The sequence below is a fragment of the Nonomuraea sp. NPDC049269 genome (genome assembly GCF_043197155.1).
Taxonomy (GTDB): Bacteria; Actinomycetota; Actinomycetes; order Streptosporangiales; family Streptosporangiaceae; genus Nonomuraea.
This window is the reverse complement of record NZ_JBICSO010000010.1, coordinates 1-57080: the sequence shown is the minus strand read 5'-3', so window position 1 is coordinate 57080 and position 57080 is coordinate 1. Positions and strand designations below refer to the sequence as shown.

The 57080-nt window shown below is 67.8% G+C and carries 48 protein-coding genes and 4 pseudogenes; 35 read left to right on the top strand and 17 right to left on the bottom strand.

Features of this window, described 5'->3' with window-relative positions; all coding sequences use genetic code 11:
* Window positions 1-357: 357 nt before the first annotated feature.
* Window positions 358-546, bottom strand: a pseudogene (locus ACGFNP_RS46525) (DUF4158 domain-containing protein); the annotation flags it as partial.
* Window positions 547-1200: 654 nt separating this feature from the next.
* Here ACGFNP_RS46525 and ACGFNP_RS46520 point away from each other — a divergent pair.
* From ACGFNP_RS46520 to ACGFNP_RS46490, 7 genes are all read left to right on the top strand, one after another.
* Entirely contained in the window at window positions 1201-2241 is a 1041-nt protein-coding gene (locus tag ACGFNP_RS46520; protein ID WP_358341670.1) for an ABC transporter substrate-binding protein, read from the top strand.
* 118 nt (window positions 2242-2359) lie between these two features.
* On the top strand, window positions 2360-3247 hold the full coding sequence (locus ACGFNP_RS46515) for an ABC transporter permease (protein WP_393329423.1): 888 nt from the start codon (window positions 2360-2362) through the stop codon (window positions 3245-3247).
* The gene (locus ACGFNP_RS46510) at window positions 3247-4035 is read left to right on the top strand and encodes an ABC transporter permease (RefSeq protein WP_393329421.1); all 789 of its coding nucleotides are present in this window, start codon (window positions 3247-3249) and stop codon (window positions 4033-4035) included. Before ACGFNP_RS46515 ends, ACGFNP_RS46510 begins: the two co-directional genes overlap by 1 nt.
* An 86-nt stretch (window positions 4036-4121) precedes the next feature.
* Window positions 4122-5180 carry an ABC transporter ATP-binding protein gene (locus ACGFNP_RS46505; protein WP_393329419.1) on the top strand — a complete coding sequence of 353 codons (1059 nt, stop codon included), beginning with the start codon at window positions 4122-4124 and terminating at the stop codon, window positions 5178-5180.
* A 148-nt stretch (window positions 5181-5328) separates the two neighbouring features.
* Window positions 5329-6246 (top strand): thiamine pyrophosphate-dependent dehydrogenase E1 component subunit alpha, encoded by a 918-nt coding sequence (locus ACGFNP_RS46500; RefSeq protein WP_358341712.1) that lies wholly within the window; start codon window positions 5329-5331, stop codon window positions 6244-6246.
* Window positions 6239-7222 (top strand): transketolase C-terminal domain-containing protein, encoded by a 984-nt coding sequence (locus tag ACGFNP_RS46495; RefSeq protein WP_358341681.1) that lies wholly within the window; start codon window positions 6239-6241, stop codon window positions 7220-7222. The genes ACGFNP_RS46500 and ACGFNP_RS46495 overlap by 8 nt, the downstream gene beginning before the upstream one ends.
* The gene (locus ACGFNP_RS46490) at window positions 7222-7992 is read left to right on the top strand and encodes an SDR family NAD(P)-dependent oxidoreductase (protein WP_358341684.1); all 771 of its coding nucleotides are present in this window, start codon (window positions 7222-7224) and stop codon (window positions 7990-7992) included. The genes ACGFNP_RS46495 and ACGFNP_RS46490 overlap by 1 nt, the downstream gene beginning before the upstream one ends.
* Before the next feature lies 1 nt (window position 7993).
* On the opposite strand, the gene ACGFNP_RS46485 is transcribed toward ACGFNP_RS46490, so the two are convergent.
* On the bottom strand, window positions 7994-8815 hold the full coding sequence (locus tag ACGFNP_RS46485) for an IclR family transcriptional regulator C-terminal domain-containing protein (protein ID WP_358341687.1): 822 nt from the start codon (window positions 8813-8815) through the stop codon (window positions 7994-7996).
* Window positions 8816-9066: 251 nt separating this feature from the next.
* On the opposite strand from ACGFNP_RS46485, the gene ACGFNP_RS46480 reads away from it, so the two are divergent.
* The 3 genes from ACGFNP_RS46480 to ACGFNP_RS46470 all read left to right on the top strand — a co-directional run bounded on the left by ACGFNP_RS46480 (window position 9067) and on the right by ACGFNP_RS46470 (window position 13208).
* Window positions 9067-10170, top strand: coding sequence for an aminotransferase class V-fold PLP-dependent enzyme (locus ACGFNP_RS46480; protein WP_358341690.1), 1104 nt, complete (start codon window positions 9067-9069; stop codon window positions 10168-10170).
* The gene (locus ACGFNP_RS46475; protein ID WP_393329416.1) at window positions 10170-11276 is read left to right on the top strand and encodes a M24 family metallopeptidase; all 1107 of its coding nucleotides are present in this window, start codon (window positions 10170-10172) and stop codon (window positions 11274-11276) included. Before ACGFNP_RS46480 ends, ACGFNP_RS46475 begins: the two co-directional genes overlap by 1 nt.
* Window positions 11277-11663: 387 nt before the next feature.
* The gene (locus ACGFNP_RS46470; protein WP_393329414.1) at window positions 11664-13208 is read left to right on the top strand and encodes an amino acid permease; all 1545 of its coding nucleotides are present in this window, start codon (window positions 11664-11666) and stop codon (window positions 13206-13208) included.
* Here ACGFNP_RS46470 and ACGFNP_RS46465 read toward each other — a convergent pair.
* Complete coding sequence (locus ACGFNP_RS46465; protein WP_358038932.1) at window positions 13131-13790, bottom strand: helix-turn-helix domain-containing protein; 660 nt, start codon at window positions 13788-13790, stop codon at window positions 13131-13133. The genes ACGFNP_RS46470 and ACGFNP_RS46465 overlap by 78 nt on opposite strands.
* A gap of 122 nt (window positions 13791-13912) precedes the next feature.
* On the opposite strand from ACGFNP_RS46465, the gene ACGFNP_RS46460 reads away from it, so the two are divergent.
* The 5 genes from ACGFNP_RS46460 (at window position 13913) to ACGFNP_RS46440 (ending at window position 20901) form a co-directional block, all read left to right on the top strand.
* Window positions 13913-14707 carry an urea amidolyase associated protein UAAP1 gene (locus tag ACGFNP_RS46460; RefSeq protein WP_358341699.1) on the top strand — a complete coding sequence of 265 codons (795 nt, stop codon included), beginning with the start codon at window positions 13913-13915 and terminating at the stop codon, window positions 14705-14707.
* Window positions 14707-15297 carry an urea amidolyase associated protein UAAP2 gene (locus ACGFNP_RS46455; protein WP_358038926.1) on the top strand — a complete coding sequence of 197 codons (591 nt, stop codon included), beginning with the start codon at window positions 14707-14709 and terminating at the stop codon, window positions 15295-15297. Before ACGFNP_RS46460 ends, ACGFNP_RS46455 begins: the two co-directional genes overlap by 1 nt.
* 2 nt (window positions 15298-15299) lie before the next feature.
* Complete coding sequence (locus tag ACGFNP_RS46450) at window positions 15300-18758, top strand: 5-oxoprolinase/urea amidolyase family protein (RefSeq protein ID WP_393330105.1); 3459 nt, start codon at window positions 15300-15302, stop codon at window positions 18756-18758.
* Window positions 18755-20464, top strand: coding sequence for an allophanate hydrolase (locus tag ACGFNP_RS46445; protein WP_393329412.1), 1710 nt, complete (start codon window positions 18755-18757; stop codon window positions 20462-20464). The genes ACGFNP_RS46450 and ACGFNP_RS46445 overlap by 4 nt, the downstream gene beginning before the upstream one ends.
* 62 nt (window positions 20465-20526) lie before the next feature.
* Window positions 20527-20901: a calmodulin gene (locus tag ACGFNP_RS46440; protein ID WP_393329411.1), complete on the top strand. Its 375-nt coding sequence runs from the start codon at window positions 20527-20529 to the stop codon at window positions 20899-20901.
* 2304 nt (window positions 20902-23205) lie between these two features.
* Here ACGFNP_RS46440 and ACGFNP_RS46435 read toward each other — a convergent pair.
* From ACGFNP_RS46435 to ACGFNP_RS46415, 5 genes are all read right to left on the bottom strand, one after another.
* Window positions 23206-23604, bottom strand: a complete 399-nt coding sequence (locus ACGFNP_RS46435) for a hypothetical protein (RefSeq protein ID WP_358341705.1) — start codon at window positions 23602-23604, stop codon at window positions 23206-23208.
* Window positions 23605-23708: 104 nt separating this feature from the next.
* A complete protein-coding gene (locus tag ACGFNP_RS46430; protein WP_393329410.1) occupies window positions 23709-24704 on the bottom strand; it encodes a TniQ family protein in 996 nt (331 codons plus the stop codon).
* A complete protein-coding gene (locus tag ACGFNP_RS46425) occupies window positions 24701-25699 on the bottom strand; it encodes an ATP-binding protein (protein WP_393329409.1) in 999 nt (332 codons plus the stop codon). The genes ACGFNP_RS46430 and ACGFNP_RS46425 overlap by 4 nt, the downstream gene beginning before the upstream one ends.
* Window positions 25690-27756, bottom strand: coding sequence for an integrase (locus ACGFNP_RS46420; protein ID WP_393329407.1), 2067 nt, complete (start codon window positions 27754-27756; stop codon window positions 25690-25692). The genes ACGFNP_RS46425 and ACGFNP_RS46420 overlap by 10 nt, the downstream gene beginning before the upstream one ends.
* Window positions 27753-28409, bottom strand: coding sequence for a TnsA-like heteromeric transposase endonuclease subunit (locus ACGFNP_RS46415; RefSeq protein WP_393329405.1), 657 nt, complete (start codon window positions 28407-28409; stop codon window positions 27753-27755). Before ACGFNP_RS46415 ends, ACGFNP_RS46420 begins: the two co-directional genes overlap by 4 nt.
* A gap of 513 nt (window positions 28410-28922) precedes the next feature.
* Here ACGFNP_RS46415 and ACGFNP_RS46410 point away from each other — a divergent pair.
* Window positions 28923-30179 carry a hypothetical protein gene (locus ACGFNP_RS46410; protein WP_393329404.1) on the top strand — a complete coding sequence of 419 codons (1257 nt, stop codon included), beginning with the start codon at window positions 28923-28925 and terminating at the stop codon, window positions 30177-30179.
* Window positions 30180-30320: 141 nt separating this feature from the next.
* Here the strand turns inward: ACGFNP_RS46410 and ACGFNP_RS46405 are convergent, their stop codons facing one another.
* Window positions 30321-30944 (bottom strand): YdeI family protein, encoded by a 624-nt coding sequence (locus tag ACGFNP_RS46405; RefSeq protein WP_393329402.1) that lies wholly within the window; start codon window positions 30942-30944, stop codon window positions 30321-30323.
* A 153-nt stretch (window positions 30945-31097) separates the two neighbouring features.
* Window positions 31098-31547, bottom strand: coding sequence for a carboxymuconolactone decarboxylase family protein (locus tag ACGFNP_RS46400; protein ID WP_031171213.1), 450 nt, complete (start codon window positions 31545-31547; stop codon window positions 31098-31100).
* Between the two features lie 175 nt (window positions 31548-31722).
* Between ACGFNP_RS46400 and ACGFNP_RS46395 the strand changes: the two genes are divergently transcribed.
* The 3 genes from ACGFNP_RS46395 to ACGFNP_RS46385 all read left to right on the top strand — a co-directional run bounded on the left by ACGFNP_RS46395 (window position 31723) and on the right by ACGFNP_RS46385 (window position 34619).
* Window positions 31723-32736 (top strand): helix-turn-helix transcriptional regulator, encoded by a 1014-nt coding sequence (locus ACGFNP_RS46395; RefSeq protein WP_393329400.1) that lies wholly within the window; start codon window positions 31723-31725, stop codon window positions 32734-32736.
* 127 nt (window positions 32737-32863) lie between these two features.
* Window positions 32864-33886, top strand: a complete 1023-nt coding sequence (locus tag ACGFNP_RS46390; RefSeq protein ID WP_393329399.1) for a sensor histidine kinase — start codon at window positions 32864-32866, stop codon at window positions 33884-33886.
* 10 nt (window positions 33887-33896) lie between these two features.
* Window positions 33897-34619 (top strand): DedA family protein, encoded by a 723-nt coding sequence (locus ACGFNP_RS46385; protein ID WP_393329397.1) that lies wholly within the window; start codon window positions 33897-33899, stop codon window positions 34617-34619.
* 84 nt (window positions 34620-34703) lie between these two features.
* Here the strand turns inward: ACGFNP_RS46385 and ACGFNP_RS46380 are convergent, their stop codons facing one another.
* Window positions 34704-35156: a recombinase family protein gene (locus ACGFNP_RS46380; RefSeq protein WP_393329396.1), complete on the bottom strand. Its 453-nt coding sequence runs from the start codon at window positions 35154-35156 to the stop codon at window positions 34704-34706.
* A gap of 275 nt (window positions 35157-35431) precedes the next feature.
* On the opposite strand from ACGFNP_RS46380, the gene ACGFNP_RS46375 reads away from it, so the two are divergent.
* Window positions 35432-36007, top strand: a complete 576-nt coding sequence (locus ACGFNP_RS46375) for a dihydrofolate reductase family protein (protein ID WP_393329394.1) — start codon at window positions 35432-35434, stop codon at window positions 36005-36007.
* Window positions 36008-36109: 102 nt separating this feature from the next.
* Here ACGFNP_RS46375 and ACGFNP_RS46370 read toward each other — a convergent pair.
* Window positions 36110-36442: pseudogene (locus ACGFNP_RS46370) on the bottom strand (DUF4158 domain-containing protein); the annotation flags it as partial.
* Window positions 36443-36844: 402 nt separating this feature from the next.
* Between ACGFNP_RS46370 and ACGFNP_RS46365 the strand changes: the two are divergent.
* The 6 genes from ACGFNP_RS46365 to ACGFNP_RS46340 all read left to right on the top strand — a co-directional run bounded on the left by ACGFNP_RS46365 (window position 36845) and on the right by ACGFNP_RS46340 (window position 42562).
* Entirely contained in the window at window positions 36845-39082 is a 2238-nt protein-coding gene (locus ACGFNP_RS46365) for a hypothetical protein (RefSeq protein ID WP_393329392.1), read from the top strand.
* A 254-nt stretch (window positions 39083-39336) separates the two neighbouring features.
* A complete protein-coding gene (locus tag ACGFNP_RS46360; RefSeq protein WP_393329391.1) occupies window positions 39337-39606 on the top strand; it encodes a hypothetical protein in 270 nt (89 codons plus the stop codon).
* 245 nt (window positions 39607-39851) lie between these two features.
* Window positions 39852-40676 carry a hypothetical protein gene (locus tag ACGFNP_RS46355; RefSeq protein WP_393329389.1) on the top strand — a complete coding sequence of 275 codons (825 nt, stop codon included), beginning with the start codon at window positions 39852-39854 and terminating at the stop codon, window positions 40674-40676.
* Window positions 40677-40878: 202 nt separating this feature from the next.
* Window positions 40879-41100, top strand: a complete 222-nt coding sequence (locus tag ACGFNP_RS46350) for a hypothetical protein (protein WP_393330153.1) — start codon at window positions 40879-40881, stop codon at window positions 41098-41100.
* A 23-nt stretch (window positions 41101-41123) separates the two neighbouring features.
* Window positions 41124-41213 carry a hypothetical protein gene (locus ACGFNP_RS46345; protein WP_393330102.1) on the top strand — a complete coding sequence of 30 codons (90 nt, stop codon included), beginning with the start codon at window positions 41124-41126 and terminating at the stop codon, window positions 41211-41213.
* Between the two features lie 848 nt (window positions 41214-42061).
* Window positions 42062-42562: a DUF4158 domain-containing protein gene (locus ACGFNP_RS46340; RefSeq protein ID WP_393329387.1), complete on the top strand. Its 501-nt coding sequence runs from the start codon at window positions 42062-42064 to the stop codon at window positions 42560-42562.
* On the opposite strand, the gene ACGFNP_RS46335 is transcribed toward ACGFNP_RS46340, so the two are convergent.
* Window positions 42497-43399 (bottom strand): LysR substrate-binding domain-containing protein, encoded by a 903-nt coding sequence (locus ACGFNP_RS46335; protein ID WP_393329385.1) that lies wholly within the window; start codon window positions 43397-43399, stop codon window positions 42497-42499. The two genes, ACGFNP_RS46340 and ACGFNP_RS46335, sit on opposite strands and share 66 nt — an antisense overlap.
* A 188-nt stretch (window positions 43400-43587) precedes the next feature.
* Between ACGFNP_RS46335 and ACGFNP_RS46330 the strand changes: the two genes are divergently transcribed.
* From ACGFNP_RS46330 to ACGFNP_RS46320, 3 genes are all read left to right on the top strand, one after another.
* Window positions 43588-43881 (top strand): DUF1330 domain-containing protein, encoded by a 294-nt coding sequence (locus ACGFNP_RS46330; protein WP_393329384.1) that lies wholly within the window; start codon window positions 43588-43590, stop codon window positions 43879-43881.
* Between the two features lie 731 nt (window positions 43882-44612).
* On the top strand, window positions 44613-45950 hold the full coding sequence (locus tag ACGFNP_RS46325) for a DUF4158 domain-containing protein (RefSeq protein ID WP_393329382.1): 1338 nt from the start codon (window positions 44613-44615) through the stop codon (window positions 45948-45950).
* A 41-nt stretch (window positions 45951-45991) separates the two neighbouring features.
* Complete coding sequence (locus ACGFNP_RS46320; RefSeq protein WP_393329381.1) at window positions 45992-46561, top strand: hypothetical protein; 570 nt, start codon at window positions 45992-45994, stop codon at window positions 46559-46561.
* A 102-nt stretch (window positions 46562-46663) separates the two neighbouring features.
* On the opposite strand, the gene ACGFNP_RS46315 is transcribed toward ACGFNP_RS46320, so the two are convergent.
* Entirely contained in the window at window positions 46664-48121 is a 1458-nt protein-coding gene (locus ACGFNP_RS46315; protein ID WP_393329379.1) for a DHA2 family efflux MFS transporter permease subunit, read from the bottom strand.
* Between the two features lie 86 nt (window positions 48122-48207).
* Here ACGFNP_RS46315 and ACGFNP_RS46310 point away from each other — a divergent pair, with 86 nt between their 5' ends.
* Window positions 48208-48393, top strand: coding sequence for a hypothetical protein (locus tag ACGFNP_RS46310; protein ID WP_393329377.1), 186 nt, complete (start codon window positions 48208-48210; stop codon window positions 48391-48393).
* A gap of 53 nt (window positions 48394-48446) precedes the next feature.
* Window positions 48447-51612 (top strand): annotated as a pseudogene (locus tag ACGFNP_RS46305) (Tn3 family transposase).
* Between the two features lie 54 nt (window positions 51613-51666).
* Here ACGFNP_RS46305 and ACGFNP_RS46300 read toward each other — a convergent pair.
* Together ACGFNP_RS46300 and ACGFNP_RS46295 are read right to left on the bottom strand one after the other, a co-directional pair.
* Window positions 51667-53259, bottom strand: a complete 1593-nt coding sequence (locus tag ACGFNP_RS46300; RefSeq protein ID WP_393329375.1) for a carboxylesterase/lipase family protein — start codon at window positions 53257-53259, stop codon at window positions 51667-51669.
* Window positions 53260-53291: 32 nt separating this feature from the next.
* Window positions 53292-53525 carry a hypothetical protein gene (locus ACGFNP_RS46295; RefSeq protein ID WP_225302423.1) on the bottom strand — a complete coding sequence of 78 codons (234 nt, stop codon included), beginning with the start codon at window positions 53523-53525 and terminating at the stop codon, window positions 53292-53294.
* A 92-nt stretch (window positions 53526-53617) separates the two neighbouring features.
* Between ACGFNP_RS46295 and ACGFNP_RS46290 the strand changes: the two genes are divergently transcribed.
* The 4 genes from ACGFNP_RS46290 to ACGFNP_RS46275 all read left to right on the top strand — a co-directional run bounded on the left by ACGFNP_RS46290 (window position 53618) and on the right by ACGFNP_RS46275 (window position 56829).
* On the top strand, window positions 53618-54259 hold the full coding sequence (locus ACGFNP_RS46290; RefSeq protein WP_357955414.1) for a TetR/AcrR family transcriptional regulator: 642 nt from the start codon (window positions 53618-53620) through the stop codon (window positions 54257-54259).
* Between the two features lie 308 nt (window positions 54260-54567).
* Window positions 54568-55500 (top strand): tyrosine-type recombinase/integrase, encoded by a 933-nt coding sequence (locus ACGFNP_RS46285; RefSeq protein ID WP_393329373.1) that lies wholly within the window; start codon window positions 54568-54570, stop codon window positions 55498-55500.
* 86 nt (window positions 55501-55586) lie between these two features.
* Window positions 55587-55970, top strand: a complete 384-nt coding sequence (locus ACGFNP_RS46280) for a MarR family winged helix-turn-helix transcriptional regulator (RefSeq protein WP_393329372.1) — start codon at window positions 55587-55589, stop codon at window positions 55968-55970.
* A gap of 250 nt (window positions 55971-56220) precedes the next feature.
* Window positions 56221-56829 carry a recombinase family protein gene (locus tag ACGFNP_RS46275; protein ID WP_393329370.1) on the top strand — a complete coding sequence of 203 codons (609 nt, stop codon included), beginning with the start codon at window positions 56221-56223 and terminating at the stop codon, window positions 56827-56829.
* A gap of 144 nt (window positions 56830-56973) precedes the next feature.
* Here the strand turns inward: ACGFNP_RS46275 and ACGFNP_RS46270 are convergent.
* Window positions 56974-57080, bottom strand: a pseudogene (locus ACGFNP_RS46270) (IS5/IS1182 family transposase); the annotation flags it as partial.

Sequence of the window (57080 nt, the reverse complement as noted above, 5' to 3'; positions counted from 1 at the left end):
ACCAGCCCGCCGCACGGCTACTTCGGCGGCCCCATGCGGCTGGCCGACGACGCCGGCCGGTGCAACACGTCCCCCGCCTGGTTCTCCTGGCTCGGCGCCTGCGCTGCGCTGCGCCCGTTTGACGTGGGAGGCCATCCGCTTGCACAGCATCTCGGCCAGGTCGTCGCGCGCCCGCATCCGGGCGGTGTGCGTCAGGCACGCCAGCAACGCCACCTGCTTGACCGCCTCGTAGCGCGACAAGTAGTCGGTGTTCTGGGCGTCGGCCTCCCCAGCGAAGTCGGCGATCTTCGGCGGTGCGATGCCGTCCAGCCACGCGTCGGTGTAGCCGAGCGCGTCCACGCGGATGCTGGTGGCCAGGTTCTCCAGCGTCGTGTACCCGAGCAGTTCCAGCCGGAGCCGGAGCAACTCCTCGATCGCCACGTTGATCAGGTCCGCCGGGTTGTTCTTGGCCTGGGCCGCCTTCCGGATCGCCACCGCGGCGATCGCCCGGGCCCGGCCCGCGTCGTACTTCACGCCTTGACGCTGGCGCACCAGCTTGCGATGCACCTTCGCGCTGCCGGAGGAGCCATGGTCCGGCCCGACGTCCTCGGGCAGGTCCAGGCCCGAACGTGGTCGATCACCACCTCGGGAATCTCGTCCGGGGACGGAAACCGCGCCATCTTCTGGAAGCACTTCAACGCCAGCACCAGCGCGAAGCACGATTCGGGCTGCCGGTGCGTTTTCGGCCCAGTCCACCTCTTCCGGCGAGGGCGTGAAGAACACGTGCAGCACCCGCGCCGACGTCAGCCGCTTGAACTACGGATAAGCGGTCCGCTCGATCCACGTCATCTCAGGCCGTCCCTCGCCTCGATCCCGGCGTTCAGACGCCGAAACCGTAGCGACGGAACACCCCCCCGACAAGCAGTTCAGCAGCCCACTGTCCCTTTCTCCCGTACTTGGTCTGCCTCCTACCGTCGATGTGGGCGGGCTGAAAGCTGAAGGCGGCCGTGCGAGGCAAGATCGCGGAGCCGGGGCGATGGTGGGATAGATGATTCATTTTGAGATAGTCGAAATTCGGCTGACGCTTTCTGGTGAAAAGAGTCCGCCGGATCCACGGTGAATCCATCTGATGTTCACCTCGTCAGCCTGCCTGTTCACATGAAACGGCAGGTTTAGGCGGACCGGCCGCCTCCCATGCACATGCACCGACGGAGTACAGTCATGATCAAAATCATTCCACGCGCCACTGCGTTCTTGGCGGCCGTCGTGCTGCTCGCCGGGTGCGGCGGCGGAACCGGCCCGGCGGCCACCGACCGATCGGTTGTCTTCGTCGGGACCGGCGGCGCGTATCAGGCCGCCCAGCGGGAGGCGTTCGTCAAGCCGTTCGCCGCGTCCTCCGGCATCAAGGTCGTCGAGGATCAGCCGGTGACCTACGCCAAGCTCAAGGCCATGGTCGACAGCGGCCGCGTCACCTGGGACGTGGCCGAGGCCGATCCGTTCTACGCGATCGCCAACTGCGGGCGGTACGTCGAGAAGATCGACCTGACCGTCGTCGACGTCTCGAGGATCGACAAGAAGCTTGTGTCGGACTGCGGGATCCCCGACATGAAGTCGGCCTTTCTTTTGGTCTACAACACCGAGAAGTTCGGCCAGAACCCACCCGCGTCCTGGCGAGACTTCTTCGATACCAAGAAGTTTCCCGGTAAGCGCGGGATGATGAACGACGCCAAGGAGGGCGGTCTGGAGATCGCGCTCGTCGCCGACGGCGTGCCGACGGACAAGCTCTATCCGATCGACTACACGCGGGCCCTCCGCAAGCTCGACACCATCAGAAACGATCTGAAGTTCTTCACCACCGGTGCGGAGCAACAGCAGGCGATGGAGACCGCGCAGGTCGACATGGTGCTCGCATGGCCGGGCAGAGCGAGTCAGGCTGCGCACAACGGCGCGAAGATCGCGCCGGTGTGGAACCAGCCGATGTTCTACTGGGACGTGCTCGTGGTACCGAAGGGAACGGCGCACAAGGCCGAGGCGATGAAGTTCATCGCGCACGCGATCACTCCCGCGGCTCAGGCCACGCTGACCGAGCACATCGCCTACGCGCCGATTCACCCCGACGCGAAGCTGCCGTCGGACGAGGTGACACGGCAATACCTGCCACTCGGTCAGGACAAGGGAACCGGTTTCCTGCGGGACATGTCGTGGTGGGCGCAGAACCTGGACACCGCCACGCAGAAGTGGACGGCCTGGATCTCCCGCTGAGTCGCCCGTCGGGTCCGCCCGCTCAGGAGGTCGGACCCGGCGGTGCCTGTGAAGCCAAAACGCGAAGAAGTCACGTTTCGGAGGTAGGGGCGTCATGCCCATTTCGTCCACTCCCATCATGTCCGCTTCAGCACCTGAACGGCCTGTACGCCGTCTGCTGTGGCTGAGCGCCAGGCCCTGGTACGGCGTTCTTCTCGTCGTGCCCGCGGTTTGTCTTCTTGCCACTGTCTTCGCCTATCCGGTGGCGGCCCTCATTTGGCTGAGCTTCGCTGATCCGTCTCTCGGGCTCGAGAACTATCATCGGCTGCTCACCGACGGGGTCAGCCTGCTGGTCTTGCTGCGGACCCTGCGCATGGCCACCATCGTCACGCTGGTCACGCTGCTGTTGGCATATCCGTACGCCTACCTCATGACATTGGTCGGTCGACGTGCCCGTTCGGTGATGGTCGCCCTGGTGCTGCTGCCGTTCTGGACGAGTCTCATGGCACGGACGTTCGCCTGGATCGTCCTGCTTCAGGACAACGGACCCATCAACGACCTGCTTGCGATGGTCGGGCTCGGGCCGCTGGAACTCGCCGGGACAGAGGCCGGCGTGACGATCGGGATGACGCAAGTGCTGCTGCCCTTCATGACCCTGCCCTTGTACGGCACGCTGCGAACCATCGATCGACGCCTCCTCGACGCGGCTATCGGCTTGGGCGCGCGGCCGCTTACCGCATTCCGCCGCGTTTACCTGCCGCTTTCCATGCCGGGGGTCGTGGCGGGCGCGATGATGGTGTACATCCTCGCGCTGGGCTTCTACGTCACGCCGGCGATGCTCGGCTCGCCAAGCGAGTCGATGGTCTCCCAGTTGATGACGGTGCGGATCACCCAACTGCTGGACTTCGGCGCGGGCGGAGCCCTCGCCACGGTGCTGTTCCTGCTCACGCTCCTGCTGTTGGCCCTGGTCTCGCGCTTCCTCCCACCGAGTGCCGCCCTCGGCATGTCGACGAGGGGGGAGCGTTGATGGGCGTCAATCGGCACGTGAATCCGGCGCTGCGGCTGTTCAGCGTCCTGGTCGGATCGTTCCTCATCGCGCCGGTCCTCGTCGTGGTGCCTCTGAGCTTCACCGACAAGGACAGTTTCGAGTTTCCGCCGCGCGGCTGGTCGCTGCACTACTACGAGCGGTTCTTCACCGACCCGGCGTGGAGGGAACCACTGCTGGCCTCGCTGAGAGTCGCCGTCATGGTCACGCTGATGGCAACGATCATCGGAACACTGGCGTCATTCGCGATCACGCGAAGCCGCCGTCGTGGAGTAGCCGTCCTTCAGGGGTTCCTTCTGGCGCCCATGATCGTGCCGAACGTCATCGTCGCTCTGGCGATCTATACGGCGTTCCTTCGATGGGGCCTCGTGGGCACGGTGGAAGGCCTCGTACTCGCCCATGTCGTGCTGGCCCTGCCGTTCGTCGTGATCACCGTGAGCGCTGGTCTGCGTACCCTCGATCCTCGGCTGGAGCGTGCGGCGGCGAGCCTTGGAGCTTCGCCGCTGGCCACCTTCCGGCTCGTCACGTTGCCGTTGATCGCGCCGGGCGTGATGTCCGGAGCGGTGTTCGCGTTCGTCACCTCCTTCGACGAAGCGGTCATCTCGCTGTACCTGCAGTCCCCGCACCTGCGCACGCTGCCGGTTCAGATGTTCACCAGCGTTACCTCTGACGTCGACCCCACCATCGCCGCGGGATCGACGGTGATCCTCGTCGTTACCACCGCGCTCATCCTCCTTCCTGACTTCCTGAAACGGAGGGCTCCCCAATGACCGACATGCGAGGGGCCGCTATTCGGCTCTCCAGCGTTACCAAACGGTATACGGAGCACCAGCCACCAGTAGTGAACGATGTCTGCTTGGAGATCGCCGCCGGCGAGTTCATCACGCTGCTTGGCCCCAGTGGTTCGGGCAAGTCGACCACGCTCAACATGATCGCCGGGTTCGAACAGCTCACCGCCGGGGACATCCTCATCGACGGCGTGAGCGTGGCGTCTCTGCCGCCGTACAAGCGCGGTCTCGGCATGGTCTTTCAGCACTATGCGCTGTTCCCGCACATGACGATCGCACAGAACGTCGCTTTCCCCCTCCAGCAGCGCAAGATGCGCAAGCGTGACATCCAGCGGCGCGTGGACGACGTGCTCGATCTTGTCGGTTTGGCGCACCTGCGCGACAGGTTGCCCGGTCAGATCTCGGGTGGCCAGGCACAGCGGGTGGCCCTGGCCCGCGCCGTCGTCTTCGAACCCCACGTGCTGCTCATGGATGAGCCGCTTGGCGCGCTGGACAAGAAGCTGCGGGAGCAACTCCAGGGCGAGATCGCCCGTATGCACCGCGAGCTGGGGATCACTTTCGTTTTCGTCACCCATGACCAGGAGGAGGCGCTTGCCCTGTCCGACCGCATCGCGGTCTTCGAGGGCGGCCGGATCGAGCAGGTCGGCACTGCGCAGGAACTGTACGCACACCCTGCTTCTCTGTTCGCCGCGGAGTTCCTGGGAGAGTCCAACGTGTTCCACGGGATGATCACCGAACGGCGCGGACGCGTGTCCCTCGTCGGTGAAGGATTCGAGGTGCTGACGGATGACGGCAGCGCGGGGCTCGTAGGCACGGCCGGCGTCGTCGTGGTGCGCCCCGAACGGATCCGTCTGACAGTCGGGGACGTCGCCGTCGAGCACGACGTCAACGCGATGACCGCCACCGTCACCCACATCGTTTACCAGGGTTCGTATCGCAAAGTGGCATTCCGGACCGACGCCGGTACGACGGGAAGCGCGCGCGAACCAGCCGGAGCGGAGTCCTCCGCCATGCCTGGTGACCGGGTGACGCTGTGCTGGAGAGTCGGCGACGGGGTGATCGTACCCGCGCAGAGCGTGCCGGTGGCCGGCCTGCCTGGCGATGCGCTCGTCGAGTCCACGTCATGAGCGACGACGGCTCGCTCCTAGGCATCGCCACACGGCATCCCGTTTCGGCGGCCTGGTGTGGCTGCGACCGCACTGTAGGACCAACCCATGAAAGGTGGACGACTTGTCCTCTCTCCCTACCGAAGCAGCACTAGCCGATCTGACGAACATGTGGCGGATCCGATGCTTCGAAGAAGAAGTCACCCGGATGCGGATCGAGGAGAAGATCGTCGGTTCCGTCCATCTGTGCATCGGCCAGGAAGCCATACCGGTCGGCGCCTGTGCGGCGCTCGACCTGACCCGCGACGCCGTGTTCGCCACCTACCGCGGCCACGGCTGGGCGCTGGCCTGCGGTACCGATCCGGTAGCGCTGTTCGCCGAACTCCTGGGCTGCGAGACCGGCACCAACGGCGGCCGGGCCGGCTCAGCGTACCTGTCGGATCCGGATCACGGGTTCTACGGCGAGAACTCGATCGTGGGAGCTGGAGCCCCCATCGCGATGGGCGCCGCGCTGGCTGCCAGATACGACGACTCCGGACGCGTCGCACTCACCGTGTTCGGTGATGGAGCGATGAACCAGGGCGCGGTTCACGAGGCCATGAACATGGCCAGCGCCTTCGACCTGCCCGTCGTCTTCCTGGTCGAGAACAACCGCTATTCCGAGCTCACGCCGATCGCCGCGATGGTGCGCCGCGACGACCTCGTCTCGCGGGCCGCCGCATACGGCATGCGGGCATCGCGAATCGACGGAAACGACGTCAACGCCGTCCGAGAGACCATCTCCGAGGCGGTCGCCACCTGCAGGGCCGGCCAAGGGCCGGTACTCATCGAGGCTCTCACTCAGCGCCTGGTCGGCCACTACATCGGAGACGCGCAGGTGTACCGGCCACACGATGAGGTGGAGCAAGCCCGGGCCAAGGAGCCGATCATCGTCCTGTCCGCGACCCTGCGCGCCGACGGCGTCTCTGAACACGAACTCGCCGGAATCGAGACCCGAGTCCGCGCCGAAGTCGCCGCGGCCGCGACCGCGGCCCTGGCGGCGCCGCCGGCCGACCCCACTGCTGTGAAGGAGCACCTCTATGGGTGAGATCACCTATGCCCAGGCCATCAACGCCGCGCTGCGTCGCGCTCTGGCCGAAGACCCCAAGACCCTGCTGTTCGGCGAGGACGTCGCCCTGCCGGGAGGCGTTCACGGAGTGACCCGTCGCCTGCGCCGGGAGTTCGGCGACCGGGTTTTCGACACACCGATTTCCGAGTCCGCCATCCTTGGCGGAGCCGTGGGCGCCGCCATGATGGGGCTGCGTCCCATCGTCGAGATCATGTGGGCGGACTTCGCCTTCGTCGCGTTCGACCAGTTGATCAACCAGGCGGCCAATGTCCGGTACGTTTCCCGCGGCCGCCTGAAGGCGCCGATGACCATCCGCACCCAACAAGGCGCGACCCCCGGCTCCTGCGCCCAGCACTCCCAGTGCGTGGAGGCGTTGTTCGCGCACATCCCGGGCCTGCGGGTATGCCTGCCCGCCACCCCGCAGGACGCCCACGACCTGCTGCTGGCCGCGATCGAGTGCGACGATCCCGTCGTCGTCATCGAGAGCCGGGCGCTCTATCACTCGCTGAAGGACACGGTGGACCTCGACGCACCCCGGTCGCCGATCGGCGGCGCGCGCATCGTCCGGCCGGGCTCCGACATCTCCGTGGTGACCTGGGGGCCTATGCTGCACACCGTTCTGGAGGCCGCCCATGCCCTGGAGGGCGACGGCATCGACATCGAGGTGATCGACGCCCGCTGGCTCAATCCCTTCGACACCGACACCGTCACGGAGAGCGTCTCCCGTACCGGCCGGCTGGCCGTGATCCACGAGGCGAATCTCACCGGCGGGTTCGGCGCGGAGATCGTCGCCCGCGTCGTCGAGCGTGGCGTCCCGCTGTCGGCGCCGCCGCTGCGTGTCGCGACCGATGACCTGCGGATCCCCGCCGCGCCGGGGCTGCAGAGGGCCGCGATCCCCGGCTCTGACCTGGTGGCCGGCCGGCTGTTGTCGCTGTTGAAGCCCGGGAACGACTGATGGACGGCCGTGCACGGGTGGCCGTCGTCACTGGCGGCGCCAACGGCATCGGTCTGGCCTGCGCACAACGGCTCTCCGGCGACGGCTTCCGCGTCGTCGTGGCCGACGTTGATGCCGATGCCGGGCCCCAGGTGACCGCGAAAGTGCCGGGCGCCGAGTTCGTGCCCTGCGACGTGCGCTCGCCCACGGATGTCCAGCGGGTCGTCGACAGAGCCCTGGAGATCGGCCAGGGGCGGCTCCATGCTCTGGTGAACAACGCGGGTCAGACCGCCCGCGTCCGCTTCGCCGACTGCGACAAGGCGACGTGGCAGCGACTCCACGATGTCAATCTCCGCAGCGTCTTCTCCTTCACCCAGGCCTGTTTGGAGGGGCTGAGCGCCGGACACGGTGCTGTGGTGAGCGTGGCCTCCGTGGCCGGCCTCGTCGGCGCGGAGGATCTGTCCGTCTACAGCGCCACCAAGGCCGCGATCATCGCTCTGACCAGGTCGCTCGCCCTGGAACTCGGCCACGTCATCCGCTTCAACGCCGTCTGCCCGGGGCAGATCGCCACGAGGATGATGGCGAGAGTGCAGGCCGACGACGGCTTGCGCGCAGCCGTGACAGCGCAGATCCCCGCAGCCCGGCTCGGCCGGCCCGAAGAGGTCGCCAACGTGATCGCCTGGCTGCTCGGCGACGAGGCGAGTTACGTGAACGGCGTGGCGATCCCGGTAGACGGCGGGGAGAGCGCCGGTTTCCTCCAGCCGAAGCCGTCCGGCACAACCGGTGATTGAGTCAGTCCCGGCACGGCACCGTGAGGCGATGAGTGCGCAGGAGGTTCGTCGCGATCGCGGCGGCCTCCTGCACCGCAGCGACCAGCTCACGCTGAGAGGTCCTGAACCTCGTCACGGGCACCGAGACCGTGTACGAGCCGGCGGGAGCGCCGTCATGATCGAAGTAAGCGGCCGACGCGCAGCAGATGCCGTCGCTGAACTCCTCCAAGTCGAGGGCGTAGCCCTGTCTGCGGACATTGCCCAGCTCCACCGTCAAGCTGTCGGCGTCGCAGTGGGTGTGGGCAGTCAGCCGTCGGAGGTCGACCCCGCGGAACATGATGTCGATCTGCTCATGCGGCAGATGGGCGAGCACCGCTTTGCAGGAGGCCCGAGCGTGCATGTTGCCGGTGTAGCCCACGTCGAGCCCGCGCACACTGAGCGCCTGCTCGCCGGCGATGAACTGCAAGAGCGTGATGACGCCATGGTGCCACCCACTGACATAGGAGGTTTCCCGCGTCCGGCTGTGCAGCCGGGACAGGACCGCGAACAGCTCGGGCAGCGGCTCGAACCGCGCACGCAACTGCCGTCCCAGCGAGGCGCCCTGCGCGCCGATGTCAACTCTTCCACCAGGCAGCCGCACGATGTAACCCGCCGTCTTAAGCGTCCTCAAGATGTGGTAGCAGCGGCCCAGACTGAGGTCGAGGTGCCGGCTGAGGCTCTTGGCCGTGGCCCCGCCGCCCATGTCCGCGACGGCATACAACACATCGAGCCCACGTACCAAGGTCTGCAGGACGCCATCCTCGTCGTCCTCGGTGGCCGTACTCGATACGACTGGGTCGGTCATGATGCGCTCCCAGAGAAGGCTGGCCCATAGAAGGGGCACCGGCGGGTGCCCTCTTCGCGAAAGGCCGCCACCATGGTCGGCCCCTATGGTCACACGCTAAGCCGCAGGCCAGGCACACCTTAGGACTGTCGATTCGATTTTTCGACTATAGCGAAAAGACTCGCCGCCAACTGGGGCTGGTGCCCACGAAAGGGTCATGCTGCGAAGCACCGAACAGGTGTCGCAGCCATCATCCGGACAGAAAGGATCACATGCTCAGCTCGGAGCAGTTTCGCGCACACTTTCCCGCGTTGCAGCGCCACGTCTGGCTGGACACACCAGCCAGCCCGCCGGCAGCGCTCGGTGTCGTGCGAGCGCTGCAGTCCGCCATGGACGCGTGGCTGTACGGGGAGTTCGACTGGGCGGAGTGGGACCGCGCACCCGCCGCGAGCAAGGGTTCCATCGCCCGGCTGCTGGGCATCGCCGAGGAGCAGATCGCCCTCATGGGCTCAGTCGCCGAAGCAGCCGCGACCGTCGCCAAGTCACTGCCGCCCGGCCGGATCATCGTGCCCGCCCAAGAGTTCCGCAGCAACCTGTTTCCCTGGCAGCAACTGGAGCGGACCGGCCACGAGATAGTCCTGATACCGGCCCGGGATGGCCGCACCCGCACCGAGGACATCGTGGCCGCTCTCGACACGCGCACCGTCCTGCTCGCCATCAGCGATGTGCTGTCGGTCGACGGCCACCGAGCCGACCTCATGGCGCTGCGCCAGGCCACGAACGATGTGGGTGCCCGTCTGTTCGTCGATGCGACCCAGTCACTTGGTGCCCTCCGCCTCGACATGGGCAAGGTAGGCCCCGACTACCTCGCAGTGCACGGCTACAAATGGATGCTGTGCCCCCGCGGCACCGCCTGGCTGGCGACCACGCCGGAGCTGACCGAGGAACTCATCCCCCTGCTGCCGAGCTGGAAGTCGACCGACCCGCCGCATCGATACTTCGGCGGACCGTTCGTCCCCGCCCGCGGCGCCGCCCGCTGTGACACCTCGCCGGCCTGGCTGTCCTGGATCGGCGCCCTGCCCGCGCTCGACCTCCTGCTCGACCTCGACGCCGAGCAGGTCGAACGGCACTGTGTACAGCTCGCCGCCGACTTTCGCGCCCGCGCGATCGACGCCGGCGCCGCCGTCGGCAGCGGCCAGAGCCACATCGCCGTGGTGCGCGTGACCGATCCAGCCGCGGTCAGCGCCCAACTGGCACGAGACGGTGTACGGGCGACCTTGCTCGGCGACCGACTCCGAGTCGGCTTCCACTACTTCAACAACAACTCCGATGTCGAGAGGGCCGCGAGCGCCCTGCGAGGTGAATCCACGCTGTGATGAGGTTCCCTGCTCCCACCGAATCCCTCAAGGACATCATCGCCATGGCGGCCGCCACCCGGCGCGCCCACCTGCGCGACCACCTCGCCCGACTGGGCTTGCGCGGAGCCCTGGTGTACTCCCGCCGACGGTCGGCCGTCACGTGGCTGACCGGATACGCGCCAGGATTCATCTCCAACAGCGCGGCACTGTGGATGCCCACCACAGGTGAGCCCGTGCTGGGCGTGGAATTCCCCTTCGAGGTGGAGCGCGCCCAACACAGCGGGCTGCACACGGTCCCCATGTCCTCACCGCTCGACCTGATCCCGGCCGACGTCGAAAGGATCGGCCTCCTGGCCGGCGACCTCGTCATCGACGAGAGAACCCCCGCCCTGCTAGAGGGGCTGAGGAGCCGGAACCTCGACCCTGTCGATCTGGTCGCGTGGGCCGCAGAAGCACGCCAGCACAAGACCGACCCCGAACGACAGCTCCTCACACACGCCGCACACATCGGCGACCTGGCGCTACGCGCCGCGGGAGACGTGGCGGTTCCCGGCATGAGCGACTACGAGATCGCCGCACGGGTCGAGGCAGCGGCCCGCGCCGCAGGGGCGCTGCGCTGCCTGTGCCTGGTCGGCATCGGAGACGGCGCGGTGATCACCGAGGCGACCGGCGCCGTGGTCGCTCCAGGCCAGCCAGTCGGCCTGGAGGTCAGCCTGTACGCCGCGGGCGCGTTCATGCACGTCAACACCACCCTTCCCCCGATCCCGTCACGCCCTGTGGATCACCGGGCAATCGCCGCGTGCCGGGCGGCACGGACGGCGCTGATCGACGCGCTGCGCCCCGGCAACCCCGTGGACGCGGTCGTCACGGCCGGCGACACCATGTTGGCCGAACATGCGCTACTCGCCTTCAAGGAGTACGACTTCGGCCACGGCCTGGGCTGCGACACCCCCGAGCACCCACGCCTGCTCCACGGCACAGGTCGGACCGTCACCGCAGGTGCCGTCGTCGCCGTCCACGTAGCAGTGCGTCGTCCTGGCGGGGAGACCGCGATGATCGGCGGCCCCGTCTTCATCACCGAGGACGGAGCACGCGAACTCTGTCCGGACGCGGTCTGGACATGAAGCGTTACCCCTGAGCGCAAGTACCGTACGTATCAGATGAGGTGATCATGTTGTCAAATCAGCCACTCCACGAGTCACAGATCATCCAGTTCGTGGCGAACCGTAGCGGAGATGATCAACAAGAACCGTGGAACGCGAGAACCCCCAGGTCAGGCCTCGATACGTTGGATTTTCGCCGTTTGCTACGGGGACTCCTCGAGGCGTCGCGGTCACGCCTGACGAGCGCCTACAAAGCTTGACCCCGCGTGCGACACGCGCCGCTGACCAGCCGCGCACCTGCTGATGTGAGCGCAGCGTTACCGCTGGGGAACTGCAGGGACATGTGGAGGCAACAGACCGAGACTAATTATCTGTCAATCGACAGAAATTGCCCCCTCGGGAGTGCCCATGGCGTCTTCACCTTCCGCCGACGAGAGCGTCCTCGAAAAGTTCGGCTACCGGCAGGAACTGCACCGCAGCATGGGCCGCTACGCCTCGTTCGCGGCCGGTTTCTCCTTCATCTCGGTCCTCACCACGGTCTTCCAGTTCTTCGGCCTCGGCTTCTCCTTCGGCGGCCCGGCGTTCTTCTGGACCTGGCCGCTGGTGCTGGCCGGCCAGTTCATGGTCGCGCTCTGCTTCGCGGAACTGGCCGCGCGCTACCCGATCTCGGGGGCCATCTACCAGTGGTCCAGCCGCATGGGTAGTCCCACGTTCGGCTGGTTCGCCGGCTGGATCATGGTGCTCGGCCAGGTCGTGGTGATCGCCGCCGCGGCGCTGGCCCTGCAGGTCGTGCTCCCGGCCATCTGGCCGGGCTTCCAGCTGATCGGCACCGACCCCTCGCCGGTGTCGGCGGACGGCGCGGCCAACGCCGCGCTGTTCGGCCTGCTCCTGCTCGCCGTCACCACCGCGGTCAACCTGCTCGACAACAAGATCATGGCCCGGGTCAACGTCGTCGGGGTCACCGCCGAGATCATCGGCGCCGTCCTCATCGTCGTCCTGCTGCTCACCCACGCCGACCGCTCGCCCACCATCACCTTCGAGACGGGCCTGCCCGGCGGCGCCTTCGCCGCGCTGCTGGTGGCCGCCTTCGCCGCGTCCTATGTGTTCATCGGCTTCGACAGCGCGGGCGAGCTGAGCGAGGAGACCCGCAAGGCGTCCACCGTCGCGCCGCGCACGATCATCACCGCGCTCGGCGCGGCCGGGCTACTCGCCTGCCTGATCGTCTTCGCCGCGCTGCTGGCCGCGCCGAGCCTCACCGACGGCCACCTGGCCACCGAGGGCCTGTCCTACGTGCTGACCAGCACCCTCGGCGACGGCGTGGGCAAACTGCTGCTGGCCGACGTCGTCGTGGCGATCTGCGTGGCGACGCTGGCGATCCAGACCTCCGCGACCCGCATGCTCTTCTCTATGGCCCGCGACGGCGTGGTGCCCTTCGCCGCGCGGCTGGGGCGGGTCTCGCCCCGCAGCGGCATGCCGACCGGCCCCGCCCTGGTCACCGGCGTCCTGGCGGCCCTCGTCACGGCGATCAACTTCGTCTCGCCCGACGCCTTCGTCGCGATCGGCACCACCTGCATCGTGGCCCTGTACATCGCCTACGCGATGGTGACCGGGCCACTGCTGTGGCAGCGGCTGCGCGGGTCGTGGCGGGGCGGCGCCCCGGAGGGGGTGGACGAGAACGGCAAGCCGCTGTTCTCCCTGGGCCGCTGGGGCCTGCCGGTCAACGTGCTGGCCGTGGTCTACGGCGTCGGCATGGCGGTCAACCTGGCCTGGCCGCGGGCCGAGGTGTATGCCCCTGCCAGCGGTGAGTGGTATTTCCAGTGGTTCACGACGCTGTTCCTGGTCGTGGCGGTAGGGGCGGGCCTGCTGTATCGGCGCTCAGCCACCGCCAAGCAGCGCGCGGCCCAGCTCCCGCAGGTGGGCGAGGTCGCCCTCACCGACGCCGCCAACACGTAACGCGGCGTCGGCCACCGCCTCCGCCATCGCCTCGACCGCGAGGGCGGAGGCGTTCCTGCGGATCAGGATGACGCTCTCCACCACGGAGTAGACCAGGTCCGCGCGCATGTCACGCTCGTTCTGCGGCAGCTCGGCGGTGATCGGTGCGAGCAGTCCGGCGTAGGCCTGCTTGAGCGCGGTCCGCAACTCCTGGAAGTCGAGGAACCGGTCGGCTTCGGGCAGCAGGTAGAGGGCGCCCAGATTGTGCTCGCCGGAGCAGAGCAGCGCCGCGTCGCGGTGCGCCAGCGCCCACAGCCGCGCCCCCGCGGGCGCGTCGGAGGCGGCAAGCAGGCGCGCGGCCTCCAGCGACGGCCGCACCGTGCTCTCCAGCAACTCGGCGAGCAGCTCTTCCTTGCCCTTGAAGTAGTGGTAGAGAGTCGCCTGCCGGACCCCGGCGCGCTCGGCCACCTCCCGGGTGGTGGTGGCGCTGTAGCCGTTGGACGTGAACAGCTCCGCCGCCGCCGCCAGGAGCTCCTCGCGCGAGGACAGGCCGGTCTCGGGCCGCGCGACGGCCCGTGGACGTCCTACCCCTCGTCTGGTCACGTACCGATCCTTCCACAGGCCGCGGACCCCTCCGTTTCACAGAAATGAAACAGCCGCGATTCGCGGGCGAAACGTCACGATCTTAATTTCTGTCAAGCGACAGAAAATAAAGGAGGAGCCCGATGGCGACAGCCACCACGTACGGCGCGCGTGAGCACGCCCGTGCCCAGGAGGGCACGGTGGTCCCGGCCATGCCACGCGTACCGGCCCCAGCAGGCCTGACCTGGTCGGAGACGGTCGCGGGCGGCAACTACACGCACCGCGCCCTGGCCCGTGGCACGGAGCTGACGCTGACCGACGCGACCGGCGACGCATGCGCCCACCTGCTGCTCTACGTGACCGACCGGCCCTGGGAACGGCTCAACATCGCCGACACCATCAAGGTCCTGTGGAACGCCTACCCCGGCGCGGGGCACCTGCTGCTGTCCGACCAGGGCCGGGTGCTGGCCTCGGTGCTGGAGTCGACCGCGCCCGCCGACACCCTGTGCGGCGTCTCCACGCTGCGTCGCAACACCGAACGCTACGGCGACGGCGCCCCGCAGAGCAGCTCGCCCGCCGGGCGGGAGCTGTTCACGCTGGCCGCGGCCAAGCACGGGCTGAGCCCGCGCGACCTGCCGCCCTCCATCTCCTTCTTCCAGGGCGTCCGCGTCGATCCCGAGTCGGGACGCCTGGAGTTCACCGGCTCGGCGGGCCCCGGCGCGAGCATCACGCTCCGCCTGGAGATGCCGGTAACCGTCCTCATCGCCAACGCCGCCCACCCGATCGACCCTCGTCCCGGCTACCACTGTGGCCCGCTGGAGGTCGCCGCTTCGCCCGGCAGGCCGACCGCGCCCGGTGACCCGCTCTGGGCAGCCACTCCTGAAGGCCGCCGCGCTTTCGAGAACACCGCCGACCACCTCACCGCCAGGGGCATGTGATGACCGACGTGACCGTTCCCGCCCGGGCTCCCTGGTCCTCGGTGGTCCGGGCCGGCCGGCACCTGACCATCACCGACCTCGGCGGCAACCAGGCCGTCGACTGCCTGATCTACGACGCCCACGACACCGCCGTGCGCTACAGCGCCCAGGACACCGTCCACGCCCAGGGCGGCGTCTTCCTGACCACCGGCACCGTGCTGCTGTCCAACGAGCACACACCGTTGCTGACCGTCGTCGAGGACACCTGCGGCCGGCACGACACGCTCGGCGGCGCCTGCTCCAAGGAGTCCAACACCCTGCGCTACGGCCAGCACACCTGGTCCCAGCACGCCTGTGTGGAGAACTTCCTGGCCGAGGGCCTGCGGCACGGCCTGGGCAAACGCGACCTGGTCAGCAACATCAACTGGTTCATGAACGTCCCGGTGGAGGCCGACGGCGTCCTCGGCATCGTGGACGGCATCTCCGCCCCCGGCCTGCGGGTGACGCTGCGCGCCGAGACCGACGTCCTGGTGCTCATCTCCAACTGCCCGCAGGTCAACAACCCGTGCAACGGCTTCGACCCGACCCCGGTGAGGATCACGATCCAGTGAGCATGACCCTTCTGGTCGCCAACCGGGGCGAGATCGCCGTCAGGATCATCCGCACCGCCCGCCGGATGGGCCTGCGGACCGTCGCGGTCTACTCCGACCCCGACCGCGGCGCCGCGCACGTCCGGCTGGCCGACCATGCCGTACGGCTCGGCCCCGCGCCAGCCAAGGACAGCTACCTCGACGCCGACCGGGTGCTGGAGGCCGCGATCGCCTCCGGCGCCGACGGGCTCCACCCCGGCTACGGCTTCCTGTCGGAGGACGCCGCCTTCGCGCGCCGGGTCGAGGCGGCCGGCATGGCGTTCGTCGGCCCCACCCCGGAGCAGCTGGAGCTGTTCGGCGCCAAGCACACCGCCCGCGCCGCGGCCCACGCGGCGGGCGTCCCGCTGCTGCCCGGCACCGAACTCCTCGCCGACCTGGCGGACGCGCGCAGCGCCGCCGAGCGGATCGGCTACCCGGTGATGCTCAAAGCCACCGGAGGCGGCGGCGGGATCGGGATGCGGGCCTGCCGCGACGCGGCCGAGCTGGCCGAGGCGTGGGAGAGCGTGCAGCACGTGGCCGCGGCCAACTTCGCCACCGCCGGAGTGTTCCTGGAGCGGCTCGTCGAAGGTGCCCGCCATGTCGAGGTGCAGGTGTTCGGCGACGGCCGGGGGCGCGTCGTGGCCCTCGGCGACCGGGACTGCTCGCTGCAGCGCCGCAACCAGAAGGTGCTGGAGGAGGCGCCCGCCCCCGGCCTGCCCGACTCGGTACGCGACCTGCTGGCCGACAGCGCGGTTCGACTGTGCGAGTCCATCGGCTACCGATCGGCCGGGACGGTCGAGTTCATCTACGACCCCGTGCGGCGCCTGCCGTACTTCCTGGAGGTCAACACCCGCCTGCAGGTCGAGCACCCGGTGACCGAGGCACGCTACGGCGTCGACCTGGTCGAATGGATGCTGCGGCTGGCGCAGGGGGACGGCTCGCCGCTGGAGGCGGGAGTGCCGCGGCCGCGCGGCCACGCGGTCGAGGCGCGCGTCTACGCGGAGAATCCGAGCAAGGACCACCGGCCGAGCGCCGGGCTGCTCACCCGGGTGGACTTCCCCGCCGACGTCCGCGTGGACACCTGGATCGAGACCGGGACCGTGGTCACCACCTCCTACGACCCCATGCTGGCCAAGGTGATCGCGTACGGGCCCGACCGCGAGACGGCGCTGGCCAGGCTGGGCACGGCCCTCGCGGGCACCCGGATCGACGGCGTCGAGACCAACCTCGCCCTGCTGCGGGCGGTCGTCGAGGACCCCGCCGTACTGGCGGCCACGCACCACACCGCCACCCTCGCCGGGATCGGCGACGACTCGCGGCGCATCGAGGTCATCCGGCCCGGCGTGCTGACCACGGTCCAGGACTGGCCGGGCCGCACCGGCTACTGGCAGGTGGGCGTGCCGCCGTCGGGCCCGATGGACGACCGCTCCTTCCGCCTGGGCAACCAGGCGCTCGGCAACGAGCCGGGCGCACCGGGGCTGGAGTGCACTCTGCAGGGTCCGGCGCTGCGCTTCACCCACGCCACCACGCTCTGCGTGACCGGCGCGCCCGCTCCCGTCACCCTCGACGGCACGCCCATCCCGATGTGGGAGACGGTGACCGTCGCGGCGGGCGCCACGCTCGACATCGGCGCCCCGCCGACCGGCATGCGCACCTACCTGCTGGTCGCCGGAGGCCTGGACGTGCCCGCCTACCTGGGCAGCGCCGCCACCTTCACGCTCGGCAACTTCGGCGGTCACGGCGGGCGGGCACTGCGCGCGGGCGACGTGCTGCGCGGCGGTACGGTCCGCCGGGGGTTCACCGGAACCACCGGAGCCTGGCAGCCGGGCACCTGGGAGATCGGCGTCGTGGAGGGGCCGCACGCCGCGCCCGAGTTCTTCACTGACGACGACATCGCCGACCTCTACGCCACCACATGGAAGGTGCACCACAACTCGGCACGTACCGGCGTCCGGCTCATCGGCCCCAAACCGCGCTGGGCCCGGCCCGACGGCGGCGAGGCGGGACTGCACCCGTCGAACATCCACGACACCCCCTACTCCGTCGGGGCGATCGACTTCACCGGCGACATGCCGGTCATCCTCGGACCCGACGGGCCCTCGCTGGGCGGCTTCGTCTGCCCCGCCACCGTCGTGACGGGCGAGCGATGGAAACTCGGCCAGCTGCGGCCGGGTGACACGCTGCGCTTCGTCCGCCTGCCCTCAACGGTCGGCCGGCCCGGTGACGGAGGAGTGCTGGCCCGCCGGGGTGACGTCACCTACCGGCGGAGCGGCGACGACAACCTCCTCGTCGAGTTCGGCCCCATGGAGCTCGACCTGGCCCTGCGCATGCGGGTGCACGCCCTCGCCGAGGCGGTGGCGGCGACCCGGCTGACCGGCATCGTGGACATCACCCCCGGCATCCGCTCGCTCCAGGTCCACCTCGATCCGACCGTACTGGCGCAGGAGCGGCTGCTGGACGTACTGATGGAGCTCGAAGCCGGGCTGCCACCCGTCGAGGAGATGGTGGTCCCCTCGCGTACGGTGCACCTGCCGCTGTCGTGGGACGACCCGGCGACACGAGAGGCGATCGAACGCTACATGGCGGGTGTGCGGGACGACGCTCCCTGGTGCCCGTGGAACATCGAGTTCATCCGCCGGATCAACGGGCTCGACAGTGTGCAGGACGTCTACGACACCGTCTTCGACGCCGAATACCTCGTGCTCGGACTCGGCGACGTCTACTTGGGCGCGCCGGTGGCCACCCCGCTCGACCCTCGGCACCGGCTGGTCACCACCAAGTACAACCCGGCCAGGACCTGGACCGCGGAGAACTCCGTCGGCATCGGCGGCGCCTACCTGTGCGTCTACGGCATGGAGGGGCCCGGCGGGTACCAGTTCGTCGGCCGCACGGTCCAGGTCTGGTCGACCTACGGGCAGGGCACGCCCTGGCTGCTGCGCTTCTTCGACCGCATCCGCTGGTACCCGGTCGGCGCGCAGGAACTGCTCGACCTGCGGGCGGACATGGCGGCCGGGCGGCTGGAGCTGAAGATCGAGGACGGCTCGTTCTCGCTGGCCGACTATCGCCACTTCCTGGACGCCCACTCGCCGTCCATCGCCGCCTTCCGGGAACAGCAGGCCGCGGCCTTCGCCACCGAGCGTGCCGCCTGGGAGGCCGCCGGCGAGTTCGCCCGGGACTCCGAGCCCGCCGACGCGCCACCCGCCTCGGCGGAGGTTCTCGCGGGCGGGGTGGTGGCCGAGTTCGCGGCCGGTGTCTGGCAGGTGGCCGTCACGGCCGGCGAACGGGTCGAGGCGGGAGACAAGCTGGTCGTGCTGGAGGCGATGAAGATGGAGTCGGTGGTGGTGGCCCCGGTGACCGGGGTGGTGGAGCGGGTCCTGGTCAAACCCGGCGACCAGGTCGATGCCGGGACCGCGCTGGTCGTGATGAGAGGAGAGCGGGCGTGACCACGCAGGATGGATGCGGCGCGGCGGCCGCGGTCGACAGGGTACGGCGAGCCTATGCCCGCATCGCCGAGGTGGACCGGCCCGAGGTATGGATCGCTCTGCGCCCGCAGGAGGAGACCGAGGCGGAGGCCGCCGCGATCGACCCTGCCCTGCCCCTGGCCGGGACGCTCTTCGCGGTCAAGGGCAACATCGACGTCGCGGGCCTGCCCACCACGGCGGGCTGTCCCTCCTACGCCTACCCGCCCGAGCGGGACGCCGAGGTGGTGGCCCGGCTGCGCGCGGCGGGCTCGGTACTGCTCGGCACGACCAACCTCGACCAGTTCGCCACCGGGCTGGTCGGGACGCGCAGCCCTTATGGGGCGGTCCGCAATGCCCTTGACCCCTCCTATGTCTCGGGCGGATCCAGCTCCGGGAGCGCGGTCGCGGTCGCGCTCGGGATCGTGGACTTCGCGCTCGGCACCGACACCGCGGGGTCCGGGCGGGTCCCGGCGGCCTTCAACGGGATCGTGGGGCTGAAGCCGACCTACGGCCTCATCCCCACCGAGGGCGTCGTGCCCGCCTGCGAAAGCCTCGACTGCGTCACCGTCTTCGCCCGCTCCCTGCCCGAGGCCCGCCGCGCCTTCGCCGTCATGGCCGCCGCGCCGGTGACGGCGTCGCCCGGCCGACCGGCGACGGGGTCGGCTGGAGAGGCGGCCGTGGGGTCGGTCTTGGGGTCGGCCGGTGAGGTGGCCGGGCCGCCCAGACGGCCGGGGCCCTGGCGGGTGGCCGTGCCGGCGGTGGACGCGCTCGGCGAGCTCGACCCCGGCTGGGCGACGGCCTTCGAGCGCGCCGCCCGCTCGTTCCGCGACGTGGAACTGCTCCCGATCGATCCCGCTCCCTTCCTGCGGGCCGCCGACCTGCTCTACCAGGGCGCCTTCGTCGCCGAGCGCTACCACGCGGTCGGCGAGTTCGTCGCCAAGGGCGGTCCCGACCTGGACCCCACCGTCGCGGGGATCATCATGTCCGCCGCCGCGCTCCCCGCGCACCGCCTGTTCGCCGACCGGGAAACCCTCGCGGGCTTGCGAGCCCAGGCCATGGCGAATCTCGGGGAAGCGGACGCCCTCCTGCTGCCCACGGCCCCCGGCCATCCGACGCTCGCCGAGGTGGCGGCCGAGCCTTTGGCCGCCAACTCCCGACTCGGCCGCTTCACCAACTCCACCAACCTGTTCGGCATGTCCGCCCTGGCCGTACCGGCCGGCACGGTCGGCGGGCGACCGTTCGGCGTGATGCTGCTGGGCCGTGCACACGCCGACGACCACCTGGCGGCGGTCGCCGAAACGCTCAGCCTGCCGCTGCGCCTGGCCGTCGTGGGCGCTCACCTCAGCGACCAGCCGCTCAATCACCAGCTGACCGAACGCGGCGCCAGCCTCGTCGTCACCACCACCACCTCGGCCTACCGCCTGTACGCCCTGCCGACCACCCCGCCCAAGCCGGGCCTCGTCCGTACGGCCGAGGGCGGAGCGCCGATCGAGGTCGAGGTGTGGGAACTACCACCCGACGGCCTGGGCGACCTGCTCGCCGGGATTCCCCGGCCGCTCGCGCTCGGCCAGGTCGAACTGGCCGACGGCAGCACGGTGACCGGCTTCGTGTGCACGCCGGAGGGCCTGGCCGGTGCGACCGACATCACGGCGCACGGCGGCTGGCGAGCCTACCTGGCAGCGAGGTGAGCGGTACGACGTCGGCGTAACCCGGGTGGTGACCCGCGGCTGATTCCGCACACGCTTGGCGGATGGCGTACGGGAAGAAGGGCGGGGCCAGGCTGCCGGTGGTGGAGCTGAGCGACCGCCGTGCCCTGGAACGCTGGCGGGCGGCCGACGAGGAGACGACGGCACGGGCGCCTACGGTGTCGGATCGTGAATGCGATGACCGTCACCACCCCCACGTCGTCGGGAGAATCCTGAAGAGGCCCGCCCCGTACAACCCCCGCTGGAGTTACCACTACAACCCCGACACGGTCGACTTCTTCGACGTGTCCATCGAAGTATGCGTCGCCACCTTCCCCTACGTTGAAGAGCATCTGGACGAGGCGGGCGGCGCGTTCCTGCCCGGACTCATGTTCTGCCCGTGGACGTCGCGGCTGGTCCGAGAACTGCCCGCACCCTGACCACGCCCACCACCACCCGTCAACCAGGCCGATGCCTGCCGCGGCCAGGACCCGGTGATCACCGAGCAGTCCATAGCCATCGAGCCAGATGTCGTCGTCGGAGAGTCCGATGAGCTTCTTGTTCGGGTCATCGAAGTCGGCCCCGCCCACCACGACGGGCACGTCGTGGTGGGCACGGCGCATTCACCTGCGGAAACGGAGCACGCGCGGTCGCTTATCACGAGCATGGTAAAAAAGGTCACGTGTCGATCGACCGATGAATTATCACGGCCAGCCCACGGCCTGGTAACGCTTCGCCGACCGCCTCCGCGGGCTCGTCGGCGTCCTGGACGTCCGGCTCCTCGCCGCCGCTGGTGAGCCCGTGCCCGCACACCCCCGCGTACCCGCCGCCAGCGCCACATGGCCGCGAAGAGGGGCGTTCCTGACTTGCCGGCAGCGCCTGTGCGCTCTGCCTGCACCCATCTGACCAGCGCGGACGCCTCCCGCCAATCCCAGAGAGGAGTGACCCGGTCCCATCGCGGCCCGTGGAACCGCCGTCCGCCCGAGCGTCTCGGGTAGGGCGCCGTGCCACCCGCCCGAGATGAACGGGACGATCAGGCGGAAATCTCCATCAGCCGAAACCGATCAGGAGGGACGACCACCTCGTGAGTCATCGAGGCGAACTGGATCCCTACGAGGGAGTCCGCGGCGGCCGATCGACGCATTTGAAATGTCGCGGTTATTGGCGGAATTCTCGCGACATCGTCACGACAGGCCAGCGAAAGCGGCGCATGGCAGACTTCGCCCTGTCAGGGTGTCTCGCCAATGCGGAGGAATATCGATGCAATCGTCAAAGCGATTCGTCGGCACGCTCGTGATTTGTGTTGGGGCCGCCCTTGCTGCGGCAGCATCCCCGGTCGTCGCCTCTGCGGAGGTCGCGACCACAGAAAAGGCAAGCATGGTCGCCACTGTGAGAAGTTATCTGTGCGGCTGGGACAAGCAGGGCTGCATTGATGTGAGAAACAATATGGCCGAGGACGGCTGCACAGTCGGCCCTATCAGGTTCTCTCTGCGAACCGGCTACTCCTTCGACTTTTGGTGCTGAGAGATTCGCCGGCCCAGCTCATCACCCCCACACTCACCGGCATTCGCTGCGGCCTGCCCATCTCCAGCGCCCTGGCCCTGGAGTTCGGCTGTTCTCCTGCACGATGGCTAAGTGGTCCTGCCCGTAAGTTCTTTGAGGGTCAGTCGCTGAGGTAGAGGCCGCAGGCGCGCAGTCGAGGGCTTCTTGCGGTGTGCCGGTGGGCAGGATCTGGGTCTCGCACTTGCCGCTGCTGGCGAGAGGTAGGCCGAGGCGGTGGCCGCCTTGCCGCGTGAGCGGGGCTATCCGGTCCCGTGGGTGTCGTGCTGGGAGAGCGGAACCTTCGAACTGCGCCGCACTCCCCATTCCGGACTGGTGCGCCGCTGCCTGAGGTGTATCCCAGGCGTGGGGCGCGCGAAGATCGGCACCCCGTGTGTGGATCAAGGGCGCGGACACTATATGACGAACCTGCAGGTCGGGCACCGCTTGGTCACCGAACTGTCCTCAGGATCGTCGTGATCTGTCACGCTCGCGGGGCGCAATGCGCGTACGCCGTGATCTACGGCTCCAGGAAACATGCGTGAGTCAAAAAATCAAGAAAGCCCTGCACCTGCCACTGAACACGCTGGCAAGCCTTTGCGTCGCAGGTCAGAGCCCTGCCTCGATTCCGGCGACAATAAAGATGAAATATTCTCGGATATTCGGCCACGAGAATTCAACATCCGAACGGACCAATAGATCGGGGTGCTTGCACATTCACTTACCAAAGGCGTAAAGAGAAGAAGGGCGCTCTACAATCGAATTGCCTGGCTAGTTTCGGCGCCCCAATGGAAATCGCGACAGCATGCCTTGCACTCCCATGAGAACTTGGTCAAAAGTTCAAAAACTGGGGCAATCATGTACACGAGTGGCCGTGCCCGCGTGACAAGAAGCGACCAAACCGGTGACAGGTGATGACGAACCCGCAGGACAACTAGATGACAAGTCTCAACTGACACGTCGTGGCATAGCCCCAGGACAGCTTCGTGGCTGTCCCTTCTCAATTGAGTTGGCGTGCGGGAGAAGGCGTGACCTGGTGGACGCCAAGTCGACTGAGACATTCAGGGTGATGGCCGTCTCAGGATCATGGCGTGGCAGGTCGAATGTCTCAGATCGCCTGGAGCGTGATCATGGAAAGCTGCGGTGTTCAACGCGGCTGTGGCAGGCACTGCGTCTGGTCCCTCGCCCTGGGGTCCGGCTGCGTGTCAGCGCCTTCCCTGCCAGGAGTAGAAGGCGCCCTCCAGGTGCTCGAAATAGTGATCGATGTGGTCTTCCGACCACTCCATGTCCTCGAGGATTGGGGCTGGATCGCCCTGCGGACTCCAGGCGTAGCCGTAGGGGCTGGCCAACGCCTCGCCTTGTTGGAAGACGACGACGCCGTGCTCGCGGCGGACCTCCTCAAAGTCCATCCCGCCGACGGTGCGGGGGCCGAGTCGGTCGCCGTCCCTCATTGTGCGGGCGAACGCCTCCATCTCTGCCGCCGAGCGGATAAATCGCTGGTCGTCGGTGCCGCGGAAGGCCACGATTGCTACTATCACGACGACCGCGGCTGTGAGGACGCCGACGAACGCCAAGGCTTTCGAACGTGAACCGCTGACTGTCATGTGGCCTCCGGCTGATCGTCGTGAACAATGGTTCGATGATCGTAAACGGACCAGCCGGGCTGCAGCCACCCGTGGCCGTGCACTCGAAGGTGTGTTGCTAGTGATCACGAAATTGCGAGGCCAGGGAACCATGCGTCCTTCTTCGTCGCGGTCTTAGCCTGGCGAAGGATCATCGCGGCATTCTTGCGCTCGTTCTCAATCCATAGATAAAGCGCGTCGCTTCGAAAAGCGCTCCAATTCTGGCCTGGCCTGGCATAGTCGCGGGCGACCGTTCGCCGGATCTCCGCGAGGAGGGCCGGCTCGACGCTGAAGATCATGCCTGGCCTCCGCGACAGGGCGAGGGCTCGCCAGACAGGCATGACAAGGAGACGGGTGAGGGCAACGACCTCGGGGTAACGTCCTGCTGCCTGCGCCGGGCCGTGTTGGTTCGTTGTCAGCTTCCAGTCCTGACCTGCCAGAGTGGCCATGCGCTTGCCGAAGCGCTCTTGATGGCGTCCCTCCCTTGTCCAACTGGAGAAGATGTAGTCCGCGTCGTGAAAGGCGGTCATGACGGCCTTTCGGCCAAAGCGTCGACACAGCCTGCGATGCTGACGGTTGGCGTGAAGAACGTCCTCAACGTGATGAAGTCGCGGCTGTGGTTCGGCAGTTTCGCCGCTGAAGGCGATCCAGCGTTGGTGTCGCCAGCAGATCACGTCTTCAAAGTGATGCCAGCGGACAGGACTGTCGTTGTTCGGGCTCACGTCCTGCTTGAGGAGGCATAATCCGCAGAAGCTGCGACATTGATGAGCTTCACCAGGCCGCGGCCGCCCGTCGAGTTTCATGCTGCCGAGCTCGTCGGGGATGCAGAGCTCCAAGATCGCGTAGCGTAGCGATCGTTCTGGATAGCCGGTGAGGCGGGCCAGCCTGTGAGGGGGAACAGGGACGCTCTTGAGCTTGCTGCCGCTCAGGAGCTCGCGTAGCGAAGACGGCTCGAGATGATTGGCCGTGGCGAGACGGTTCAGATAGGAATCCAGGGTTTCATCCAGGATCGGTGCCGGCCGCCGCGGCAGGAGCTGCAAAGGCGGGGCCTTCCAGGAGATGAAGAGCGGTGGTGAGGTCATGTCGCGTCGCCGCCTTCGGACTCGGCAGCGTGGTCGACCGGGATCTCCTCCAGAAGCTTGCGGGTAACGGCCTCGGTGCCGTCCTGTATGGCGGTGATGGCTCCGGCTCGGATCAGGTGCGACAAGCTGCCGATCATGCCGCCGGTTCGGCGGTGCAGGTATTTGGAAAGCGCCACGAGAGCGCCAGGCTTGTGGTGGTGGAGGCGGAGCTCGCCTTCCATGGCGGCGACCAGTCCCTTCCATTCGGCCTGGTAGGGGAAGGGCCTACTGTTGATGAGGACGCAGCGACCGGCGATCTGTTTGCCACGCACCCCGGTGAACAGTCCCTCGCGCTCAACGTTGATGCCCGCATAGACGAAGGTGGCGGGCAGGTGCTCGGTGAAGTACTTCAGATGGTCGGACATGTCCTCGCCCGCGCTGGTGGCGAGGTTGAGGTTGTGGATCTCGTCGACCAGGACCAGATCGCAGCGGGCCTCGATGAGAATTTGGCAGACGGCGTCGGCGATGTCGGTGGTGTTGGCTGATCTCTTGACCGAAGGCAAGCCGAGGAAGCGTGCGAATTCCATGGCCAGTTTGCGCGGAGACCCCTTCGGCGGGGTCGTCACGTAGACGACTGGAATGCGCTCTCGACGACCCGGATGGCGATCGCGGGCCATCAGTTCGTGGGTGCGACCCAGCTGCTTGATCGCGGTGCTTTTGCCTGTCGTCCAAGGCCCAGAGACGATCATTTCGCGGCGGGCACTGGTCTCTCGCCGGTTCAGCAGGGTGAGCAGGCGCCCCTGCTTGGCGACCTCACGAACGGTGGAGGTGGCCACCACGGCCAGCTCCGAGTGATAGGTGATGCGTGTGTCGTTGTAGGAAGAGCGCTGATCATCGTTCAGCGCGTCCCGTTGTTCCAGGGTGAGCAGCTCGAATCTTGCAGGTGGATCATCGACGAAGCGCCGCCATCCCTCGAGCGTTGTGGTGGGATCGCGGCGGCCTTCGGTCACCTCCATCGTTTGGCCTCCTCATGTGCGTCGAAGACGCCGAGGGGGATGACCTCGGCCAATGGCTCGTCGTCCTCGTCCAGGGGCTCGGGCTCGGCGTTTTGCTGAGGTGGTGGTGTGGGGCGTGGCCAGGACGGATCGGTCGTGGCGAGGGTCTGTGCCCTGACCTTCCGATCCTTGACGGTGTCGGCCCGCGCAGGCCCTTGGCCGGCGCGGGTGAGAAGCTCATTGACGACCTGGGCGATCTGCTCTTCGGTGGGCCGGTCCTGGCCGCGGCGGGCCAGGATCTCGCGGGCGTGATCCCAGGCCATCTCCCCGAAGGGAGCTGCGGTGCTGTGCAGGTGGCGCCAGAAAGCGGCGATCCAGCCGCCGTCGTGGTGGTTGCGCACCCAGACCCGGCTGACATCGTAGGGGTCGTGGTGCACTTCCCACAGGTCCTTGTGGGCGGTGACGCCGGAGGGCTGGTTGCGCAGTGGCTTGAGCGCTTCGTCGTCATAGATCCGGTGATTGATCTTCACCCCGTAGGCGTTGATGGCTCGCCAGACGGCGGGCAGCAATTCGATGTAGTCGTCCCCGGACAGCGGGACGGGAACGTATCCAGCCGCCTCCACCAGGGCTGCGTACTTCTCATTCGGCGTCGCCGCCTGACCTGGAGTGAGCGGGTCGCGCAAGCCGTCATGCGGCCGGTTCTGCCATTTGGCGATCAGCCATTCGTCCAGGAGATCTTGAAGCTGGCGCAGCGGCCAGAGCGGCTCTTTGTCGACGGCGCGTCCGCGATACTCCGCTGAGCGTCCGGTGTAGCCGGAAACGAACTGCGCGAACAGTGTGGCCACCGACTCCAGGGTCCGCTCGATGTGGGGCTTGTCCGTCCCCGTCCGAGGGTGAGCGGGCTGAAGGCTGATCCCGAGCATCCGGCAGGCCGTGCGGAAGTTCGCCGAGATGAACACCTTGCCCTTGTCGCAGACGATGGTCTCTGGAACGATCACCGGTCGGGCCGCGGTGTGTTCCAGGCGCTCGTCCAGCTTCATCAAGCGTTCGTAGGGCAACACCGATCGCGCCATGGACAGCGCCTGTGCCCAGCCTGGGCGCATCAACTCGGGAGTGACCGTTCGCGCCAGCAGGAGCGTCGCATCCACTGACTTCGTGGACGGTCGTAAAACGCCGGCGGTGACCGTGCGGGTGGCTAGGTCCACCATGCCAGTCAGCTCCACCCGTCCGACCACGCCGTCATCCAAGACCACCAGCACGTCCAGCGGAGTGGAGTCGATCTCCATCCACTCGCCCGGACGGAAAGCGGTGACCTGGCTGAACGGCCCGTCCGGACGACTGGCCAGCGAGCGACGAGTGCGAGCTGAGCCGGTGATGTGACGTCCGCGCGAGACACGATCAAACAGGCGGTAGAAGGTCGCCCGGGAAGGCATTCGGACGTCAGGCCGATCAGCCACGACCTGGCCGACCTTCCAGTAGAAGTAGCTCGCGGTCCGGGTGGAGCTGTCCGTAGCCTCCTCGATTGCCTTCGTCAGCGCCGCCACCACCAGCGGATCCACCCGTCCCGATGGTCCACTCGCGCCCTCGTGTCTGCCGTCGATCAGCCCTGCCAGCCCCTGAGCCTGATAGCGCTGGCGCTTGCGCTCGACCGTGCGCAAACTGACGCCCTCACGTCCCGTATGAGCCAACTCGAGAGCCTTGGCTTGGTCGCGTTCGCGAAGCGTGTGCTGGGCGGGGTCGAATTCAGGTCGGGGCGGGGTGCCGGCAGGAGCATCCGGACGCACTCCGGTCAAGATCTCGACGACGTGCTGCTCCCACCAACACGCCTGTGCCACGACCTTCTCGGCCAGCCCGTGCAGAAGTCCTGCTGGCAGGCAAGCCTTGGCGGGACCGCCCAGGTGCTCAAAAGTGGGGTCGGCCATCAGGTGCGGCAAGTGCACCACCGCGGTGTTGCCGTCTTCGGCGGCGATCCGCACCAAGGTGCCGGCCAAGCCGACCACAGTGTGCATGACGTTCTCGAAGATGATGCGGTCTCCGATATGCAACCCTGACGGCCGCGGCGCCTGCGCCCGATTCATCTTCCCTCCCGGGTGCGAACCGTGGTGGCCGGGCTGAGGATCGCGGCCGCGAGGTCGGCCGTCAACCGCCCGGTCCAGAGCAGGTGGTAGAGCACGGGAAGCGTAATTAGCTGATCGCCCACCATCTGGGCGCCGTGGAGCAAGCCGGTCGGAGCGGCGAAGGTCTCAAGGAGCGCCTGGGCGATCTCTTCGCGATAGCAGCGGGGGTGACGGTAACCCGCGAGCCAGCGGAGATTCGACCGCAATACCGGGGCGGGCCCGCCTGTCCGGCGGAACTCCCAACCCACCTCTGCGCAGGCGAGCGTCGTCGCCGCGAAGGCCTCAGCCGCGGCTGGATCGACCCGGTCATCGGGACGCACGTCCACGACCAAGCCCTGGCCGTCGAGTTTCCGAGCGAAGTAGTCCGGGGCATGTCGGCGTACTTGACCGTCTGCGACCCAGGTCAGCCAGAAGGGCTGGGACGCGAAGGAGATGATGTCGCGGTCGAAGTCCATCATCATCAGCACGTCGCGTTCGACCCAGGACTCATAACCAACGTGATCGCCAGTCGTGGCTGACCACCACCAGCCTGGGAAATTCCTCTGCCCGCGGAAGGAAGGGAACGACCGCACCGCGGCCGCCCGCTCGAACCGGATGTTCCAGCTCGACGCCAACGAGGCTCGCTGTTCGGCTCCCGCCTCATCCAGGAAAACCAGGTGAAACCCTGCCCGGTCGACCTAAGCGGTCGATAACCCCACCAAGAGGAACCACCACCACGCACCGTACGGCTGGCAACCAGATGAGGACGCAATGTATCGGGTGGCTGCGCCAGATGTCTGAGACTTCCGTCAACTCACGCCAACTGCGCTGAGACTTCCGCGCTTCGGAGCCAACTTAATGAGACGGGGAGTCTTCCCCCGACGGGTCGTCGCGCCAACCAGGCGAGACCGATCAACGAAACACGCCAACCATCTGAGACACACGCCAGGTCTCGTGAGACAGGACATCAGCGTTTCCGCTGCCAACGAGCCTGCGCGTCACAGCCGGGACACACACGTCTCTCAAGCCCGGACCGCTAACTTGCGAGAATTCTGCCTTCTCGCAAGTTGGCAAGATCTCTCGTCGCGCAACAGATCAGAATTATTGAATTTGAATTTCTAGAAAATAGAAAATGCTAGAGTCTGGGTGTGACAGCTGAGATGGGCGCGGTGACGCCGTGTATGCACTGTGGGACCCCGATCGAGCAGCGGCGGGGGAGGGGGCGGCCGAAGGCGTACTGCCCGGAAGGCGACTGCCAGGCCGCCGCCAAGCGGGAGCGGGAGATGCGGCGCGCCACGCCTGGGCTGGAGGGGGCGCTGGCCAGGGCTGAGCAGCTGTACGACCGGATGGAAGGTGGGCTGGCCGCCGCGATCGAGCCGCTGGCCAGGGCGCTGGCGCAGGAGTTGAGTCCGGCCGGGGTCGAGGCGAAGCTGAGTGCCGTACAAGCCGAGGCGCATACCCGGGTCGCCATCGCGCGCACCGAGCGGGAGCAGGCGTTCGAGCAGGTACGGCTGGCACGGGAGGCCGCCGAGCACGCGCGCCGGGAGGCTGGGGCGATGCGGTTGCGGGTGGAGGAGGCCGAGGCGGAGCGGGATACGGCGCGGGCTGATGGGGAGCGGGCTCGTGAGCAGGCGCTGGCCGCGTTGCGGGAGGCGGCGAGCACCGAACGGCAGGCGCTGCTGTCGGCCGAGGAGGCGGGGCGCCGGGCTGAGCTGGCCGAGCGGCGGGCCGAGGAGGCTGTACGGCAGGCGGAGTTGACCGAGCGGGCCAGGGACCAGGCGGTTCAGGAGCTGGCGGAGCGGGTCGAAGTGGCCGACGGGCGTGTCGCTGAGGCGGAGGCGCAGGCCGTACGCGCTGAAAGGGAGGCGGAAGCTCGGGCGGCACTGGCGGAGAAGGAGGCGGAGGCGCAGGTCGTACAGGCGCGGAAAGAAGCCGAAGCGCGGGCGGTACGGGCGGAAAAGGATGGGGAGGCGCGCGCCCAGCAGGCGCGGAAGGAGGCGGCGGAGACCAAGGCGGAGTGTGAGCGGGCACGTGAGGAGGCGGCGGAGGCCAGGCGGGCCAGGCAGCGGGCCGAGCGGGACCTGGCGGTGGCGGAGGCCAGGGCGGAGGCGGCTGGACAGGAGCGGGAACGGGCCGTCGCGCGAGCGGAGAGCGCCGAACGTGCCGCGGCGGAGGCGCAGGGGGATCGGGCCGTCGCCCTGAACGATGCTGCGAAGGCTCGGGAGGTGGCCGCCACGGAGATCGCGCAGGCGCGGGAGACGGCGGACGAACGGGATCGGTTGCGGGGCGAGTTGCAGTTGGAGCGGGCTCGGTTGGAGGATGCCCGTGCTCAGCTGGAGGCGGCTCGCGCGGAGGCCACTCAACTGCGAGAGCGGGCGGTCGCGGCGGAGCTTCGCGCGGGCTGACCTGCGATAACGCAGCGCTCTATGGCTAAGGTCTCGGGTCGCCTATGGTGCGGACCCTGTACCCCTGCCGCGGCCCTGTGCCCGCCGACCCACCATGTGCGTGGGCTTGGAGGAGCGAGGCGGGGAGAGGAGTGGGCGCATTCAACTGCCGAGGGCGCGCTTTTGTGGGTGGATCGCCTCGCCGCGGGCGAGCATGTCAACGAACTGGGTGATACGGCGGGCTCGGGTCTCGGCGCGTTTGGCGTTCGCGATCCGATAGAGAATGGCGTAGCGGTTTTGGGAGGTGAGGATGTCGAACATAGCTTGTGCCTGGGGTTTCGCGGCCAGTGCGGCGGCCAGGTCGGCTGGTACCTCGATGTCGGCTTGTCCCGCGTAGGCCGTGTCCCAGCGGCCGTCGGCCTTGGCGCGTTCGACCTCGGTCATTCCGGCCGGATGCATCCGGCCCTCGCTGATCAGACGGGTGACGATGGAAACGTTCCGCGCTGACCAGGAACTTTGCCTTCCGCGAGGGGTGAAGCGCCGGCAGAAGGTGATCTCATCCCGCGGTCGTAGCCGACCATCGATCCAGCCGTGGCACAGGGCTTCGTCGAGCGCCTGGTCATAGGTCAGGCTGGTGGGCCGGGTCGTGTTCTGCTTGGCGAGGACCAGCCACACCCCTGCCGAGCTGTCGTGGTGCCTGCTGAGCCACTCCCGCCAGGCTCGGGCATCGGTAACGGTCAGTTCCACTAGTTCGTTGCTCATCGTCATGTGGCCCCTGATGATCATCAAAGGGATGGTTGTCGGCGGTCACCCGAAGGTGGGAGCCCAGGACGGGGGCCTGCCGGAAGTGGCGCTGGATCGGTCAGCGGTGGAGCTGGCCGATCACGTCCTTCGCCATGTCGCCACCGCGGCCTCTGGACGGATGACGCCCGCCCACCTTCACCAGGTCTTGCCGGCCTGCTCCCGGATCGTGTGGTTGATCCGGTTGAAGAAGTTGGTGATGGCGATGTTCAGGATGATCGCGGACATCTGGTTCTCGTCGAAGTGGGTGGCAGCAGCGTCCCAGATCTCGTCGGTCACGCCCGGCGCGCCGTCCTGGATCCGGGTGGCAGCCTCGGTCAGCGCGAGCGCTGCCCGCTCCTCCTCGGTGAAGAACGGGGTCTCACGCCAGGTGACCACGTTGTGCAGCCGCTCCTCGGTCTCTCCATGCTTCTTCGCCGACTGGACGCCGGCGAACACACACGGGCTGCAGCCGTTGATCTGGCTGGCCCGCAGATGGACCAGCTCGAGCACGAGCGGGTCGACGCCACCGGCGTGAATCGCCTTGTGGAGATGCTGGATCGCTGTGATCACGTCGGGATTCGCCACGCTCTTCATGCGTGCTTCCATGGGTCCTGCCCCTCGTCGGTTACGTGCGCCCATCCGGGCCCGTCATCTGACGCACCTTGGCGGAGGTCATCGTCGTCGTAATGGACTTTTCGGCCGAGGAGTTCTCGGCCATGCCGGCGACGTTACGGTATGACCCGGTCAGAAACGGTCCTGGTTATCGAGCAGACTGTTAGCCGTGGTCAACACCTCGGCACGGCTGCTGCGGCTGCTGTCTTTGCTGTCAACGCGGCAGTCCTGGACGTGCGCTGATCTTTCCGCCCAGCTGGAGATCACCGAACGGACGGTTCGCCGGGACATCGCCCGGCTACGTGAACTCGGCTACGGCATCGAATCGGAGATGGGCCCATGGGGCGGCTACCACCTCGGGCCTGGAACCAGCATTCCGCCACTGATCCTTGACGAGGAGGAGGCCCTCGCGGTCGCTGTCGGGCTGCGCACCGCCGCCTTCAGCGGAGTCTCCGGCAGCGACCAGGCAGCCCTGTCGGCGCTGCTGAAACTACGCCAGGTGCTGCCGGCCAGGATCGCCGACCGGCTCGGCGAGCTGGACGCCGCGTTCACCCACACCGCACGACCCGACGACAGCCAGATCTCCCCCGCACTGCTGCTCGACCTGGCCACCGCGTGCCGGCGAGGCGAACGCACCGAGTTGACCTACCGCGACCGGGCCGGAACGACGTCCACCCGCCAAGTGGACCCCTACCGGCTCATCTACACCGGCCGCCGCTGGTATCTCCTCGCCTACGACCTGACGCGGCAGGACTGGCGCACCTTCCGTACCGATCGCATCATCGATGCCACAGCCACCGGGCAGGCCACTGCCCTGCCCGACCCGCCAGATCCGGCACAGATGGTCAGCACAGGCGTCGCGCTGAGGCCCTACCCGGTGCGGGTGACCATCCGCCTGGCCGTACCGGCCGATGAGGCCCGCAGGCTGGTACCACTAACGGTCGGCGTCCACCACCCGGACGGCGATGACGCCACGATCATCGACATCGGCGGGCCAGACGCCGACAGCCTGGCCCGCTACCTGCTCAGCCTCGGCCGACCACTCCAGATACTGCACCCAGAAGAGGTCCGCCAGGCATTCCTCACCCGCACACAACAACTCCTCAAGGACAACCAGTGGCACAAACACCCGCCGATAGCTGACACGGCTACCTGCAGTGACGGATGTTGCCAGCCACCATGAAGTGCGACTGCAATCTCGACTGTCTCAATCGAGGGTTCGCCCTGATGCTGAAGTTTTTCGAGCTGGAGGGGCGTTTCCCGCGCCGGGAGGACGTGCCGAAGGCCGCGGTGGACTATGTGGCGGGCAGGTGAAGGTCGATGCGGCGCTGTCGACGGAGACCACCCAGGTGACCGTGACGCGGCTGATCTCCATCGAGGCCGGGGTCGGGATCACCTTGCTGCTCGCCCTCGGTGTGGGCGGATTCCTGCTGGTACGGCTGGGACTGCGGCCGTTAACCAAGATCGAGAAGACCGCGGAGGACATCGCCGGCGGCCACCTCGATCTGCGGGTCGCGTCAGATCCACGTACCGAGGTCGGCCGGCTCGGCGTCGCCCTGAACACCATGGTCGGCAGGCTGTCCGCCGTGCTGGGCCAACGGGAACAGTCCGAGGCGCGCCTGCGCAGGTTCGTCACGGACGCCTCGCACGAACTGCGCACCCCGCTGACGTCGATCCGCGGCTTCGCCGAGCTGAACCGCCGCGGCGGCGCGCCGGACCGGGCCGACGTGGACCGGCTGATGGGCCGGATCGAGGACGAGGCGATCCGCTTGGGCCGGCTGGTCGACGACATGCTGCTGCTGGCCAGGCTGGACCAGGAACGCGCGCTGGACCTGGCCGAACTGGACATCCGCACGCTCGTCGAGGACGCCGTGCACGACGCCAAAGCCCGCGACCCGGAGCGGCCGATGATCCTGGAAAGCGCCGACAAACCGGTCCGCGTCACGGTGGATGAACACCGCATGCGCCAGGTGATCACGAACCTCGTCAGCAACGCCATGGCCCACACCCCGCCCGGCACGCCCGTACACGTCCGCGTAGGCATGCCCGCCCAACGGCCCGGACCTCCTGTGGCCGCGGCGGGGAGCCTGGAATCGCGCGGTCGCGTCGTGCTGGAAGTGATCGACAAAGGACCTGGCATACCGCTGGAGGCCGCCCCGAACATCTTCGACCGGTTCTACCGGGTCGACGAGGCCCGCTCCCGCACGCGCGGCGGCACCGGGCTCGGCCTGGCCATCACCGCCGCGATCTTGGAGGCCCACGGCGGCCGCGTCGAACTCCGGACGGCACCCGGCCAAGGCGCCCACTTCACCGTGCTGCTTCCGTGGTCCTAGCCGGGGCGAGATGGGCCTGCCGGACGTGCTGGTGTGCACCACCCTCGGCTCCCTGATCGGCGCGCTGGCGCTGTACTGGATCGGGGCGCTGCTGGGCCGCGAGCGCGTGCTGGCCATCGCCGCCAAGCTGCCGCTGGTAAAGGTATCCGACATCGAGGAGACCGAGGCCTGGTTCCTGCGCCACGGCCGCAAGACCGTGTTCTTCGGCCGGATGATCCCCCTCTTCCGCAGCCTCATCTCGATCCCGGTGGGCGTGGAGCGGATGCCGCTGCCCACGTTCACCCTGCTGACGACGGTCGGCAGCCTCATCTGGAACACCGTCTTCGTGCTGGCCGGCTATTTCCTGGGCGAGAACTGGTCACTGGTCGAGACCTACGTCGGCCTCGGCACGAACGTGGTGGTCGCCATGGTGGTGGCGGCGGTGCTGGTCTTCGTCGGGTACGGCTGGCCGAGCGGCGCAAAAGCCGCCAAGCGGCTCGCCGTTGAGGGCCTGCGGCGCTGGGCGCGGCCTGGAGTTGGCGGCGCTGGCCGATTATGCAGTCCGGTTCGCGGACCTCGTTGGGTGGGGCAGACGGGCGACCTTCACCACTTCATACACCACGCGGTGTTCGGATTGCGCGGACATGGAGCACCATCCTCCTCTTGCGGAAGAGGGCAGGCGTGGACCGCTAAGGTCACAGCGCCCGCCGCGGCGTCCGCGCCTGCCGTGCCGATGGCGGTCCTGGCGTCGTGATCGCGGAGCATGCGCAGGACGGTCGCCGCCGAGGGGTGCCGGCCTTTCCGCTTGCCCGTGGTGATAACCAGGCGTGAGGCGATGTCACGCAGGCTGAGGTTCTGTTCGCGCAACGGCCGCGCCGCCGATGTTCTTGCCGCGCCTTCGGGCCGCCTCGTGGCCCTCCAGGGTGCGGTCGCGGATGTACTCGCGTTCCATCCCCGACAACGCGGCCAGCACGGTGAACACGATCCCGGACGGGTCATGCGAGCCCTGCAGGTCGCCGGTGAGGAACTCCAGGCCGACGTCGGCCGCCTTGAGCTGCTCGGCCAGCGCCGCCAACTCCAGGCCGCGGCCCAGCCGCTTGTGTTCGTGGACCACCAAGGTGACCGCGACGCCGGAGGCCCGCAGCTCGCGGACCAGGGCGACGGCGCGCTCGAGTTCGGGCGGCCGCGTTGCGCAGGTGGAGATCTTCTCGGAGAAGATCCGGGTGACACCTGCCTCCGTCAGAGCGTCGAGCTGGGTGTCCAGGGAGCGCAGGGTTCTGTTCGCCGTCATCGAGGAGACGCTGCTCACCCTGGCTGATGACATTTTGATCTGTTGGTCGTCGGCGGGCGCGGAGAGGATTGGGCATGACGATCCAACGCGTCACCACCACCTCTGCCACGGCCGCTCTCGCCAAGCCACTCAGCATCGGCGGTCTGGGCGCTGCGCGTGGCAAGGGTGAACGCGCCGCCCATGCGCACCGGACGCGCGCAGCTCGCGCAGCCTGTCGAAAGCCCGCGAGGCGTACGACGCGTTGGTAGGACACCGACAGAGGGAGGGCGTTACTTATGGCACAGGTGATCTGCGACATGTCCATATCGCTCGACGGGTACGTCACCGGCCCGAACGACAGCCGCGAGAACCCGTTCGGCGACGGTGCCTGGATGCTGCACAAGTGGATGTCCGACCAGGCGACCGACGAGGATCGGGCCATCCTGGAGCAGGTGATCGATGACTGGGGTGCGGTGGTGATGGGCCGCAAGTCGTTTGAGAAGAACGAGGGGGAGGGCGGCTGGGGCGAGGCCGGCCCGGTCGGCGATGTCCCGTGCTTTGTGGTCACTCACCACGAGCCGACCAGGTCGTACCCGCCTGTGTTCACCTTCGTCACCGACGGAGTGGCCAGCGCGATCGAGCAGGCCAGGAAGGCGGCGGGGGACAAGGTCGTCGGGCTGCACGGCGCGACCGTCATGCAGCAGGCGCTCCCGCTCGGCCTGGTCGACGAGATCCGCGTGCACGTGATCCCGGTCCTGGTCGGCGGCGGTACGCCCTTGTTCGGCATGCTCGACTCCTCGATCACCCTCGAACGCACCCAGGTGATGGCGACCCCGGCGGCGACCCACCTTTCCTACCGCGTCGTCCGCTGACCGCGAGGGACGATGGGGTAGCTGAAGGAGACCACCAAGTCGATCGTGAGCACGATGCCCCAGGGGACCATGACAGACCAGAGGGGCATCGTGCGGTCGACGTCACCGACGAGCAGCGGCTGCGGGCCGTCGACCCGCCAGCGTTTTGGCGACGTATGTCTTGCGGATCACTTCCTGGTGCTCGAACGGCGTATTGCGCCGCTCGGTGTACTGGTTGATCTGCCAGACATCCTCGATCCCGAGTTGCTCGCCGAGATACACCAGCACCTCGCCGGGCACATCCAGCGGGTCCGTCAGGAATCGCCCGACGTACTGGGCTGTCGTCAGCTGGAGAGCGAAACCGAGGCGGGCATGTGCCCCACGCCGCTCGGCGGTCAGCGCCCGGTCCGCGTCGTCCAGGTAGAAGAACCGCTCCAGCTCCGCCTGCGACGGAGCACCCGAGAAGCGGCCGCCTCACCATCACTCAAAAACTCAACCGGCACAGACGCCGAAGGTAGGGCAGGCCCGGCAAGCAGGACGAGCGGAAGATCAGCTGGGGCACCCGCTAACGGGACTCTCCGTTCGGATGCTCGTCATGCCCCGTGAAAACCCAGAGTTCCCGCGAACCCAAGGGTCGACACTGGACCATTGGGGTGCTTTGGGAGGTTATGCACCCTTGGGTTCGACCGGAACCGGAGACCGTGTACTGCCAATCGGCCCCAGCAGCGCCGGGCAGCTCCGTCGTCGGAAGGCCCCGGAGGGGAGATCGCCTGCTGCAGACCGTGAACAGTGGACCGCGAGAGTCTCCGGGGTAGCCGATCATCGGCAAGCGATCTTGACCTACGCGACGATGGAGCTATGCCAGGACGCTTTCTGAAATGGGTGGGCATCGCCCTGTTCATCGCCACGGCGAGCGGGATGGCCCTCTACTTCTCCCAGAGAGAACTCCAGGAGGCCGACCAGTCAGCCAGCGTGATCAGCGCGTTCATCGGCCTGGCCGGTCTAGCAATGGCGGTCTACGGAACGCTCGCCGACCACCGTACCCGGTCAACGTCGAGGCCGGTGAACGATGAGGAAGCCCTCACGGCCGCCAAGAAGGCGCTGACCGTCCTGGTGTCCCAGCAGTGGCGCACCGAGGCGACCATCCGGTCGCTAGATGATCCTGAACCCATCCCAATCTCCTGGCACCTGGTCGACGACGCGGGCCTGATGGACCATCCGCATCTGGTCGGCGAGCACCTGCTGACGTTCAACGGCTCCAGCGACCAGGTTTCCAAACTGGCTCACGCTTTTCGCGGCTTGCGCCGCCGACGACTGGTCATCACCGGCGGCCCTGGCACCGGCAAGACCACCTTGGCCATCCAGTTGCTGCTGGAACTGGTCGCTCCCGACCGGGATCCGGTCGATCCGGTCCCGGTGCTGGTGCCGGTCAACGGCTGGGACACTAGCATCCACCCACGGCTGCAGGATTGGATGGCCACCCGCCTGGCCTGTGACTATCCGGAGCTGAACGCTCCGGAGCTCGGGGTCGACGCCGCCAAGGCCCTGGCGGCGCACGGCCACATCCTGCCCATCCTGGACGGCCTGGACGAGATCCCCGAACCGGCCCGGGGCGCGGTGATCTCCACGCTGAACCGGTGGCTGGCTCATGGGGATCAGTTCATCCTCACCAGTCGCACCACCGAGTTCGCCACGGCGGTCGACCAGGCCGGGGGCGTGCTGAGGGCCGCCGCGGCCATCGCTCCCGCCACGATCATCCCCGCCGTCGCCGAAACCTACCTGCGCACATGGCTGCCGCCGGTGCCCCGCCACGACTGGACCCCAATCTGGTCCGCGCTGAGAGACGGCTCCTGCCCGGGCCTGAGCCGACTGGCCGAAACCGCGCTGGGATTGTGGCTGATCCGTACTGTGTACACCGCCCCCGGCACCGATCCCACCGAACTGACCGACACCGCCCGCTTCCCCACCCCCGCCGCACTACAAGCCCATCTGTTCGACGAACTCATCCCCGCCCTGATCACCGCACGGGAACCCAGCGACAATCCCGCCGAGCCGTTCCGGCCCCGCCACCGCCAGGACCCCGCCAAGGTTCGGCACTGGCTGAGCTACCTGGCCAACCACCTCACCTACCAGTCCGATGCCACCGACGGCGAGGACGGCGGCCAAGGAACCCGCGGCTTCGCCTGGTGGCGCCTGGCTGCCACCACCGGCACCATGACTTTCACCACTCAGCTCGCCCTCACCGTCGCCATCACCCTCACGGTCGCGCTCACGTTGGGGCCGACGTTCGAATTGGTGGACTGGGCCGAGAACACCTATATGGAGGAGAAGGACCAGTACCTGGGGGAGTTCCCGCTCGGAATCGTGGGGCTCGCGGCCGGGCTTGCGGTCGGCGTCTACTTTGGGATGAATGTACGGTTCTGGGCACAGGACAAGCCCGGGTACGCCGATTTGCGCATCCGCCATCGCTCCGCAGCACTCATCCGCCGATTCATGCGCTGGTTCACGCTCGGGCTCACGTGCGGGCTCGGGCTCTGGCTCCTCGGAGCTTTCCAGCTCGAGGATGGGTTGCAAGTGACTGGCGTTCTAACCCTCTTTCTCTGGTTCGGACTCACAACTGGGCTCATGATCTGGCTCGCGATCGAGATCCCGGCTTGGGCAGACACGCCGCCCCCGTCCAGCCCCATCGTCGCGCCGCTCGACAGCTGGCGCGCTAACCGGACCCTCAACCTGCTCCGCATCACTAGCAGTGCGCTCGCGGGCGGATTGTGGCCCTTGCTCATAGCTGCCTCGACCTCAATCTCGGCAGGGCCGCTCGACACCTGGATCGCCGCTCTGTTGTTGTCCCTGCAGGTCCTCGCATTCGCGCTCACGTGCGGGCTAACGTTCGGGATCGCCGGTCAGCACCGAGCCTGGTGGGCATACCTAGTCGCCACCAGCAAACTGGCCTGGGCCGGTCACCTGCCGCGTCGGTTGATGCCGTTCCTGGACGACTGCCACCGCCTCGGGCTGCTGCGCGCGGTCGGCCCCATCTACGAGTTCCGCCATGCCGAACTTCACGACCACCTCGCCGCGAACTACCAACACCCCACCTGACCCGAATACGACCCCTCGAATACCACATGGCACCGGATCGAGATGCCTGGCAGGGGCCGGCGCGCGACTTCTCGGCTTCATCACTACTGCAAAAATCTCAGCGACGAAAGAGAAGCTTCACCGATCCCGAGATCCCTTCAATCGCGAGAGCGACGTGCTCTACACAGAGAACGCCCTGGTCTTGAGGCGAGATGATCTGGGGAGGCGCTCGGGAACCCAGGGGTTATTTCTTAACCGACTGGGCGGGCTCGTCGATGACGATCCCGCAGCCCAGCGCGCCGTACCGGTCGACGATCGGAGAGCTCGCCGAGCTGCTGTGCGCCGCCCCCGGTCACGGGGCGACGAGCGCGCGCCGTGTCGCCCAGGTGGTCCGAGACCTCGCCGGCCGAGACGATGCCCCTCTGCGCCTGCTAATCGGCACCGATGCTGTGCCGTTGGCGCAGCAGGCGGCACAGGAACTCGCCGCCAGCGACGAGGCCTGGCGAGAAGTCAGTCTCAGCGTCTCCGACGGGAGCAACGCATAGCAACCTCCCAGCGGGGCTCCCGGCTGATGTGCCTGTGAGGCCGACATGACCTGTGGTGAGCACGGACCGAGTCTTGCCCGGCCAGCAACCAGACGGCGGCAACCGAGCGGGCGACCGAGTCCGGATGATACTGCTACGCTGCCCGGCAGAATCGACCGGAATTGTCGGATCCGGGCCACCTTGTTCGTAGCTGGGGTGAGAAGCCGCCCATCAGGGCGCTGTCACGACTAAGGGAGATGCGAACGATGCCGCACCCTCAGGCCAAGATCCACCGCATGTACGAGCTCGTCGAGCCGATCGCCACCGTCACCTTCTCCGAGGTGGTGAACGAGGCGTTCCTGGCCCTCGGCATGCGCAACTACTGGGACGGATACTTCGCCGGCCGGGCCGCACCACTGGGGCCGGCACCGGCCGAGGTCGTGCACGCGGTCTTCTACAACTTCGCCGACGGCGAGGTGGCGCGCCACATCCCGTGGGTGTGGGGGAAGATCAGCCCGCAGGAGGCGATCGCCGTGCGCGAGCGGGGCAGCGCCGCCGCGCTGCGGCAAAGGATCGGGGAGCTCGCCGACTCTCCCGCTCTGGTACAGGTCGCCGACCTCGCCATCCGAGCAGCGCTCAGCGCGCCGACCGAGGGCCGAGCGCTGTACGCCGGGCTCCGGACGCTCGACGTGCCCCAGGAGCCGGTGGCCAGGCTCTGGCACGCGGCGACGCTGCTGCGCGAGCACCGCGGGGACGGCCACAACGCCGCCCTCCTCGCCCACGGCATCGGCGGCACCGAGTCCCACGTCCTCATGGCTGTTTCCCTCGGAATGAGGGCGGAGGAGTTCGGCCGGATCCACCACCTGCCCAAGGCACAGCTGACCGCCGTCGTCGACGGGCTGCGCGGCCGCGGCCTCGTGAACGCCGCCGGCGAGTTCACCCACGCCGGCCGGGAGATCAAGCAGCGGATCGAGGCCCTCACCGACGAGCTGGCAGCCCCGGCGTACGACGTGCTCAGCGCGGACGAGCTCGACGAACTGATCGCGGGGCTCGAGCCGATCGCCGCCGCGGCACAGGCCGCCGACGACTGAACGGGCGACGGCCACGACCCCCGGCCCGGCCACCAAGGTGAACAGGTCGTTGCGCGGGATCACCCGCATGGCGTTGCCGAAGGCGCCTCCGCGGTCGAGGCCGATCAGCCCGTCGAAGCGGTAGCGACCGCGGCCTGCACGCCACGCCTGGCCGCGATGCTGCTGCCCCACGCGCGAGCGATGCCCTACCCGACTCGAAGACATGGCTGCCCGCTTCTTCGCGCCACACACCAGCACCGCCGAAGCCCTGGCTGCCCGGCTACTGGCCGCCGCCCGCGTCTATGCCTTCCCCGGCCACCCGTTCGAGGTGACCTGGTACGCCGAACTGGCCCACCTGATCCACCAGCGCGGCGGGCTGGATTCGGCCGGAGCACGCCGCCACAACACCGTCATCCTGGCTTCCGGCGACCGCCGCACCGGCTAGTCTCACTCGGGCGCTGCTGGTACCTGATCGCCTGGGACCTCGACCGCGCCGACTGGCGCGTCTTCCGCCTCGACCGGCCCGGCCGCCACCGGAGCGCGCTTCCGCCCGCGTGACCTGCCCGCCGCCGACGCCGCCGCTTTCATCGCCGACCGGCTCGGCTCTCGGCCCACCCGGCATGACATCATCGTTGTCATCCACACTCTGGCCGGCGCCCTCGAACCGGTCGTCGCCGTCACCGGCGGCCGGTGCGAGCCCGTCGACGACCATTCCTGCCGTTTACGGCTGCAAGTGGACGCCTTCGACTGGCCGGTGTTCCTCTTTGCCGCGATCGGCGCGGAATTCAACGTAATCCATCCCCTGAGTTCCGCCAGCACCTTTGCGACTTAGGCAAGCTCTTCCTACGTGCCAGCACCGCTTAGCCGGATCATGTACCTCAGATATCTCCGGTGAGCCAGACAGGCCCGTGGAGATGACGCGGGCGCGGCGGAACTCCAGGGCGAGGTCTTCGATGTTGAGGGTGAGGATTTCCTCGACGCGGGAGGCTGTGTCGTACAGGAGCCTCCGGAGCACCCAGCGCGGCGACCGGATGCTCCGGCCCGGCTGTGTCACAGCTGCGAGGCCGACGGAGCCGGTGGCCTGGGGGATCGAGCCTTCTTGATCTTAGGGGAGAGGCCCACTCGAATCTGCTGATCGGCTGAACCGCCATTATCCCTTGGCCATAGAGTCCAGCAACCAGGGTTGCGTCCACGGGAGTGGTGTATGAGTTTGGCCTGGTAGAGAGGCGTTGAGGGGGTACAGCCAAGGTACGGCGGAAACCGGCAATAGGCTGAGCGGCCCTCGGGTTTGCGCTGGTGAGGGCAGGGGTTCCCGGATGTGATCGATCTCAGCCCTCGGCGTAGTTGATCTTTTGGTACGTTCCTCGATCCGTATGGGTTGATATTTACGGGTCTGGGGTTGTGGCGTGACGTCGATCGAGCGGACCGCGTATCCGCGGTTCAAGCGGTTCCTGTCGGCCCGGGAGTTGCACGTGTTCTACACGCCGCAGATGGAGGAGATCGCGTGGGCGAGTGGGCAGGTGCGGTCGGACAACCACCTGCTGGCACTGATGGTGCAGCTGAAGTGCTTCAACCGGATGGGCTATTTCCCCCGGCTGGATGACGTCCCGGAGGCAGTGGTGGCCCACATCCGCCGAGATCTCGGGCTGGGCGAGGACGTCGCCGCGGTGTACGACTCGGACCGGACCCGGGGCCATCATCGGATGCTGATCCGCCGGCGTAGCGAGGTCGTGTCGGACATTCAGCAAGACCGCCGTCGTCGTCATCACCGCGGAGTCCGCCAGGCGCAAGGTCTTCGACCTCGCCACCGCAGGCGTCCGTCTCGCTTGACCTCTTGCGCGTCAGTCCGACAGCCAGTGCAGCTCGTGCGCCAGGGTTTTGGCGACGGCACGGATGCGGCGGTGTAGTGGCGACGGCTCGCGTGGGAGGACCAGGTGGATCGTCAGGCTGGGCGCGCCCCGCAGCGGTCGCCAGGTGAGACCGGCCGGTGGTGCCGTGACCGCGGTTTCTCCGGCCGGGGCGAGGGTGACCCCGTCGCGCAGGTCGCGCTGAGACATGTCGAAAGAGACTGCGGGCGTGTGGAATCGGGGGTGTGGTCGGGTGTCTCGGAACAGTGCGGACAGCTGATCGTGGATCACGGGGTTGGCCGCACGGTCCGGGAGTCGCAGCGGATACGCGGCCGCGTCGGCGATCTCGATCTCCGGGTGTTCGGCCAGCGGATGGTGCTGCGCCAGCTGGACCCCGATGCGCTCACGCCGCAGCAGGAACCGGCGCACGCCACGGCCCGGCTGTTCACCGCGGGTGATCCCGGCATCGATGCGGCCGTCGGCGACCGCGGGGGAGATCTCCGGTGTCGCCATCGGGACCGCGCCGACCTCGAGTCCGCTGTTGCCGCGAATCAGCCTGTCCACCAGGGCCGGTGCCGTCTCGGCCCCGGCGCTGAGGCTGTATCCGATGCGCAGCGTGCCCAGTTCACCGGCCGCCGCGCTCCGGGCGGTGTCCCATGCCCGGTCCAGCGCCGCCAGCGCGGGCGGCGCGGACTCCGCCAAAGCCGCACCGGCCGTGGTCAATACGACGCTACGCGTGTTGCGGACCAGCAGGGCCGTACCGAGTTCCGCCTCCAATCGGCGCATCCGGGCGCTGAGTGCGGGCTGTGCGATGCCGATCCGTGCGGCCGCGCGGGTGAAGTTCAACTCCTGCGCCAGCACCAGGAAGTACCGCAGGCTCACCGTATCCGGCGCCACGTGCCCTCCCTGCCGATTGATAACGATCGGTTCTGAGTCTATCCCGTACCGGTCTTTCCCTCGACCGCACATCAAGCCCTAACCTGCGCATATGACGATTCAACTGACCGCAGTACCCGTCGCCGGGATCGATCGATCTGAGTGTCAATTCGAAGTAGGACGTGTCCGGCCGAACACAGGAGGTTTCCATGGCTAAGGGCTACTGGGTCAGTGTCTACCCCGCCATTTCCGCCCCTGAGAGGCTGACTGCCTACGACAAGCTGGCTCGTCCGGCTGTCCAGGCTGGGGGCGGGCGCCTCCTGTCCCGTGGCGGTCGAGTCGTCGCCCACGAGGCCGGAATCACGCAACGCGTCGTTCTGATCGAGTTCGACAGCTTTGAACAGGCCGTCGCGGCATACGAGAGCGAGGCATACCAGAAGGCGCTGGTGGCCCTCCCCGACGGCGTCGAGCGCGACTTCCGCATCATCGAAGGCATCGACTGACCGGCGGGCCCAGCCATCGCTGAGCATCCGTCACCTGATACGCACACGGTGCTGAACGACGACTCACGAGACGAGTTCGAAGCCATGCCCCGCGTCCCAGTTCGTCGTCGACGTCCTCGACGGCCTGATCCCTGTCGGGCGGATCGAAGAAGCGACGCGACGTCCGGGCCAGCTGGACTGTCTCGCTGACCTCGTCGACGAAACTCACCCTCGCCCGAAGCGAACCGCGAACCGCTTCTCACACGACAGATCGGTCCAGCGAACACAAGGCTTCGATGACCAGGGGCGCATCCTGCATCCATCTGCCGTGTGCCCCGTCGGGGCTACTCAGAGTACTGATATACAGTTTGAAGAACCGCAGGTCAAGACCTCTTTCGAGGGGTTTCGATCTGCGGTTCTTCTGTTGTTGAAGTAGCCCAGGGGCGCGCCTGGCTGCGCCAGGATGGCGCACTGGAGCCGGCCGCCCAGCCGCGAGTCCCTACGGATCGCCGCGAACTGCTCCACCCTGCTCAATGCCACACCCACCCCCAAGGGCCGCTCAGCACGCCGAGCGTCTCACCACAACCACGTAGATGGGGCCAAATCTCGCTGAACAGTAACCACCCAGCTACACGGGGTGCCGGCAACCTACGTGTCATAGGCCGCCAAACCTCGAAGATCCTTAGCCTGACCTCTTGTAATGCCGGAGCGCCTGGCGCGGATCTATGGGCATGGAACGTCCGCCGCTTGGCATGGATGAACTCATCGAGCACTGGACTGTGCTGAGTGATGAAGTCGGCCTGGTCAGTGCGAAGCAGGAAGGCACGCGTCTGGCCTTTACGCTGCTGCTGAAGTACTTCACGCGGCACGGGCGGTTCCCGCGTGGGCGGGCGGCGTTTCCTGACGAGGTGGTCGACTACGTCGCGAAGCAGACCAAGACGTCGGCCGGCAGCTTGGGCTTGTACGACTGGTCGGGCCGGACGATTGAGCGTCATCGCGGTGAGATCCGCGACCATCTCGGTTTCCGGGAGTGCTGGGTCGCGGACGCCGACAAGCTGACCGACTGGCTGGCCGCGAACGTCGCAAACGCCGAACGGGCTCCAGATCGGGTGCGGGAGGAGTTGGTCAAGCAGTGCCGCCGGGAGCGGATTGAGCCGCCGTCGCCCGGCCGCATGACCAGGATCGTGCGCTCGGCGTTACACAACGCGGAGCAGACCTGGTTTCACCGGATCGCGGCGCGGCTGGATGCGGTGACGGTGGCCCGAGTGCTCGCCCTGGTGGCCGCCGACAACGCCGTGGTGGAGATCGAGGAGAGCGATGACGATCTGGACGAGGATGAGGGCTCGGTCCTGTCGCTGATCAAGGCGATGCCGGGCAATGTGAGCCTGGACTCGATGCTGACGGAGATCCGTAAGCTGAACGCGATCAGGGCCATCGAGCTGCCAGCCGGGTTGTTCGCCGATGTGGCGCCGAAGGTGCTGGGCGGGTGGCGCTTCCGCGCCGCGGTGGAGTCTCCCTCGCACCTGCGCCGGCGGGCCCGTAACGTGCCGGAGGCGACGGTCACCTTGCTGGCCGCGCTGTTGGTGGAGCGGGAGCGGGAGGTCACTGACGCCCTGGTCGACCTGCTGATCGCCACGGTGCACCGGGTGGGCGCGCGGGCCGAGCGGAAGGTCACCGAGGAGCTCATCAACGCTTTCAAGCGGGTTTCGGGCAAGGAGAACCTTCTGTTCACCATCGCCGACGCCTCACTGGCCGCGCCGGACGGCACGGTGCGCGAGGTGGTCTTCCCAGCGGTGCGGGGCGGTGAGCAGACGCTGCGCGAGTTGGTGCACGAGTTCAAGACCAAGGGCCCGGTGTACCGGCGCACCGTGCAGCCCACGTTGAAGGCCTCCTACACCAACCACTACCGGCGCGGCCTGATCGAGCTGCTGGAGGTGCTGGAGTTCCGCTCCAACAACACCGTCCACCAGCCCGTCATCGACGCGCTCAAGCTCGTCAAGCGCTACGCCAAGGCCGGCAACACCACTACTACCCGCTCGGCGAGACCACGCCCGAGCACAAGGGCACTCTCAAGGACTGGGCCGACCTGATCTACCGCACCGACACCCGTGGCCGGCGCCGGGTGTCGCGCATGGTGTACGAGGTGGCCACCTTCCAGACCCTGCGTGAGCAACTGCGCTGCAAGGAGATCTGGGTCGTCGGCGCCGACCGGTGGCGCAACCCGGATGAGGACCTGCCGACCGACTTCGAGTCCCGCCGCGCCGAGCACTACCGCGAGCTGCGCAAGCCCTTGGACCCGACAGAGTTCTGCGACAGCCTGCGCGAGGAGATGACCAGCGCCCTGGCGAAGCTGAACGACGCCCTGCCCTCCCTGGACTGGGTGGAGATCAGCGACCGCAAGGCGGGAGCGATCAAGCTGTCGCCGATCGAGGCCGCCCCCGAGCCGCGTAACCTGCGCCGGATCAAGAACGAGGTGGCCCGCCGCTGGAGCGCCGTCCCGCTGATCGACATCCTGTTCGCCGGCGCTACTATGCTTCAAGACGTTCTCGCCGAGCCCGAGTGGTCCGCGCTGCTCACCCCGGTCGACCGGCGCGGCCTGACCCCGCTGTTCTGGCTGCACATCCGCCCTTACGGCGAGGTGCGTCTCGATCTGAGCGCCCGGTTGAGCATCGGTACTCTCGGCTCGCTCGGCAGCGCGTGAGCGGGAACACGGAGACGCTGCGTCTGTGGGCATTGTAAAGGCGGCCGAATCCGCTGGATGTGGGTCCGGCCGCCTTCGTCGAGGTTCACGGGCTGAGTACACCTAGGCCGGGGTTGATACAGCCTCTTTGCGCGGCAGCAGGAAACTGACGGCGAAGGTGATGGCGAGCAGGAGGAGGCTGCCCCAGATGGTGGCGGTGAAGGCTGATGCGTATCCGCCGGTCGGCTCGCTGGCATGTGTGGACAGCTGAGCGAAGAAGACGGTGCCGAAGAGGGCTACTCCTACGGACGCGCCGAGCTGAGCGATGGTGTTGAACAGGCCGGATCCGGAGGCGGCGTGCCTGGCGGGGACCTTCTCCAGCGTCAGTTGGGCTAGCGGCGCCACGGTCAGCCCCATTCCCAGCCCGCCGACGACGACACCGGGCAGGAAGCTGAGCCAGTTCGTGCTGGGAGTCGCGGAGCCTGCGGCCAGCGCGAGGAGAGCAAAGCCGGCAGCCAGAACGACGAGCCCGATCTGCACCGTGGTGCGTCCGAGGCGTGGAAGCAGCACCGCTGCGCCGAGTCCGGCCGCGATGGTGGTGGCGATCGGCCACGGCAGGATCGTCAGTCCGGAGCTCATGGGTGTCATGCCGAGGCCGGGCTGAAGGAGCTGCATGAAGGTGAGGAAGAAGCCCATCACCGGGAGGAAGAACAGGAACTGGGTCAGGAGGCCGCCGCCGACCGAGCGCATCCGTAGGAGCCCGACCTCGATGAGTGGGGACTTCCCCCGGCCGGAGAGGTGCCGCTGATGCCGGACGAAGCCGGCTAGGACGATGACGCCCAGGATCATGCTCACGTATGCCCAGAGGGGCCAGGGGCGTTCCTCGCTGCCCTTGATGAGCGGGTAGAGGATCAGGATCAGGCCTGCTGAGGAGATGAGGACGCCGGTGAGGTCGAGGCGTGGCCGTGTGGTGCTCCGCGCCTCCGGCAGGACGACGGCGGCGGTGAGGAACGCCAGGATGCCGACGGGGATGTTGATCCAGAACACGGTTCGCCAGCCTTGGCCGAACCAGTCGGCTTGCAGCAGGACCGCGCCGAGGATGGGTCCGGTGGCGGCCGCCAGCCCGGACAGGGAGGAGAAGGCCGCCATGGCTCCGCCGCGCTCGTGCGGGGCGTACATGAGCTGGATTTGTGAGAGCACCTGGGGAACCATCACCGCGGCGAAGAGGCCCTGGACAATGCGAGCACACACCAGCACCTCGGCGGTGGGGGCGGCGCCGCACAGGGCGGAAGCGGCGGTGAAGCCGGCGATCCCTACGAGGAAGACGCGCTTGTAGCCGTACAGATCACCGAGCCTGGCCCCGGTGATGATGCCCAGGGCGAACGTGAGCGTGTAGCCGGTGAGCAGCCACTGCAGATGCGCCGGCGAGGCATCGAGCTCTGTACGGACGGAGGGCAGCGTGATGTTCACGATGGTGACGTCGAGCAGGTCCATGAAGCTCGCCAGCAGGATGACGACGAGCGCCACTGTTCGTGCTCTGGTGACAGGTGTCGTGGCCGGGGCTGGTGTGTCGGTAGACACGAGGCTCTCCAGTTCTCAGGAAGTAGGATCAGCTACAATAGCTGCATCATTAAGTATCTGAATCGCGAAGATAAATGGAGCCTGGCATGCCCGTCAAACCGCATGACGACCACACCGACGAACCGGCCGACCGGATCGTCGCGTCCATGACGGACCTCGCCGGAGCCCTGCAACGCCTGAATGACCTGATCCGGGGGCGAGGAGCCGGCGGACAGCCGTTGGCGCTGAGAACGATCAAGACGCACTCACGGGTGAAACATCCTCACTTGTAACGCGTCGATCACTATGAGTTGATCCCCGCCGATATGGTCCTACCGTGCGGGCTATGCCTGCGGAATTTCTGTCTGCCGAGCACAGGGCTGCCTACGTCTCGTTCATCGAGGTGCCGTCGCTGTCAGACCTGGAGAAGTTCTTCTTCCTGGACAGCTTCGACCGGAATGTGATCGCGCAGTCGAGAGCCGATTCTCACCGGCTGGGCGTCGCCGTCCAGATCGGGACCGTCCGGTACAAGGGGCTGTTCCTGGAGGATCCGCTCGCGGTGCCCTGGCCGGTGGTGGACTACCTGGCCGAGCAGCTGGGAATCGGTGACGCGTCGCAGGTCAAGAAGTACGCCGAGCGGCCCAAGACGACGTACGAGCACGCGTGGATGATCCGGGACGCCTACGGTTGCCACACCTTCGATGACACCAACAGCTGGAGCGAGCGGCAGCTGACGCGCCAGTTCCGGACTTTCCTGCACGGCAGGGCGTGGACGCACGCCGAGGGGCCGGTGGCGTTGTTCGAGCAGTCGGTGGCGTGGCTGCGGCGGCATCGGGTGTTGCCGCCCGGGGTGACCGTGCTGGAGCGGCTGGTTGGCAGCGTGCGGGAACGGGCCGATGTCCGCATGTACACGGTGGTGACCAAGCAGGTCCGCCGTGCCGATCCGCACCTGCCGGCCGCGTTGTCGGATCTGCTGGTAGTGCCCGAGGGATCGCGCATCTCGGAGCTGGAGAAGCTGCGGCAGGCGCCCAAGCGCACGTCAGGGACGGAGATGGTGCGGGCGCTGCAGCGGGTGGACAACCTGGCCGCCTTCGGGTTGAGCCGGGTCGCGGTGTCGAAGGTTCCGGTGCGGCGGATGAAGACCCTGGCCAAGCACGGGGCGGGCAGCAAGGCGCCGGCGCTGGACCGGCTGGTCGAGCCGCGCCGGACGGCGACGCTGCTGGCGGTCACGCGGAGTCTAGAGGCCGAGGCGATCGACGACGCTTTGGATCTGTTCGCGCTGTTGATGGCGACCCGGTTGATCAGCCCGGCCCGCCGCAAGTCCGCCGACGAACGGCTGCGGATGCTGCCCCGGCTGGAGCGGGCCTCCAAGCTGGTGGCCAAGGCCGGCCGCGTGCTGGTCGACCAGCTCGACTTGGTCGACCAGGAGGGTGCCGACCTCGATGTGGCGGCGATGTGGGCCGCGGTGGCCGAGATCGCCGACGTGAGCAAGGAGCAGGTCCGTGCGGCGCTGCAGGTGGTGGAGGAGCTGGTCCCTGAGGAGGACGGCGCGGCCGAGGCGGCGATGCGGGCCGCTGGTGGAGAAGTACCACACGGTGCGCCCGTTCCTGCGGCTGCTGGGCGAGTCGAAGGCACTGTCGGCGGCGCCGGGCGGGCGGCGCGTGCTGGCCGCGGTGCGCCGCTTGCCGGAGCTGTCGCGTCGGCAGGTGAGCAAGAAGCCGCTGTTGCCCAGGGAGATCGACGCCGCGCTGGTGACCGCGTCGTGGAAGCGGGCGGTGTATGCCAACCCGGACCTGCCGCAGGGCGCGGTCGATCGTGACGCGTACGTGGTGTGCGTGCTGGAGCACCTGCTACGGGCCCTGACGATCAGGGACGTGTTCGCCACGCCGTCGCTGCGCTGGGCCGACCCGCGCGCGCACCTGCTGGCCGGGGCGCAGTGGGAGTCGATCGCCGAGGATGTGCTGGCATCCTTGTCGCTCACCGACCCGGTCCAGGAGCACCTGAACGGCAAAGTCCTGGCCCTGGACGCGGCCTGGAAGCAGATGGACGCCCGGCTGGAGGAGGCGGGCGAGGACGCGCTGGTCTCGGTGGTAACCCCGGTCGGGGGCGGGCGGGCCCGGCTGTCGGTGGAGAAACTCGGCGCGCTCGGCGAGAGCGAGTCCCTGGCGTGGCTGAGGGCCGCCTGCCAGGCCATGCTGCCCCGCATCGACCTGCCAGAACTGCTGCTGGAGGTGCACGCCTGGACCGGGTTTCTGGACGCCTACGTGCACCTGGCCGACATCTCCACCCGCATGAACCACCTGCCGACATCGCTGGTGGCGCTGCTGATCAGCGAGGCCTGCAGCGTCGGACTGACCCCTGTGATCAAGGCGGGGGAAGAGGCGCTGACCCGTGGCCGGCTGTCCCACGTGGATCAGAACTACGTGCGCGCCGAGACGCACGCCGCGGCCAACGCGATCCTGATCGCACACCAGGGCAAGGTGCCGATCGTCGCCTCGTGGGGCGGCGGCTTGCTGGCCTCGGTAGACGGGCTGCGGTTCGTCGTCCCGGTCAAGACGATCAACGCCGGACCTTCACCCAAGTACTACGGCTACAAGCGTGGTATCACCTGGCTCAACGCAGTAAATGATCAGGTTGCGGGGATCGGGCAGATGGTGGTGCCGGGCACTCCCCGCGATTCGTTCTACATCCTGGACTGCCTGATCAACCTGGACGCCGGGCCGAAACCCGAGCTGGTCACGACGGACCAGGCCAGCGACAGCGACATGGTGTTCGGGATCTTCTCCATGCTCGGCTACCGGTTCGCGCCCCGCTTCGCCGACCTGGGCGACCAGCGGTTCTGGCGCGCCGAGCTGCCCGACGGCACCACCAGCGCATACGGGGTGCTGGAGGCGATCGCCCGGAACAAGCTGAACACCAAGAAGGTGATCGCCCAGTGGCCGGACATGCTCCGCGTCGCCGGATCGCTGGTGACCAACCAGGTGCGCGCCTACGACCTGCTGCGCATGTTCGCCCGCCAGGGTTCTCCGACGCCGCTGGGGCAGGCGTTCGCCGAGTACGGCCGTATCGACAAGACGATGCACCTGCTGAGCATGCTGGACCCGATGGATTCCAGCTACCGTCGGAGCCTGGGTAAGCAGTTGTCGGTCCAGGAGTCCCGGCACCGCCTGGCCCGCAAGATCTGCCACGGCAACTCGGGCCGGATCCGACAGGCATATCGGGAAGGCCAGGAGGATCAACTCGCGGCTCTTGGACTTGGCGTCAATGCCGTCGTGTTGTGGAACTCACGGTATCCGTCGGCGATCGTGGACCAGTTGCGCGCCCAGGGTGTGCCGGTCAAGGACGAGGACGTGGCACGGTTGTCCCCGCTGGGCCACGCCCACCTCAACTGCCTGGGCCGCTACGCGATTGCTTCCTCGGCCCCGGACAAGGGCCTGCGGCCGCTCGGCGCGGCGGCGCTGCCCGAGGTCAGTGCCGCCAGTGCCGCTGTCGTGGACGATGACGGTGTCTGAACCGCTGACCGATGACCGTCTGAATGACGGCTCAGCTCATGGGCTGGAGCTCTTTCACTTGCGTGTGTCCCAAAAGCGGCAGTGGTGTTCGGTGGAGCCGTCGCCATTGCTTCGGGCCGAGGAAAGGGAGCGGACGCGGTTCGCGCTCTTGCTGGTCAGGGGCTTCCATTGGGGCAGGCTCGGGTCGTTGGGATTGCCGGTGGCGGCGAAGCGGGTCCAGTAGGCGATCATCTGGTCGGCCAGCCGGCGTTGGCTTGTCGAGAGGGGCTGGGCGGTGGCGGCGCCGGAGCCGTCGAAGAGGTAGGGCAGTTCTCCGCCGTGGTAGGCGCCCAGAGGGAAGGCGGCGGGGATGGGAAACCCGGATGGTCTGGGGGCGGGATCGTCGGCGAACTCGTATTGGTAGACGGGGGTCTTGCGGGCGAGCAGGCGGTTGCCCGCCTGGGTGGGGCAGGTCCAGCCGCGGTCGGTGGCGATGGCGGCCCATGCCAGGGAGGGGGAGCCGTGTGCGCTGAGGGGATACCTGGCCGCGACCCGCCGGGCGTCGGTGCCGAAGGCGGTGCGCAGGAACTGCTGATAGGTCTGCCGGGTCAGAGGCTGGCCGGGACCGTCGAAGTACATGGCCACGAAGTATCGGGCCTCGTGCGCGGTGGTGCCGGCCATGAGCGGCACCGGGTGGAGGCGTCCCTCGGCCACCGCCCGGCGCGGGTCGAGCGGCAGCGTGTCACTTCCGTACGAGGGCGCCCAGGTGGCGGGAATCTTCTGCTGCGCGGCGAGCAGGGCCGGGACCGGGGCCCGGCGCAGGCAGGCCATCGTCTGGGCGGCGTCGGTGCATCCGATCTGTTCGGCGGCGGCTGCGGCGATCTGTTCGCCGGACTGCCGTGATGGCCACACGGTGTCGCCGCCGGCGGGGTCGATGCCCATCTGGCGCATCGAGCATGTGCCGCTTTGGACGATCGCCTTGTCGAACAGCCCCGCCGCCGTGGGGGATGTCAGCTGAGCGCAGGTGCTGAACGCGCCCGCGGACTCGCCGAACAGGGTGATGTTGCGCGGGTCGCCGCCGAAGGCCGCCGCGTTGTGCCGTATCCAGCGCAGCGCGGCCTGCTGGTCGAGCAGGCCGAATGCTCCCGAGCCGTTCAGGGCGGGGTGGCCGAGGAAGCCGAAGATGCCCAGCCGGTAGTTGACGGTCACGACGACCACGCCCGCCTTCGCCAGCCGCTGGGTGTCGTAGTCGCCGCCGGCGCCCTGGGTGAAGCCGCCGCCGTGCAGCCAGACCATCACCGGCAGCCGTTGTCCGGCGGGCACGGCCCGGGGGGCGGTGACGTTCAGGTACAGGCAGTCCTCGGCGGCGCTGGCCGGGTTGGAGTCGGCGGGATTGGCGTTCTGCGGGCAGCGCGGGGCCGTGCGGGTGCCGTCCTCGATGCCCTTCCACGCTTGGACGGGCTGGGGCGGCTGCCAGCGCAGCGCTCCGGTCGGCGGTGCGGCATAGGGGATGGCGTTGAACCGCTGCACGTCCCGGCCGATGTGAGCGCCGGTGACGGCGCCGGACGAGGTGTGCGCGACAGGCTGGCGCGAGCTCGATGGGGGGCCGGTGGCGCTCCCGCAGGCCGCGACGACGGACAGACCGGCCACCGCCGTGACCAGCCGCACGCGCGCCGTCCTGCACGCCGTTCCTCGGGGTCTCATCGGCGCACCGCCCGATACGTCGCGATGAGCAGGAACGCGGCTCCGAGGGTGCCCAGGGCGAGATCGGCCCAGCCGGGGACGCCGACGGCGCGCAGGATGCCGGCGATTCCGAAGCTGGTGTCCCACTGCGCCTCGGTGATCGCCGAGCCGAACCCCTGCACGGTGAACAGAGCTCCGGCCAGCCACAGCGCCTTATCGGCTGTACGGTTGCGTGTTTGCGAACGACTCATGGCGTCCTCCCTTGTTCCGATGCGTACGCATCAAATAAACCGGAAAAGTTGATACGATGCAACCGCATCGAAATGCTGGCGGAAGGAACCCCATGCCCAAGCAGGTCGACTACGAGACGCGACGCCGCCACATCGCCGAAGCGGTCTGCGACCTGATCGACCGGCACGGCCCCGAAGGCGCGACCCTCCGGGACGTGGCGCAGCAGGCTGGGGTGTCCATGGGAGCAGTGCAGCGATGCTTCGCCACCAAGGACGAGATGCTCGCCTTCGCACTGCACCACATCACCGAACGCATCACCGCGCAGGGCCAGGAGGAAATCGACGCCTCCGCCGCCAAGGAGTCGGCGGTGACCCTGCTCACCGCCACCCTGCGTACGCTCACCCTGATCGAGCCGCACCAGCGACGCGACGCCAGGATCCTGGCGGCCTTCACCGCCCACGCCACGGCCATCCCGTCCCTGGCGGAAATCCTGCGCCAAGCCCACGCCAAAACGCGCGACCTGCTGGTCTGGCTGATCCGCTATGGCCAGCGAACCGGCGAGTTCCGCGACGACCTCGACGCCGACCTGGAGGCCGAGACCCTCCTGCCACTCGTCGAAGGGCTGACCTCACTCGCCCTGCTCGGACACCGCCCCACCGTGCCCGCCCACGACACGCTGACTCGTCGTATCGACGGCCTGCTCATGCAGCCATCCCGGCCAAGCCGACCGGCCTCATCGACCGCAATCACCTGAGGGTGCCTTGCGAGCGCGGCACCAGCGCTGCGTCCGTCACACCACGTGCGCCAAGACGCCTTCCAGAGGCGCCAGACGTTCACCGTCACGCTTGGCGTGTGATGTTCTTCACCGCCGGCGTCCGCAGCGACCCTCAGCCGGTTGCTCTATGCGAGCGGGCCTTGCGGTGCGAATCAGCAGGATGGAGACCAATGATTGCGGGATAACCTTTGTTATCTGGCAAGATAGGGATCGCTGACGTAGCGCGAGCTGGGCGGCCGTCGTACGGCGCGGATGCTTCGTTTCCCGGTTATCTGGCAACTCGGCGGATGGGAGGCGTACTGAATGGATCCGGTCATCGCCCAGCGACTCGGCCACTCCCACCCGCTCGCCCGCCATCTCGACGACTCCTCACCGACCTGGCCAACGCCGGCGCCTCCACCCACACCCGGCGCGCCTACCGCGGCGACCTGATCACCTTCGCCGCCCACCACGGCGAGGAGATCGGCGCACTGTCCGCCGCGCCGGTTCGCGCGTTCCTGGCCGAGCTCGTCGACCTGACGCCGGCCAGCCGCAAGCGCGCCGCCGTCGCTTCCTTCGCCAAGTGGGCCGTCCGGCACGACCTGCTGCATGCCAACCCGATGGACCGGATCGACACGATCAAGGCGCCCAAGAGCCTGCCGCGCCCGGCCGCGGCCGCCGACGTCGTCAAGGTGCCGGCGGTGATCTGCTCGCGGCGGCCGCGCAAGGATCTGCCGCTGGACCGGCTGCTGTTCGAGACGGCCTACGTGTGCGGCGCCCGCGCCTCCGAAGTCTGCGGCCTGTACGTCGAAGACCTCGACCTGCGTATGGACGACGAACACGTCCGCATCCACGGCAAAGGCGGCAGCGTGCGCACCGTCCTGTTGGACGACCGCGGCTACGTCGCCCTGCTCAAGCTCTACCTAGCCCGCGCCGACTACACCGCCGGGCCGCTGTTTCGCGCCTCCATCAACGGCTACGGCGGGCCCCTGTCCTACGACGCCGCCCACCACCGCTGGCAGGGCTACTGCACCGCCGCACGCGTCGAGATCGACATCCACCAGCTGCGCCACGCCCACGCCACCGAACTCATCAACGCCGGGGTGTCCATCGAGGCCGTCCGCCGCCGCCTCGGCCACGCCTCCACCGAAACCACCCAGCTGTACGCGTTGCTCGACGATAAGGTCGCCGACGCCGAGATCCGCGCCGCCCGCCGACGCCGCGACCGGGCAACGCGCTGAAGAACCTTCACGACCAAGAGCGACCTCACTCGCTGCGACCAAGATCCTTCTCAGCGCCAACGGCTGTCCGCCGGTTCCTCACCCCCGTGATCGCCCAGCACCTCGGTATCGCCCAGACCGATCTGCTCTGCCTGCACGCACTCGACCGCGCGGGAGCCTCCACCGCCGACGCGCTCAGCTCCCAGCTCGGACGCACCACCGGCGCGGTCACGCACATGATCGACCGCCTGGAGAAGGCGGGATACGTCCGGCGCAAGCCTGACCCACAAGACCGGCGCCGCGTACTCGTCGAAGCCTCGGCTTCGGGACTCGAACGAATTGCTTCGTTCTACAACGGGATCGATGCCCGCAGCCGCCGATTGATGGCCACTCTTTGTCAGGATCAACTGGTGACGATCCAGACCTTCCTGCTGAGCAGCTACGAAGGCGCCATCGAAGAGTGTGAACACTTGATCCGGCGTCGGGGATGATGATCCGCCTCGCACTGTCCATCAATCGAACGTTTCTCGACAAGATCACCAAGGCGGCTTCGGTCCAGTGATCAACGCTGCCCGAGTGTCCAAGAAACGTGTCGAGAAGTCGGGGTGTCCAACAACTTCAGCAAGGCCGTTTCTCGTACGATTCTGGAGTGACGATCACTCCGCCCGACGCGGGAACCGCAGTGGCGCTCTTGTCGTCGATGACGCTCTGTCCGCCGAACCCCCTGCCGCCACCGGCGCCTTGATCGGTTACGCCCGCGTCTCCACCGCCGGGCAACTCCTGGATCGGCAACTGGCCGCCTTGACCGAAGCGGGCTGCCTCCGCATCTTCGCCGACAAGAAGTCCGGCAAGAACGTCGAACGTGAAGAGCTCTGGAAGGCCCTGGACTACATGCGCGTCGGCGACACCCTCGTGGTGCCCTCGCTGGACCGGCTCGGCCGCTCCCTGCAAGACCTCATCTCCATCGTGGCCGGGCTGCGTAAGCGCGGCGTCGGCTTCCGCTCGCTGCACGAGGCGCTCGACACCACGACCCCCGGCGGCCGACTCGTCTTCCATGTCTTCGCCGCCCTCGCCGAGTTCATCCGCGAGCTGATCGTCGAGGGCACCCACGAGGGCCTGGCCGCCGCCAAGGCTCGCGGCGTGCGACTCGGCCGCCCGCCCGCGATGACCCCCGAGCAGGTCCGGCACGCCCGCGCCTTGCTCACCCAGCCAGACGCCACGGTGTCCTCGATCGCCCGGCTACTGAACGTCAGCCGCTCCACGATCTACAAGTACGTGCCCGAACTCGCCACGGGCCGCCCTGGCATCGAACAATCAGCAGCACGAGTCGAACTGGAGACGGACGGCTAGATCCCAGATCAGAGCTTACTCGGCGGCTGATGGCGCGTTGGTTAACGGCACCCCTGTTTGTCTGTTTTGCTGCCACCCTGATCGGACTCAATCTCTGACTCCTCGTCAAGTTTCATAGTAAGAGGTCGCGCCGATAGGTGATCGTCAGCGGCGTCGTTCGGGGCGGTTGGTCCAGCGGTGGGTGATCCAGGCTCGGCGGATCAGGCTACGGATCGTGATGATGGCGTCGGCGAGGTCGAAGAACGCATCGA

Coding starts and splice junctions, on each gene's coding strand:
- ACGFNP_RS46520 (WP_358341670.1), top strand. CDS start 1,201: ATGATCAAAATCATTCCACGCGCCACTGCGTTCTTGGCGGCCGTCGTG.
- ACGFNP_RS46515 (WP_393329423.1), top strand. CDS start 2,360: ATGTCCGCTTCAGCACCTGAACGGCCTGTACGCCGTCTGCTGTGGCTG.
- ACGFNP_RS46510 (WP_393329421.1), top strand. CDS start 3,247: ATGGGCGTCAATCGGCACGTGAATCCGGCGCTGCGGCTGTTCAGCGTC.
- ACGFNP_RS46500 (WP_358341712.1), top strand. CDS start 5,329: ATGTGGCGGATCCGATGCTTCGAAGAAGAAGTCACCCGGATGCGGATC.
- ACGFNP_RS46495 (WP_358341681.1), top strand. CDS start 6,239: ATGGGTGAGATCACCTATGCCCAGGCCATCAACGCCGCGCTGCGTCGC.
- ACGFNP_RS46490 (WP_358341684.1), top strand. CDS start 7,222: ATGGACGGCCGTGCACGGGTGGCCGTCGTCACTGGCGGCGCCAACGGC.
- ACGFNP_RS46485 (WP_358341687.1), bottom strand. CDS start 8,815: ATGACCGACCCAGTCGTATCGAGTACGGCCACCGAGGACGACGAGGAT.
- ACGFNP_RS46480 (WP_358341690.1), top strand. CDS start 9,067: ATGCTCAGCTCGGAGCAGTTTCGCGCACACTTTCCCGCGTTGCAGCGC.
- ACGFNP_RS46475 (WP_393329416.1), top strand. CDS start 10,170: ATGAGGTTCCCTGCTCCCACCGAATCCCTCAAGGACATCATCGCCATG.
- ACGFNP_RS46470 (WP_393329414.1), top strand. CDS start 11,664: ATGGCGTCTTCACCTTCCGCCGACGAGAGCGTCCTCGAAAAGTTCGGC.
- ACGFNP_RS46460 (WP_358341699.1), top strand. CDS start 13,913: ATGGCGACAGCCACCACGTACGGCGCGCGTGAGCACGCCCGTGCCCAG.
- ACGFNP_RS46455 (WP_358038926.1), top strand. CDS start 14,707: ATGACCGACGTGACCGTTCCCGCCCGGGCTCCCTGGTCCTCGGTGGTC.
- ACGFNP_RS46450 (WP_393330105.1), top strand. CDS start 15,300: ATGACCCTTCTGGTCGCCAACCGGGGCGAGATCGCCGTCAGGATCATC.
- ACGFNP_RS46440 (WP_393329411.1), top strand. CDS start 20,527: ATGGCGTACGGGAAGAAGGGCGGGGCCAGGCTGCCGGTGGTGGAGCTG.
- ACGFNP_RS46435 (WP_358341705.1), bottom strand. CDS start 23,604: ATGACAGTCAGCGGTTCACGTTCGAAAGCCTTGGCGTTCGTCGGCGTC.
- ACGFNP_RS46430 (WP_393329410.1), bottom strand. CDS start 24,704: ATGACCTCACCACCGCTCTTCATCTCCTGGAAGGCCCCGCCTTTGCAG.
- ACGFNP_RS46425 (WP_393329409.1), bottom strand. CDS start 25,699: ATGGAGGTGACCGAAGGCCGCCGCGATCCCACCACAACGCTCGAGGGA.
- ACGFNP_RS46420 (WP_393329407.1), bottom strand. CDS start 27,756: ATGAATCGGGCGCAGGCGCCGCGGCCGTCAGGGTTGCATATCGGAGAC.
- ACGFNP_RS46405 (WP_393329402.1), bottom strand. CDS start 30,944: ATGATCATCAGGGGCCACATGACGATGAGCAACGAACTAGTGGAACTG.
- ACGFNP_RS46400 (WP_031171213.1), bottom strand. CDS start 31,547: ATGGAAGCACGCATGAAGAGCGTGGCGAATCCCGACGTGATCACAGCG.
- ACGFNP_RS46385 (WP_393329397.1), top strand. CDS start 33,897: ATGGGCCTGCCGGACGTGCTGGTGTGCACCACCCTCGGCTCCCTGATC.
- ACGFNP_RS46380 (WP_393329396.1), bottom strand. CDS start 35,156: ATGACGGCGAACAGAACCCTGCGCTCCCTGGACACCCAGCTCGACGCT.
- ACGFNP_RS46375 (WP_393329394.1), top strand. CDS start 35,432: ATGGCACAGGTGATCTGCGACATGTCCATATCGCTCGACGGGTACGTC.
- ACGFNP_RS46365 (WP_393329392.1), top strand. CDS start 36,845: ATGCCAGGACGCTTTCTGAAATGGGTGGGCATCGCCCTGTTCATCGCC.
- ACGFNP_RS46360 (WP_393329391.1), top strand. CDS start 39,337: ATGACGATCCCGCAGCCCAGCGCGCCGTACCGGTCGACGATCGGAGAG.
- ACGFNP_RS46355 (WP_393329389.1), top strand. CDS start 39,852: ATGCCGCACCCTCAGGCCAAGATCCACCGCATGTACGAGCTCGTCGAG.
- ACGFNP_RS46350 (WP_393330153.1), top strand. CDS start 40,879: ATGGCTGCCCGCTTCTTCGCGCCACACACCAGCACCGCCGAAGCCCTG.
- ACGFNP_RS46330 (WP_393329384.1), top strand. CDS start 43,588: ATGGCTAAGGGCTACTGGGTCAGTGTCTACCCCGCCATTTCCGCCCCT.
- ACGFNP_RS46325 (WP_393329382.1), top strand. CDS start 44,613: ATGGATGAACTCATCGAGCACTGGACTGTGCTGAGTGATGAAGTCGGC.
- ACGFNP_RS46320 (WP_393329381.1), top strand. CDS start 45,992: ATGGTGTACGAGGTGGCCACCTTCCAGACCCTGCGTGAGCAACTGCGC.
- ACGFNP_RS46310 (WP_393329377.1), top strand. CDS start 48,208: ATGCCCGTCAAACCGCATGACGACCACACCGACGAACCGGCCGACCGG.
- ACGFNP_RS46295 (WP_225302423.1), bottom strand. CDS start 53,525: ATGAGTCGTTCGCAAACACGCAACCGTACAGCCGATAAGGCGCTGTGG.
- ACGFNP_RS46290 (WP_357955414.1), top strand. CDS start 53,618: ATGCCCAAGCAGGTCGACTACGAGACGCGACGCCGCCACATCGCCGAA.
- ACGFNP_RS46285 (WP_393329373.1), top strand. CDS start 54,568: ATGGGAGGCGTACTGAATGGATCCGGTCATCGCCCAGCGACTCGGCCA.